Genomic DNA, 57445 nt, shown 5'->3' with positions numbered 1-57445 from the left:
AGCGCGTAACGCCACTTGAGAAAGTGATTCTTCACCTGTGATATATAAAGCGGTGTTATTGGCAGCCGCCATGTGTGTCGCAGTTTGTAGCAAAATGGTCGATTTTCCGATACCAGGATCACCACCAATCAGTACTACAGAGCCCGTAACCAAACCGCCACCCAAAACACGGTCAAATTCCCCAATGCCTGTTGTTAAACGGGTTTCATGCGATACAGACACTTTATTGAGGGTGGTAATGGCGGCCGCTTGTCCTGCATAGCCACCGCCCATTTTAGGTTGGGCGCGATGCGTCACCGCAGGGGCAATACTGACCTCATGAAGTGAGTTCCATTCCCCACATTCTGAACATTGACCTGCCCATTTAGGATGATCTGCACCACATTGTTCACAACGATAGACACTTTTTACTTTTGCCATAACCCAGTCATTGCATCAATTAAAAACTGACTACAGCATACAGAGGAATGTTCGCGAAATGAATGTTATCTGGATTTTTCATGGAAAATCATACAACCACGTGGGTGATTGTATGATTTATGATTTGAACGGAATAATTCAATGAATTGGGTTTATTTAGGGTTTGTTGACATTTCATAAATGGCTTGCGCTGTAGGCTAAAACTGAGCAGATTAGGCATGAAACGCAGGGAATAGCGAGACTATTACCAAGTTTCATAACGCAATCTGAGAAAGTTTTAGCCACAGCCTTTCAGGGCAAGCATATTTTTTGCTGCTATTGCGTTATGCGCCAGTCATTTAGAATGACTAAATCTCCTGTCCCATGCCTTATATCAGCTAAAAAATATGCGTTGCCGCAAACATAGACGAATTGTCAACAGACCCTAATACAACTCGCCAGATTTGCGCTTCGCAATAAAGTCTTTGGATTCTTTGGCAATCACACCAGACAGTAACAACAAGGCAATTAAGTTTGGTACAGCCATTAAACCATTAAAGGTATCGGCAAATAACCAGACTAAATCTAGGGTGGCGATGGTGCCAATGAACACTGAAGCAATATAAATTAAGCGGTAAATCAACACGTATTTTTCGCCGAATAAATAAGTACAGCATTTTTCACCATAATAGCTCCAACCGAGAATGGTGGAATAGGCGAAGAAGATGATCCCGAAAGTGACGACCCAACCACCAAAGCCTGGCAATAACTGGTCAAAGACTTGTGTGGTAAGTACTGCACCTGTTGCACCGCCAAAACTATTGTCGGCCATAATAAAGCCCATGACCAAAACAATACCTGTAATGCTACAAACAATAATGGTGTCAATAAACGTACCTGTCATAGACACTAAGCCTTGACGGGCAGGGTGGTCGGTCTTGGCTGCCGCAGCGGCAATTGGCGCAGAACCCATACCTGCTTCGTTGGAGAATACGCCACGTGCAACCCCGTAACGAATTACTGCACCAATTGCACCGCCCGCAACTGCTTCACCAGTAAAGGCATCACGGAAAATTAGCTCAAATGCAGGCACGACAAGGTGTAAATTATTCAGGATAATAATTAAACCGCCTGTAACATACAGAATGGCCATAATCGGAACAATCACCGAAGATGCTTTGGAAATCGAGCTAATTCCGCCCAAAATCACCAATGCAGAAAATACGGTAATTACCACGCCAGTAATCCAAGTTTCTACACCTAAGCTATTTTCAACTGCTAAAGCTACGGTGTTGGATTGTACTGAACTACCAATTCCAAACGAGGCGACTGTGCCAAAAAAGGCAAAGATAATCGCGAGCCATTTCCATTTTAGTCCGCGTTCAATGTAGTACATTGGGCCGCCTGACATTTGCCCTTTTTCGTTTTTAATACGGTATTTAACCGCCAAAACACCTTCACCATATTTGGTCGCCATACCAAACAGGGCAGTCATCCACATCCAAAACACTGCACCCGGGCCACCGAGGACGCAAGCCGTTGCGACACCCGCAATATTCCCCGTACCAATGGTGGCAGAGAGTGCGGTCATCAGTGAGGCGAAATGTGAAATATCGCCAGGTTCTTTTTCAGCTTTGTCATGTTTGCAAAAGACTTGTTTAAAAGCCAGAGGCAGCATGCGGAATTGCCAGAACAATAAACGGAAGGTAAGGAAAACACCCGTTCCCACAATGAGAATGAGCATATATGGACCCCAGACCCAGCCGCTTAAGGTTTCCATGATCGATTGTAAATTTTGCATAAATTTCTTCTTATAAACGCAGTGTTATAAATGCTTAAAATTGGCTGTAATTGAACAGTTGTAAAAATTAAGCAAGTGATATGCCAGTCTTTAAAACTTCCTGTTAAAAGAACTTGGTTTTAAGCACGTTATATTTTTTGCATAGTTTTTAGATTTTGACAATTGATGCCTTGAAATAAAATTGACTTTATCTGTGTCAGAAGTCGCAATTTTTCAGACCTGATAAGGTCAATCTATGTCAGCAGAATAGTAAGTAAGCTAGAATTTTTACTAAGCTCAATATAATCTCTCTGCATTAGCACTTTGGTCGCGGCAGTGATCGCGTTATACTTCATCGAAAATATTTTATAGGTGGTCAGATGCGTACCGTCATTTGCTGCATGAGTGTTTTGCTTACAACAGTGGTTTTGGTCGGTTGTGGTCAGTCAGGTACATTACAGTTACCCAATGACCCAAATTACGACAAACGCGCAAAATATTTGTTATATCCAGATGCTGCGCCTAAACGTGCAACGCAATCGGCAACATCGTCAGACACAGCCGTACCTGTGCAACAGCAGTTTGCTGCACCTGCTGCATCTACATCGACTACACCTTAACGCTTTCTAGATAAAGGATACATTCATGAGTTTTACCCGCATTCAAGGGGTTTTGCACGCCGAGCAATGTTCGCTACAACAACTCGCACAGCAATTTGGCACACCACTCTATGTTTATTCAAAAGCGACTTTTGAAAAGCATTATTTAGATATGGATCGTGCTTTCCACTTTATCGATCATCAAATTTGTTTTGCGGTAAAGTCAAACTCGAATCTTGCGGTATTGAATGTATTGGCTAAGTTGGGTGCAGGTTTTGATATTGTGACAGGCGGTGAATTGGCGCGTGTTCTCAAAGCAGGTGGTGATGCATCGAAAATTGTTTTTTCAGGTTTAGGTAAAACTGAAGCTGATATTCAAAAAGCACTAGAAGTGGGCATTGCCTGCTTTAACGTAGAATCACATGCAGAATTAGACCGTATTCAAAAAGTTGCGGCACAAATGAATGTGAAAGCGCCAATTTCATTACGCGTTAATCCAGATGTAGATGCCAAAACTCATCCTTATATTTCTACAGGTTTAAAAGAAAATAAATTCGGGATTCCTTCAGATTCTGTGTACAGCACCTATGAATATGCTGCGTCTTTGCCAAACTTGGATATTGTCGGCATAGATTGTCATATCGGTTCACAATTGACCGAAACACAACCCTTTGTAGATGCTTTGGATCGTGTCATTGTGATGATTGATACCCTAAAAGAAATGGGTATTCAACTGAAACACATTGATATTGGCGGTGGTTTGGGTGTGACCTATAAAGATGAAACACCACCAAGCGTTGAAGAGTATGCCAATGCTTTGCGCCCAGCTTTAGAAAAGTTAGGCCTTAAAGTATATATGGAGCCAGGCCGTAGTATTTCTGCCAATGCGGGTGTATTGCTGACTAAGGTTGATTTACTCAAACCGACCACACATCGTAATTTTGCAATTATTGATGCAGCAATGAATGACTTAATCCGCCCTGCATTGTATGAAGCGTGGATGGATATTCAGCCAGTGACTCCACGTACCGATGTTGAAAGCAAAGCATGGGATGTGGTGGGTGCAATCTGTGAAACAGGAGATTTCTTGGGTAAAGACCGTGAATTGGCGATTGCTGAAAATGACATTTTGGCCGTGATGGGTGCGGGTGCATACGGTTTTGTGATGAGCTCTAACTACAACACTCGTGGTCGTGCGGCCGAAGTGATGGTCGATGCAGATCAGGCACACTTAATTCGTGAACGTGAAAGCATTGAATCTTTGTGGGAAAGAGAGCGTTTATTGCCATAAGGGGAATTCGAGATGTTATTAGAATTTACCAAAATGCATGGTTTAGGCAATGATTTCATGGTGGTTGATCTCATCAGCCAGCGGGCGTATTTGGATGCGCTGACTATTCAACGCCTTGCAGACCGCCACTTCGGGATTGGCTTTGACCAACTCCTGATTGTGGAACCGCCCGATTTACCAAATGTCGATTTTAAATATCGCATTTTCAATGCCGATGGTTCTGAAGTGGAGCAGTGCGGCAATGGTGTGCGTTGTTTTGCACGTTTTGTGCATGAACGTCAGCTTACGACCAAAACCAAAATCAAGGTGCAAACCAAGGCAGGCATTGTAGAGCCTGAATTGGGGCAAAACGGTTGGGTGCGGGTGAATATGGGCTATCCAAAATTCTTGCCGCATGAGATTCCATTCATTGCCGATGAGCCTGATAACTTATATGACATTGCGCTGAAAGATGGTGCTGCATTGACCATTGATGTGGTGAACATAGGCAATCCTCATGCTGTGACCATTGTGCCTGATGTATTGACTGCCGATGTTGCAGGTATTGGCCCACAAGTGGAATCACACGAGCGTTTTCCACAGCGCGTCAATGCAGGTTTTATGCAAATCATTGACGAAAAACATGCGCGTTTGCGTGTGTTTGAACGTGGCGTAGGTGAAACCTTGGCTTGTGGTACAGGTGCATGTGCTGCAGCCGTTTCGGGTATGCGCCGTGGCTTATTGTCTAATTCAGTTGAAATTGAACTGGCAGGTGGTAAGTTGCAAATAGAATGGCGTGAAGGCGATGTGGTGTGGATGACAGGGCCAACTGCTAATGTCTATCACGGTCGTTTGGATTTAAATTATTTTCAGGGCTGATGTTTCGTTCTAACATGAACAGCTCTTATCTTACTTAAAAGCACTATTCAAAACGAATGGTGCTTTTTTGTATCTTGCAGCACGGATCAGGTATGCTGTACTGAATGTCACTCTAAAAACTTCTACTCATTATGCCGCAACTGATTTTTTTACCTGGCGCTTCAGGCAATACCGCATTTTTTCATCCGCTAATCGAAAAAATTGAAAAATTGCCGTGGCAGAATGCTGTAAAAATTGTGGCTTATCCTGAATTTAATCATCAACCTGCACATTCACAGGTACATGATTTTGCAAGTTTGCAGGCTTATGTGTTGGCGAATATCCCAGATGATTGCATTATCATTGCACAGTCGATGGGTGGTATTTTTGCAGTTGCTGCCGCGTTGCAATATCCAGAAAAAGTCAAAGGATTAGTATTGGTTGCAACATCTGGTGGCATGGATTTAAGCAGTTTTCAGGTGCAAGATTGGCGACAAGACTATCAAGCAAGTGATTTAAATTATCCTGACTGGTTTGTAGAGGCAAAGGCCGATTACACGGTAGACTTTGCTAAAATCAACATGCCTATTTTGTTGTTATGGGGTGATCAAGACCCGATAAGTCCACTGGCGGTAGGTGAGTTTTTACAACAACAATTTCCACAAGCCGTATTAAAAATTGTGCATGATGGTGATCATTTGTTTTTAGAAACACATGCAGATCAGGCGGCTGAACACATTGCTGCTTATTTATCTCAGTTTGCCGCAGTTCAGCAATCGGAGCGTGACTAATGTACGATCCGCAGCAACTATTAAAGATGTGGCTCAAAGAACGAGAAATACAACAGCAGTCACCGCATACGTTAAAAGCCTACGCACGCGATTTAAACGATTTTTTTAGCTTTTGTGAGCAACAACAACTTGCCTTATATGATGTAGAGGCTGCAGATTTGCGCCATTATTTAGCGCAAAAAGTAGAACAGCAACAGTTAAATAGCAGCAGTTTACAGCGCATGTTGTCAGCGATTCGTCAGTTTATGAAATGGGCCGCGCAAGGGCAGTATTTACAATTTAATCCAATTGATAATTTTCAGCTAAAACGTCAGCCACGACCTTTGCCGGGTTTGATTGATATTGAAACGATTCATCAAATTTTGGATCAGCCTGAACCTGAAACTGAAGTACAACAACAAATGTGGCGACGCGATAAAGCGATTTTAGAATTGCTCTATTCGAGTGGTTTGCGCCTAGCAGAGGTACAAAGTTTACGTATCCGCGATTTAGATTTTAACCGTCAATTGCTGCGCATTACGGGTAAAGGCAATAAAACCCGTATAGTGCCTTTTGGTCGCAAAGCCAAAGATGCGGTGATGCAATGGCTGCAGATTTACCCTTTATGGCAGGGCGATTTTGTACCCGATGCAGCATTGTTTATTACTCAAAAAGGTGAACCTTTAAAAGCACGCCAAATTGAAAATCGGGTGAAGTTTCAGGCGCAGCGTGCGGGCGTTAATGTCGATTTGCATCCGCACTTATTGCGACATTGTTTTGCAAGTCACATGCTGTCGAATAGTGGGGATATACGTGCAGTCCAAGAAATGCTTGGGCATAGCAATTTAAGCACCACGCAAATTTATACCCATGTCGATTTTGATCAGTTAGCGCGAGTTTATGATCAGGCACATCCACGTGCGAGTAAAAAGTAAAGCTTTACCTAAAGTCGGCATTATTTTTGCAAGTTAAAATATAGCTATTTCATACTGCAAATATTTTTCTCACAGTCAGTTGTAAAGCCTTTGTGCTGTACTTAATACTTTAAGTAAAAGCGCTTTCACCAAGATGTCATTGCAACTATTGTAGAATAATAAAAAAGTGCGTTATGCAGTATAAAGAAGCAGAAAGAGTGGGTCACACGAATAATAGACATGGATGACATTATTTTTTGTTCCACTGCATAACACTTTGGATATCAAATGATAGGCAAAACCATGATTTCGAATCTTCAAGAAACATATGAACAATTAAGCCCAAGCCAAAAAGAAATTTTTGCAGGTTATGGCTTGCGTCAAGTGAAACATTTTGTCGAAATAAGCTTGCCGATGATCGAGCAAGAACTACCTGCCGATTGTTTAGTGCAGGGTATTAATGCCGAAGGTAAAATGCAGGCGATTCATCCGCAAACGCAACAAAGCTATTTATGGATTTCAGATCAGCAGTGGCAAGCACGCTCATCCGCTGGTAGTAAAATAGATGTAAAAGAAGATTTTATTGCAGTTTGGGAAATTTTTAATTTACAGGCCTATGAGTTGATAGATTTAAGTCATATCCACCGTGACTTTTTAGAAACTCAGCAAGTTTAAGCTGAGTTTTTTTATGTCCTTTATCTGGGAGGTGGCGTGGTGAAAGCGCATAAATATCCATCAAAATAAAACAGATTGTTTATTTCATACCCAATAAACTGCTGAATACAGTTTTGTGAACCAGCAGTCACATTTTAAAAGAGCATTTATATCTGAAAAAATACTGCAAAAAATAAAGTTTTCTATCTTTAATGACAGTCAGATTATGGGGTTTTATGTAAGGAACTTTGCTTAAATTGTAGGCGGAACTCAATTTGAATTGCATTTCAATCAATCTTGTTGATGAGGGAAATAAATAAAAAACATAATATAAATCAAAGCTTAAAATTGCTTATATAATCGTCGCTTGGTTTGTTAATTTTTAGAAATAAAAAAGTATGAACGCATCGTTCAGTTTATTTTCGGCATTTTTCGCTTTGTTTAGACAATTCTGACTTGACCGAAATGCCGATCACATAGCAAGATAGGACACCTAAAAAATTTAAAGCGAAGAGTTATTATTAACTTTTCTCAATATTTACTTTTGCTAAAACAGCCGAGGATTACATGAAGGCTCTTGTTGCTGTAAAACGTGTGGTAGATGCCAACGTTAAAGTTCGCGTTAAGCCGGATAATAGTGGAGTTGACCTAACTAACGTTAAGATGTCAATTAACCCATTCTGTGAAATCGCAGTGGAAGAAGCGGTTCGTTTAAAAGAAAAAGGAACTGTTTCAGAAATCGTAGTGGTATCCATTGGTCCTAAAGAAGCGCAGGAACAAATTCGTTCTGCAATGGCGCTTGGTGCAGACCGTGGTATTTTGGTTGAAACAGCCGATGAGATTGGTGCACTTGAAGTGGCTAAAATCTTAAAAGGTGTTGTTGAACAAGAACAACCACAACTTATTTTATTGGGTAAGCAAGCTATTGATGACGACTCTAACCAAGTTGGTCAAATGCTAGGCGCTTTACTTGGTGTAGGTCAGGGTACTTTTGCTTCAGAAGTAAAAGTAGATGGCGACAAAGTTCAGGTAACACGTGAAATTGACGGTGGTTTACAAACTGTTGAGCTTGCACTTCCTGCAATCATCACCACTGACTTACGTTTGAATGAGCCACGTTATGCGGCACTTCCAAACATCATGAAAGCACGTAAAAAACCGCTAGACACCAAATCTCCTGCAGATTATGGCGTTGCAACAGGTACTAAGCTGAAAACTGTAAAAGTTGAAGCACCTGCTGAGCGTAAAGCGGGCGTACAAGTGAAATCTGTAGATGAGCTTGTAGAAAAATTGAAAAACGAAGCGAAAGTGATCTAATACAGAAGGATAAAAATCATGAGTATTTTAGTTATCGCTGAGCACGACAATAAAGCACTAAATGGTGCAACATTAAACGTTGTTGCTGCAGCTCAAAAAATCGGTGGTGATATCACTGTATTGGTTGCGGGTTCTGGTGCACAAGCAGTTGCAGACCAAGCAGCTAAAGTTGCAGGCGTAAGCAAAGTATTACTTGCTGACGATGCGGCTTATGCAAACCAATTGGCTGAAAACGTAGCAAAACTTGTTGCAGAATTAGGCAAAGGTTATAGCCATATCCTTGCTGCTTCTACAACAACAGGTAAAAACATTTTACCGCGTGCGGCTGCACTTCTTGATGTCAGCATGATCACAGACATCGTCGCTGTAGATTCTGCAAAAACATTCAAGCGTCCAATTTATGCAGGTAATGCGATTGCAACTGTAGAATCTTCAGAAGCGATTGTAGTGGGTACTGTACGTGGTACAGCATTTGACCCAGTAGCTGCAGAAGGTGGTTCGGCTGCGGTTGAAGCTGCGAGTGTGACAGGTGATGCTGGTATTTCTAAGTTCGTGTCTGAAGAAATTGTGAAATCAGAGCGTCCAGAATTAACTGCAGCACGTATTGTAGTTTCTGGTGGTCGTGGTGTAGGTTCTGGTGAGAACTATCACAAAGTACTTGATCCATTAGCAGACAAACTTGGTGCAGCACAAGGTGCTTCACGTGCAGCAGTAGATGCAGGCTTCGTACCAAACGACATGCAAGTAGGTCAAACAGGTAAAATCGTTGCACCTGATTTGTACATCGCTGTAGGTATCTCTGGTGCGATTCAGCACTTGGCAGGTATGAAAGACTCTAAAGTGATTGTTGCAATCAACAAAGACGAAGAAGCACCAATTAATGCAGTAGCAGACTACTGGTTAGTGGGTGATTTGAACACTGTTGTTCCAGAATTGGTTTCTAAAATCTAAGTTCTGAGCACAGTTCAAGACGCCTCTATGTGAATTGCATGGGGGCGTTTTTTATTGTCTTTTTTAATTTAGATGCAGTGATTGGTTTTAAGTACATTATGTGAACTTAGCGTATATGTGGGTACATATCGAGCAAGTATATGTTGAAGATATTTTGACGTGACTCTTAAAAATATGAAGCACTTTTGTTTCTTGGGTGTGAATATTTTTTTGCCTAAAAAATCACCGTTAAATTTAAGTAAATTAACAAGATTAAGATCATCTCTAAAGCACAAAAACACAGGCGTATATGCTATAATTTTTCGCTAGTTTTTATTTTTAGCCTGCATTTCAGGCTAATCATTTGCAAGTTTTACGACATATAAAATGCAAGCAAAATTTGTTTGCAGAATAAGGAGTATGCATGAGCGTATCGGAAATTAGACCGATTGCCATTGAGGATGAACTCAAGCACTCGTATTTAGACTATGCGATGAGCGTGATTGTGTCACGTGCGCTGCCAGATGTACGAGATGGTCTAAAACCTGTGCATCGTCGTGTGCTATTCGCAATGCACGAATTGGGCAATGACTACAACAAAGCTTACAAAAAGTCTGCCCGTGTAGTCGGTGACGTCATCGGTAAATATCACCCTCACGGTGATTATGCAGTTTACGAAACAATTGTTCGTATGGCGCAAGATTTCAGTTTGCGTTATCAATTGGTCGATGGTCAGGGTAACTTCGGTTCGATTGATGGCGATAGTGCCGCAGCCATGCGTTATACCGAAGTCCGTATGCGCAAACTTACTCATGAACTGTTGGCCGATTTAGAAAAGGACACTGTCGATTGGGAAGATAACTACGACGGCTCTGAGCGTATTCCTCAAGTGATGCCTACTCGTATTCCAAACCTATTGGTCAATGGTGCTGCAGGTATTGCTGTAGGTATGGCGACCAATATGGCACCGCACAACATGACTGAAGTGGTGCATGCATGTTTGGCTTATGCAGACAACCCAAATATTTCAATTGAAGGGTTGATGGAACATATTACTGGTCCGGACTTCCCTACAGGTGGCATCATCTACGGTAAATCAGGCATTGTCGATGCTTACCGTACAGGTAAAGGCCGTTTACATATTCGTGGTAAGTATCATTTTGAAGAAGATCAAAAGTCAGGTCGTACCACCATCGTCTTTACTGAAATCCCTTATCAGGTCAATAAAGCCAAAACCATTGAGCGTATTGCTGAACTGGTAAAAGAGAAGAAACTCGAAGGTATTTCAGAACTACGTGATGAGTCTGATAAAGAAGGGATGCGTATTGCAATTGATCTGAAGCGTGGTGAAAATGCTGAAGTGATTGTGAATAACCTATTCTTGAATACACAATTAGAAAACTCATTCAGCATCAACATGGTTTGCCTAGACAATGGTCAGCCAAAATTGATGAACCTGAAAGATATTATTGCGGCATTTATTCGTCACCGCCAAGAAGTGGTGACCCGCCGTACCATGTTCGAGTTGCGTAAAGCACGTGAACGTGGACACATTTTAGAAGGCTTAACCGTCGCGTTGGCCAATATTGATGCCATCATCGAAACCATTAAATCTTCTGCCAACCCAGCCGAAGCGCGTGAGCGGTTACAGGTAGGCGAATGGGCAGCAGGCGGTGTAGTCGCATTATTAGAAAAAGCTGGTTCAGTTTCTGTACGTCCAGACGAAATTGAAGGTGAAGATCCTAACCGCCCATTTGGTTTAGAGGGTCAGGTTTATCGTTTATCACCTGCGCAAGTGACCGCAATTTTAGAATTACGTTTGCATCGTTTAACAGGTCTAGAACAAGACAAGTTACATGCGGAATATTCTGAAATTTTGGCACAAATTGCTGAATTAACTGCAATTCTGAATGACTTTAATTTGTTGATGGGCGTGATTCGTGAAGAATTAGCGCAAGTTTTACAACAATATGGCGATGCACGTCGTACTGAAATTGTAGAATCGCGTATTGATTTCTCGCGTGAAGATTTAATTCCAGAAGAACAAGTGGTACTGACTGTTTCACAAACAGGTTATGCAAAAACTCAACCATTGTCAGATTACGCAGCACAGCGTCGTGGTGGTCGTGGTAAATCTGCAACGTCGATGAAAGAAGACGATTATGTGCAGCATTTAATTGTGACGTCCAACCACGCAACGGTGTTGTGCTTTACTGATGTGGGTAAAGTTTATCGTCTGAAAGTTTTTGAAGTCCCGCAAGCATCGCGTGGTGCTAAAGGTCGTCCAATGGTGAACTTATTGCCGTTAGATGCGAACGAAACCATCACCGCGATTTTACCTGTCATTGATGCACCGAAGAAATTTACCGAGCGGTTGGCAGACTTCCGTAGCTATGTGAAAGCCAATGCGGCACATCTGCAAACTAACGCGATCATTGCCGCTCAATATGCAGAATTAGAAGCTGCCTTTACTGAATTAGCAGATGGTGATGATTTATCTGACGCATTACGTGTGCAATTGAAACAATTGGGTGTAGAGCTTTCTGCAACCGATTTAGATGACGAGATCATTGCAGAGTTTGCATCACAAGCTGAAGCCTTACGTAAAAACTTCTATGTCTTTATGGCAACGGCATCGGGTACGGTAAAACGGGTTGAATTGGAACAATTCAGTAACGTGCGCTCGAATGGTTTACGTGCTATTGAATTGAATGAAGACGATACCTTAATTGGTGTTGCAATTACCGATGGCGAACAGCAAATTATGTTGTTCTCTAATGAGGGTAAAGCCATTCGTTTTGCTGAAACCGATGTACGTTCAATGGGTCGTGCGGCCAAAGGCGTACGTGGTATGCGTGTCAGCTTCGGTTCAGCACAAGTTGAAGATGTCGAAGATGTAGAAGTCGATGGCGATGATGAAGACAGTTCAGATTCAGCACTCATCAGCCGTATCGTATCGCTAGTCGTAGTACCAGAAACAGGCGAAGTTTTGTGTGCTTCGGCGAATGGTTATGGTAAGCGTACACCTGTAGACGACTTCCCAACCAAAAAACGTGGTGGTAAAGGTGTGATTGCCATTAAGACCTCTGAACGTAATGGTGAATTGGTCGGTGCAGTTGCTATTGATGAAAGCAAAGAACTGATGCTGATTTCTGATGGCGGTACATTAGTGCGTACTCGCGCTTCTGAAGTGGCGCAAACAGGTCGTAATGCACAAGGTGTACGTTTAATCCGCTTGGGTGAAAACGAAACACTGGTGGGTGTGGAAGCGATTGAAGCTGTTGAAGAAGACGAGTTTGTTGAAGCGATTGAAGGTGCAGAATCTTTAGTGGCTGAAACGGATGCAGTTGCTGAAACTGAGCAAGTGGAAAAAGACGGTGAAAATTGAGTAGAAGAATAAGTTTTTTACTGATAAAAAGGGCGCTTCGGCGTCCTTTTTTATAAACGTTGACTGCATAAGGGTAAGCGATGAAAACCAAATTAATGTTGTTGGCAGCAGCGGTTGCATTGAGTGGCTGTAATTCAATGGACAATATTCCAGATCCGAGTCCTGAACAGGAAAAGGCGGCACAGCTAGCCTATGAGGATTTGCGTGATGGGAAGTATGACGAGTTTTTGGATCAGTTAGAGCCGCAGTTGCAAACCCAGTTTAAGGACAATGAAAAGCTGATGAAACGCTTTTCACGTTCAATTCCTCAAGGTGAATACAAGTCTAAGACTTTAATGACCAAAGAGATTGAAGAAGCAACCGATCAGCTTGGGCAATATAAGGTCAGCTATGAAATTGCCTATCCAGAAAATCTGGTTCAGTATGATGTTAGTTTTGACAAGCCGAATGGTAGCAACAAGATTCATAATTTCAATATTCAAGTCTTTGGCGAATCGGGTAAATAAGTGGAATAGGAGCATTGCTATAATGCTCTATCTGCTTTGATGACCAGAAATTAAACGTCGATAAGCCAAAAAAAAGCACAAGCTACCGATCATTCCAAGATAGAGCAATTTAGGCAAGATCAGTGTTGTAGGCACACCCATCTGATTGAGTTGAATAAACATCTGCACAATTTGGGTAGAGGGCAGGATTTCGCCAACGACTTGCATCCAGGTGGGCATGGCAGCATGCGGCCAGGCCGCACCAGATAAAAAGAACAGTGGAATAGAAGTGAATACAATGACATGCCCCGCACGTTCCGGCAGATCCAGAAAACTAGCAAATAAGAAGGTCATGCCAATTATCGTGTAGATAAAAACCGCAACAGCCAGCAGCATCCCGAGCAGGTTGCCACCGCGCGGATAATCAAATAGCCAGAAGCTAAAGCCGAATAAATAGAAACATCCCAGACAACCAATGGTGAAGACCGCTAAACACATCCCAATCAATGCATTTGTGTTTAATTCTATTTTTCTTTCCCGATATACCAAAATCAGCATACTCAAACCCAAAAGAATGGTTTGGTGGATAATTAAAGGTGCAACCGCAGGAAAGACATAGCTGCCATAGCCGGACAGCGGATTAAATAAAGGAATTTGATGCACAGAAAGGGCAGGTGAAAAATCCGAGACCTTGCCAAAGCGTTCAGTATAATCTGCCAAAGTTTGCTCAACTGATGTGGCTAAGCCCAGACCAATTTGTTTGGTTACTAAAAAGTTGGCTGTACTTAAATACAGGCCAATGCCACCTGTTTCACCATGCCTTAAGCTTTGCGATAAATTGTCCGGCAGAAGTAAAATACCATCGGCTTTTTGTGATTCAACCCATTGTTTGGCCTCGGAAAAATTGCCGGTAATCGCCTCAATCTCCACATTGGGGCTTTGTGCCACTTGACCAATAATACGGGTGCTTAAGTTACTTTGTTCTTCATCGACAATAATAATCGGTAAGGCTTCAGCCTGCTGTGCCTGATAAGCGGTTGGATAAAAAAAGCTGTAAAACAAGACGGATAGAATAAGCGTGGTAAAGATCGTGCCGTGACTGACAATATCCTTAAAGCTTTGCAGATAGTAAAACCAGAGGGATTTCATTGGACTGCTCCTTTAACTATTTTTTTAAGAAACAGATAAGCCAGCAGAGCGTAAACTAGGGCATAGATCAGCAGCATGAATCCAGCTTGCAGTGAAATATGCAATGGACTACCAATCACCCATTGTTCAGTTTGTAATTTGGCATAGGGCGTAAACGGAATAATATTGGACCAGAACTGGGTGAATAGGGGCGCATTATTTAAAGGTAAAGTCACACCGGCAAAACTTAAAGATGAACCACCATAGACCGCAATGATGCCAAAAGATTTACTTAAATCTTTGGTTGCCAGAACCACTGCACTGCTTAAAAATGCATAAGCGCTATATAGCAGAAATTGTGCCGATAGAATCAGAGCGAGCGAGCCGGCAACAAACCAGCCGCGAATTTCAATCAGCCAGAACATCCAGATCCAGGTCCATAGACTAAAAATAGCCACATAGATCAGGTTCTTAGACAGCAATGCCATCCAGATGGATGAGTTGCTAATCCAGCTTGTTAAGGTCTGCCGCTTCAGTTCCTGACCGACGGAAAATGCCACACAACAACACAGCAGTAAATGCAGAATTGCCGGAATGACATAGGGTTCCAGATAGAATTCATAATTCAGCTGCGGATTATACAGCGGAGATATTTTAATATGCGGTGACGGTGCTTCGAGAGAGGGGAGTCGGTTGCCCAGATATTGCTGTCCGCTAAATTCAGCGAGTGCTTGTAGGGTACTGACCAGCATGGCCGAGGAAATGGTATTTCCAATACTGAAATAACTCTGGTTAAAAGCAATACTGATGTCAGCATCCTGGGCACGAACCAGACGTTGCTCGGCACCGCTTGGAATATGGATATAACCCCAAATTTTATTTTGATTTAACAGGCGCTCAATTTCAGCTGTTTGTTCCGACACCGTAGCAATTTTAAGAGTATGATTCAGCGCCACATGTTGATAAATGCTTTGACTCAGCGCACTCTGGTCTTGATCAATAATCGCAATCGGTAAATGATCCGATTTCCCTTGAGCAAACATGCTGCTGAATAAAATAATCACCAGTGCAGGTGCCAGCGTGACCAGACACAGATCCCATTTTTCGCTGAGCAGATAGCGCAGTTCGCGCCATATACCCGTCCACATTATCGGGTCTCTTTCAGTTTAAATAACACGCTCATCCCGACTTTCAGTTCAGAAATCGCTGGTGTGGGTACAAGATGCAGCTTAAAACTGCGCACATCATAACCGCCGGTTTGACGTGTGGTCTTAATGGTGGCAAATTCACCTTCAGCACTGATCTGTCTAATTTGAAAAGTGGCGGTTTTATCTAGGGCGGGAATATAACCTTCAATACTGCTCATTTTCTGAAATGGGGCATATTGGTCTTCACGAATATTCAGGCTCACCCACATTTGATCTTCAATCAGGCTGACCACAGGGACTGCGGTGGCTACCAGCTCCGAGACTTTGCCATAGGTTTTAGACACCGTTCCGTTTACAGGTGCTACTAATTGGGTTTCTGCCTCTAATGCATTGGCTTCATCCAGCGCAGCCTGGGCAATATCTACTTGTGCATCGGCAGAACTCTTTTGCTGCGAGGTGCTGCCACGTTTGGCACGTGCGTATTGCTGATACGCTGCTTCTGTCATTTGTGCCGCTGATTGACTGGCTGCATACAATTCATCACGGCGCTGGCGTGAAATCACACCTTCCTTAAATAAATTTGCACCACGCTCATAAGAAACTTTGGCTAAATTTTGCTGTGCTTTCAGCGATTGCCAGTTGGCATACAGGCTGGCGATATTTTCTTCTTGCGAGCCACGTTCAGCAGTCGATTGTAAGGCCAGCGCAGATTGTAAAGCCGCTGCGGCTTGCTGTTTTTTGGCCTGAATTTCCGGGCTGTTTAAGCGCACCAGTACATCGCCTTTTTTGACCCGCTGACCTTCTTCTACATAGATTTCTTCAATACGGCTTGGCACTTTGGTCGCCACCTGAACTGTTTCAGCTTCTACACGACCCTGCAATTCAAGCGGAGCCGGTTGGTAGCTTTTCCACAATCCAAAAGCGATGACTGCCAGCAGAACTGGAATCAGGGCGAGCAATAAATATTTTTTCTTTTTAGCGATTTCAGGAGCTTGTTGTTGCTCGGTCGAAGTCGTCGCGTTGTTTTCTATTTCAGTTTTTGTTTCTACCTGTTGCGCAGGCGATTTTTCTGTATCGCTGGATGAAGCCACTTCATTCACAGGATCATTGGGTTTTTGATCTTCGTTCATGTTCGGCTCCATTAGCGAATATAGTGGGTGTTGGCATGTTGAATGTAGGTTGGAAATTCTGCAATCGAGCCATGGCTTTGTAATAGTGTGGCCAGTGACATCACATATTTGTAAGCATTCAAGGCAGTTTCAGCTCGTAGTCCGCTCAGCATATTTTGTGCATCGATGACCTGTGTGGCGGTGCCCGTATCTTCTTTAAAAGACAATTCTTGGATGCGTAAATTTTCCTGTGCGGCTTTCAAGTTTTGTGCCAGAAGTACATCACTTTGCTGTGCACTAAGTGCTTCGCTATAAGATTTATAAATCAGATTTTCAATTTCCTGCTGGGTGCGTGCAGTAAGCAGTTCTGTTGCAGAGCGTTTGAGTTCGGCAGCCTGAATATTCTTGTTTTTATCGATCCCGGAAAACAGGTTATAGCGTGCGGCAACCCCGACAATCCAGTTTTCATTTTGATCCAGACTATATTCGCCAAAAGCAAATACATTTGGTTTTTTCGCTGCTTGCTGGGCTTTCACATTGGCTTGGGCCAATTGGGTATCCAGCTGCATTTTTTGAATCAGCGCAGAGTTCTGACTAAAAGTTTTTAGCAGATGATTTAAGGCCTGTGGCTCGGTTTTATTGACAAATAAAGGCGTCGAAAGCTCAGTGATGCTACTTTCCTGAAGCAGATTATTCAGCTGGAACAGCGCAGCATTCAAATTGGCCTGCGTATTTTGCTGGCTGCGCTCGGCATTATTACGTGCCACTTCAAATTGCATACGCTGGCCTTTACTGATAAAACCTTGCTGTTCCATTTTTAAGGCATTGCGATAATGCTGCTGCATGGCATTCAGATTAAACAGCGCAGCTGCATGCAATTGCTTTTGGAGCTGCACATTAAAATAACTTTGAATCAGTTCAAAACGCTGCGTATCTTGCTGCTGTTTGTTGCTGAGCTGACTACGACCGACCTGAATATTGGCAATTTCTTTGGCACTACGGGTGAGGCCTCCAGTATATATTGGCATAATCACGGAAACAGTGGGGCGAATCACCTGATCTTCAAGGATGACATTAGACGTATCCGGAATCAGACCAACTCCGCTATGAATAGTATTGTTAAGTCCATCACGCAGTGGATCGGTAATACCTGCAGGTAGATCCACGCCATTACTGGCCTCCCACTCATTAAGCCGGCCATTCACGCCTTGAGAGAGTGAATTCTCCAGATTATTTTTAAATTGCTTTAATGGAATATCGACTTCACTGTGAAAGGCATAGGCACGAACATTCAGGTCGACACGTGGCAGACCTACGCCTTTTACTGCTTCAGCTTCAAGTTTTGAAGCCTGTTCCAGACTTTGATAGGCTTGGCTGCTATAAGAATTTTGCAACAACTGACGTTCAGCATCCTGAAAGCTGATGCTCTGTGCATGAGCAAAGCTGCCATACATCATAGATGCAAGCAGATTTAAACCCCAGACAAGCTGTCTTTTATTTTTCTTTAAGTTCATAAAGTCGCTAAACTGATATAAAGCCGGTAATGTTATCCCGCTAGTATAAATCAAAGGTTCGCAGATAGAACTAGTGTAAAGTTATAGTATTGTTTCTTGTACATTTGTCTATAAAAAGCACGCTTATGCGTCCTCTAATCTTCTTTTTTTACCTTTTCTTTTTAAATAGCGTTTTTTAGCTACTTTTTCTCTATATTCTTTTAAAAGTCTTGGATTTTTTGCGATTAATTCATCCATATTGCTTTTTCCCCCCTCGAAATTCAGGATGTTGCTCTCGCATTTTTTTACATTCACTCTTTTCTCGCCAGATTTTAAAGAATAAATAAAGCTTGCTGAAGCATCTCTACGTAAAACTTCTTCTTTAAATAAAGGGGTGGCAATAGATCTCTTGCGAAAGTTAATTTAAGAGCATCCAATTCACCATTCCAGCAATTAAATTCATTCTTAGACCAAATCGTTTCCGTCTATTTCTATAGCGTTCTGTTAATATCCGAAAATGTTTAAGTTTGCCGTTGATATGTTCAATTGTGATCCTACGCCGACTGATTTCTTGGTTGATCTGTTTTGCTATTTGGGGTAATGATAAATTGTTAGGTTTCTTGATTGGAATGAGTAACTTACTCTTAATCTGATGAAATCCTTTATAGGCTAAATCTGCCATGATATAAGGATAAATAATCATCTCCTTCAAATGCTTACGCTCAATGTTCAGATCGTGTTTTCTGCCATCTTCAATCTGTATACTTACAATTTGCTTTAATTGGGGGTTAAAAATGACCTGTGTTTTTAGCGTATGTTTCTTCTTTTTACCACTATAGAATTTTCTTTGTTTTTTTGGGACGCTCAATCTGTGACTCAGTAACATCAACGATTACATAATCCCCCTCATTAAACTTTTGATTCCTTTTCGGCAATGCGAAAATCCGTGATTGAATCAGAGCATTTTCAACTTTCTGAATCGTACGATTCACATTACTTTCAGCTAGGTTATAGTCGGCGGATAACTCAATTTGAGTTCTATAACAGCGTAAGTAATTTAAAGTTAACAACAATTGATCCTCTAAACACAACGAATGAGGTCTTCCAGATTTTTTCTTGGCAAGTTCAGCATGTTGTAACACTGATACCATTTTTAAGAATAATGGACGAGGAACTCCAACAAGTCGTTTAAATTCTTCATCATTAAATCTTGTTAAATTTTCATATTTCATGAGATGAGTATAAACAATTTTTTACTTTCGCAAGAGGTCTAATATTAGTGAAAAAATAATTAGTTTTATAGCTAATCATAGATTCCAAGATATTTTGAGGTAACAAAATTACAGGTCCAACAACTTTATTAGGCCCCCAAGGAGCGTGAGGAAGTGAAAATTTTGATTTTTTCCATTCGTTATCGATTGCACAAAAGAAATGAATAGCCTCTTTTGTTTCAGTCGTTTCTATACCTAATTTTTCACATTGTTCTAATGTATATTCTGCAAAATGTTTAAAGCAAATATTAGGGTTTGTTGACAATTCGTCTATGTTTGCGGCATGAGAGATATATCTCGCAAGGTTTTTTAGCTGCTATAAGGCATGGGACAGGAAATTTAGTCATTTTAAATGACTGGCACATAACGCAATAGCAGCAAAAAATATGCTCGCCCTGAAAGGCTGTGGCTAAAACTTTCTCAGATTGTGTTATGAAACTTAGCAATAATCTCGCTATTCCTTGCGTTTCATGCCTGATCTGCTCAGTTTTAGCCTACAGCGCAAGCCATTTATGAAATGTCAACAGACCCTAGTCGTTATATCTGAAATAGTGTCCGGATCTATACCATCTACAACTAATATTAATTCTTCAAGATCTTCTAATAAGCCTGTCTGAGCTGCCTGAGAAGACTTTAAGCATGTGAGTATATATTCAACTTTAATATCGTGTGATCCTTTGCCATTTACTCCTTCTTTAGTTGCACCAATGCCAGTATATTTGGGCTCAGGAAAATGGGAGCATAATTTTCTTGCTTTAATTTCATCTTTTTCTTTAAGAGCTTCCATTAAACATTTCATAAAATTTTGCTGAGTAGTCAGAGCAGACTTGGAATGTATGTTCTCACAACGAGTTAAATAATAACTATCAATGTATAAGCGAGTATCTGTTTCCAGATTAGGGTCAAAGAAGTCAACTTCAAGTAAATTTTTATCTACCTTAAAGTGATTGAAGAATGTTGTCATTGTTTATTTCCCCTTTAATATTTATTTAAAATATCATTTAATTAGGAGTAGTGGGTGGTTTTTTTGATCAATTTGCGACAGATATTGTCGCACACATTTCAACCTCTTTTTTTGATTTAGTAAATTTATCCCTCGAATCTACATTGATTTTTTGACTCTATCTTGGCTCATAGATTGAAATAATTTTGTGCAAGACCCTGCCAGATATGGTTAAATGCCATCATTTTATTGTGTTTCACTCTGAAAGGAAAAATCATGCGCGCGTACAACTTCTGTGCTGGTCCTGCAGCATTACCGACTGCCGTACTTGAAAAAGCTCAAGCTGAAATGCTTGACTGGCATGGCAAAGGTCTTTCGATCATGGAAATGAGCCACCGTAGTGCCGACTATGTTGCCATGGCTGAAAAAGCGGAAGCAGACCTGCGCAAACTCATGAATATTCCTGAGAACTACAAAGTATTGTTCTTGCAGGGTGGTGCATCGCTACAATTCTCTGCGATTCCATTGAATTTGTTGGGTAAAAACAACAAGGCAGATTATATCCACACGGGTATTTGGTCTGAAAAAGCCTTAAAAGAAGCGCAGCGCTATGGCGATATTCATGTCGTTGAAGCGGGTATTCAGATTGAAGGTAAGCATGCCATTAGCGAACAAAGCCAATGGAACTTATCTGCCGATGCTGCCTATGTGCATTATGCAGATAACGAAACAATTGGTGGTTTGCAGTTTGCCAATATTCCAGAAACAGACAAACCGTTGGTATGTGATTTCTCATCAAGCATTTTATCTGCACCTTTAGATGTATCTAAATTTGGTCTGATTTATGCAGGTGCGCAAAAAAATATTGGCCCAGCAGGTTTAACCATTGTGATTGTACGTGAAGATTTGCTTGATCAAGCCAAGCCTGAAATTCCAAGCATTTTGAAATATTCAGCACAGGCAAAAAATGATTCCATGGTGAATACACCTGCAACTTATGCATGGTATTTGTCTGGTTTAGTGTTTGAGTGGTTATTGCAAAACGGTGGTGTAGATGCGATTCATCAAGCTAACCTAGAAAAAGCGAAATTATTATACGGTTATATCGATTCAAGCGATTTCTACGCGAATCCAATTTATAGCGCAAACCGTTCAATTATGAACGTTCCGTTTACTTTGGCTGATGCCGCACTGGAAAAACAATTCTTGCAAGAAGCTGAAGAAAACCGTTTGTTGAACTTGGCAGGTCACCGTTCTGTAGGTGGTATGCGCGCAAGTATTTATAATGCAGTGCCATTAGATGGCGTACAAGCTTTGGTTAACTTTATGGATGACTTTGCAAAACGTCACGGTTAATTGATAGTAGTAAAAAGCAAAAACCCAGCTGAATTAGCTGGGTTTTTTTTTATAGAAATAGGTGAAAAGTCATAGAGGCTTGTTGATGAGTGAAACTCAGAACACAAAATAGTGTAAGCCGTAGGCGGAGAGCAGCATGCCTAATGCAAAAAATAGGCAAGACATTGGGTCGAGCTGATAGCGTTGCTCAAGTTGATGTTCTACATGCTGTAAGTTTTCTTCTTGCACGATTTTCATAGATATTATTTTCCGATGATCTATTTATCGTTAAATATTTAAATACGGCTATATTTTTAGCATAAAAAATTGATTAAATAAAGTACTAATTTTATTTTAAATATAATATCTGCCAATAATGAATTAATTCTGTGTTGATTTTTAAAATCCGCACCACTCAAGGCTTTCAGATTATCTACGGTGCTTGGTGCAGATGTTTGGGTTTTAAAATAACTTATCCACATATTCGATTTAAAATATGGCTGATTTTGAATTTATAATAAATTTAAAGCTGTGGATAACTGCGTTTTTTTGAATTTAAAATGCTTAAATAAGCATCAATATATTCATACTATCAATAGCACGCTTTTAACAATCAGAAATTGATTATAAGCCATCAGTGAAATAAGTATTGAAAGTTCCTTCTCCCTGAGGAGAAGGCGAGGATGGGGGGATGATGAATATGAATTTATTATTTAGACAGCTACTTTGAGGTTTATTTTTAATAAACTACTGTTTTATATTGTGAATATTGGCTTGAATCCAAATATTGCCACGAATGTATTGTCCAATTTCAAAGTTTTGGTGCGCAGGATTTTTAGTTGCAAGACGAATTAAAATCGCAGGCTGATTTTCATCATGAATTAGAGTGACATCATAAACAGTATAGGCTTGATTCATGAATTCAAAACTGGTTTTACCAACAACATTGCCCTGAAACCAAGCTTCATCTTCCTGACCGATATTTTCGCCATATAAATATGCGACCATTTTAGAAAAATCCACCGTTACAGGTGCTTTGTCATCTTCGGACTTAGGTTGCCATGCGTCAATTTGTTCTTGCAGATTGGCAGGTGCAACACCATCATTGGCTGCTAAAATATCATTCAGCGCACGATGGTGTTTAATTGACGCAGGATCATCGACCACCAATTGTTCGCCTTCAGCAACAGCTTCAAGTTCATACGCCCATGCGTTTAAATGCACCCAGTAGGTTTGATCTTTTTGGTATTGTTGATGGTTGACGCTGTATAAACTGTCAAAAGCATAGACAATACTGTTGTTGCCTAAATTGAGTCGAAGCACCGCTTGAGTGTTAGATTTGCAGCTAATGATACGTTCAATTTTAGCTTCAACTTTGTAAGGACTTTCAAAGCAAGGGAAAGCCGTTTTTACAGCTTGTGGTTTGTTATTTTCAACCGCAATCACTTGTGTCAATTGAATTGCCTCTTTGCTTGGGCCTTGAATCAGCCATGTGCTTTGATCCATTTCTGCTTCTTGGCGGCATAAACCCATTGGCATAATTGGTGCATCTAGAGCCAGTCCTAACCATTTTGGAACTTCGGTGCAGGGTTCATCCGTGAGTAAATTCCAATGTTCAACATGGCTGCCGAAGTTCTGATCTTCAATGCGGATGATTTCTGGTCTATTTTGATTGTTCATAAGCACTTTGAGATGTTGGGTTCTTTTCTTTACTCTTAGATCGAGGGTTATTTCGATTTTTCAAGTCTTTGGCTGAAATTTCATGTAATGCCACTGCATTTGTACAGATTGTGGACAGCGATGCAGCAGAAACAAAATCACATCCATCTACACTTTAGCATGCAATTCTGAGCATTTTAAACATACTGCAATGTAATGAGTTTGATACACTAGTCGCATATTATTATCAGGGTTGCACAGTGCTGCCATTTAAACTTTGGGTTGATGCAGATGCATTACCTAAAATTCTAAGAGAAGTCATTTTACGTGCTTCAGATCGTTACCAACTTGAAGTCACTTTTGTTGCCAATCAATCGGTCGGGATTACGCCTTCGGTACGGATTAACTCTATTCAAGTGATGCATGGTGCCGATGCCGCCGATCAGGAAATTGTAGATCGCATGAAGGAACACGACATTGTGATCACGCAGGATATTCCACTAGCGGCACAAGTGATTGAAAAGGGCGGAATAGCGATTCATCCACGTGGTGAAATTTATACTGTTGCCAATGTGAAAGCGCGTCTGCATTTGCGTGATTTTATGGATACTTTGCGTGGTGCAGGCGTACAAACAGGTGGGCCAGCACCTATTTCAGAACGTGATAAACGTGAGTTTTCAAGTAGTCTAGATCAAACCATCCAAAAGCAAAAACGTAAAACTGCTTAATACGAGTCACGCATGCCTTCTAAAACCAATATTATGATGACCTATGCCTTATTGGTTTTCATTTGGGCAACAACGCCTTTGGCAATTGTCTGGAGTGTGTCAGATTTACACATGCTTTGGGCTTTGGTGCTACGTTTTTTCATTGCTTTGCCCTTAGCTATTATTTTATTGCTGCTGTTAAAAGTGAAATTTCCACATCATCTACAAGCGTGGCATAGTTATTTGGCAGGTTCGTTTAGTCTGATCGGTTCACAAATTTTCACCTACATTGCCACCGCTTATTTAAGCTCAGGCATTATCGCCCTGATGTTTGGTCTGACCCCCATCATAGCAGGTTTGATTGGTCGTTTTGTGTTTCAGTTGCATTTGGCACGTATTCAATGGATCGGAATGACAGTGTCCATTTTAGGGCTTGGCATCATCTGCTTTGGCGGCGAAACACAGCATGTGCATCCTCTGGGTATTGTTTTAATGCTGTTTAGTGTATTGACCTACACCATGTCTATTTTCTGGGTGAAAAAAGTTAATGCGCAAGTTGAACCTGTAGCACAGGCAACTGGCTCGATTTTGGTATCAACCATTGCGGCTTTATGTATTGTGCCGTTTATTTGGCAATATGTACCGACTAGTTTGCCGAGTCTTAAATCTATCGCAGCTTTACTTTATACCGTGATCATGGCTTCTTTGATTGCAATGTTCTGTTATTTTAAATTGGTGCAGAATATTCAGGCGACCACCTTATCTTTAACCACCGTCATGACGCCAATGATTGCTTTGTTGATTGGTGCTTTACTCAATCAAGAAGCTTTATCGGTCATGGTATTTGTGGGCGCTTTGGTTTTATTGTCAGGCTTAGTGCTGTATTTTTATCGTGATCTTAAAGCAAGTCGGGCATTGGCTCAGAAAATCAAAACACCATCCTAACGATATGCAAAGATGGCGTTATCCACGTGATTTTATATACGCGAACATGCAGAAATGATTTATTTTATTTCTTAGATTATGCTTGTTTTAAAGCAACGGCTTCTGCAAGTTTGACGCGATCTTGAGGGTGTAGAGTAATAAAATACGCCCCAGTACGATATTGTCCATTTTCTTCTTCACGGCTGTAAACCACTTGCGCGGTTGCGGCTATATGGAAAAAGTTTTCAGGATGGCTGAGCGTGACATGAATATAACTGCCCGTGTTTAATTCACGTTCACTATAAAAACTGAAACCACTTTCTGAAAAATTGACCTGTTCAGGGATAGGTAACATGCTTTGTACAATTGCATCGTATAAAGACCCTGTAATAAGGTTTAATTTTTGGTTGAATAAGGATAAGATTCGAGCAATTTGTTGATCTTTTTCAGTTAATTGTTCTAATTCGTAGTTTAATGCATGATCAAATTGATCTAATTCTGCGAGTAGTAGAAAATAACGCGGTAAAACAAAATTAGCATCGTAAGGGTCGTTCAGCGCAACATCGTCAGAAATGATCTGGTAATTGATTCTCAGGGCAGCATCAATTCGTGACATGACACGACGTTCAGACGCGACGCTTTGATGCTGTAAATTTTCCATAATGTATTACCTCGGACTTGATGGTATGTTTAAACCAATCTCGCTATATATAGGGTTGAGATATACGCGCGCTCGGCGCAGTAACCACTTTATTTCTTTTATTGCCTTAGTTTCGATGATCGGTCTAACTTTGGGTGTTGCCGTCCTCATTACCGTACTTTCGGTGATGAATGGTTTTGATCGCGAATTAAAAAATCGTGTCTTGGGCATGATACCTCAAGCCACTGTTTCATCAACACAAATTTTAACAAATTGGCCAGAACTTGCAACGAAAGTTGAGCAACATAAGCATGTTGTTGGTGCTGCACCATTCACGCAATTGCAAGGCATGTTGACCGCACAAGGGCAAGTGTCGGGCATTATGGTCACGGGAATTGAACCCGAATACGAAAAGAAAGTATCCATCATTCAAAACCACATGGTTGCAGGTAGTATCGATAATCTGCAAAAGGGTGAGTTCGGTATTGTTTTGGGCAAACAAATGACCGATGCCTTGGGTTTGGGTTTAAACGACAGCATTACCTTGGTTTTACCTGAAGCGACGCCATCACCTGCAGGCGTTGTACCGCGTTTTAAACGCTTCAAAGTGGTCGGTATTTTTAGTATTGGTGCAGAAGTCGATTCGATGATGGGATATATCGCCCTGAATGATGCTTCGACTTTGCTGCGTTTACCCGATGGTGCGCAAGGTGTACGCTTAAAACTGGATGATATTTTTGCTGCACCACAAGTATCTCGAGATATTGTGCAAGAGCTACCTGCCAACTTTTACGCTTCGGACTGGACTTATACTCACGGTAACTTGTTTAGCGCCATTCAAATGGAAAAGGCGATGGTGAGCCTATTGTTATTCCTAATTGTTTTGGTGGCTGCATTTAATATCGTGTCTTCTTTGGTGATGGTTGTGACCGATAAAAAATCGGATATTGCGATTTTAAGAACTTTGGGTGCATCACCAAGCACGATTACCAAAATTTTTATGGTGCAAGGTACGGTCATTGGGGTTATTGGTACGGTTTCAGGTGCAATCTTGGGGATTATTTTCGCGTCTAGTATCAGTGGTTTTATTGCATGGTTGAATAATGTATTAGGGCTAAATTTATTTGATGCTTACTTTATCAACTACTTACCTTCATATTTAAGATGGCAAGATGTGGTGGTGATTGTGAGCTTGTCGTTAATTTTAAGTTTCTTGGCGACGATTTACCCTGCGTTACGTGCCGCGAAAATTCAACCAGCAGAGGCATTGCGTTATGAGTAAGATTGTTCTGGAAGCCAAGCAAGTTTCTAAACACTTTACCGATGGCAAAACCACTGTTGAAGTGATTCGTGGTCTAGATTTACAAGTTCAGCAAGGGCAGTTTGTGTCGATTGTCGGAGCGAGTGGTTCGGGCAAAAGTACCTTATTGCATGTGTTGGGTGGTTTAGACCGTCCAAGCACAGGCGAAGTATTTTTACATGGCCAGCGTTTTGACAATTTAGGCGAAGCTGAACGCGGCTATTTGCGTAATCGATACCTCGGTTTTGTTTATCAGTTTCACCATTTATTGCCTGAGTTTAGTGCGCTTGAAAATGTGGCAATGCCGTTAATGTTACGTGCAGGCACAAATTACAAAGAGGTGAAGGCACAGGCAGAGTATCTGCTTGAGCGAGTCGGTTTATCGCATCGTTTAACCCACAAACCGGGTGAGCTTTCTGGAGGGGAGCGTCAGCGTGTTGCGTTGGCACGTGCATTAGTAACAAAACCCGCACTCATGCTTGCCGATGAACCCACTGGAAATTTAGACCGCAAAACTGCAGTTAAAATTTTTGAATTGCTGCGTGAATTACGCAGAGAGTTTAATATGGCGATGTTGATTGTGACTCATGATGAAGAGTTGGCAAAATCTGCCGATACCATTTTGCACATGCAAGATGGTGTTTGGGTAGATGCTTAAGGGGCATAGTTCGTAAAGCCACTCAAAAGCGATTGCGTTTAAAACAGTAATTGCTGGAATAAGATTGTTTTGTTGAAGCCCACTTCGGTGGGCTTTATGATGCATGCCAATAAAAATAATAAGTTTAATATTCATGCTGCAATTGATTGGTCTGGCTTGGGTGATTGGGATCGCCTGTGTCGGAATACGTTCTTCTTCTTTTCCAATACATTCATTGACTTCCATGCCTAGTGCAATGGTTTTACTGATTTTATGCAGTATCGTTGTGCAATACTTGTTGCAAGCTCGCTTATCTTCAATCTATTGGAAATGTTTGAATGTAGGAGTGGCAGGTGTTTTGAGTCTTGTTTTCGGTTTGATCTATGCGGATACGCAGATGCAGCAGCGTTTGCAATGGCGTGAACTACAACCTGAATTTGCTGAAGTCGTGGTTTATGTCAGACAGTTAAATCAGCTAAATGACAACAGCATTTCACAAAGGGTTGAGGTGTTAAACCGACATCCTCAAACAGTGACATGGTTAGCAACTTTAGCACAAACTCAGGTAGATCAAGAGCAAAATTTAGAACTTGGACACTATTACAAATTAAGTGGAAAAATTCGCCCTGCGCATAGTTATGCCACAGCAGGTGCATTTGATGTAGAGCGGTGGTATTTACAGCAAAATATTATGAGTGGTTTTCGGGTTGAGCAGATTCAGCCTATCTCGGCTGAACAAATTTATGCCATGGGGTTTACACAACATTGGCGTGCCCAACAGACGCTATGGGCAAAATTTCGATTATGGATTGAACAGCAGCGTTATCAAATTCGACTGTTTATTCAGCAGCAACCTTTGCATCATCAAGGTTTAATTCTTGCATTACTCACAGGAGATAAAAGCCTATTAGATGCAGAAACTGAAGCACAGTTTCAGCGTTTTGGAATTAGCCACTTATTGGCTATTTCAGGGCCACATGTGCTGATTTTTGCAGGCATGCTATGTTGGGCATTACGTCAGCTGATTAGGTATTACCGTCCGCATTGGTATTTGTGGATGCCTAAACAATACTTGCTCATGTTGCCATTTTTAAGTTGTGTATTGCTGTACACCGCCTTTGTCGGTTTTGAAATTCCTGCATTAAGAACCTTGCTGATGTGCAGTCTAGTGACAGTAATGTTAGTGCTGAAGCAGAAGCTTCAAGGCTTTGCCTTGCTGATTTATAGTGCTGCCTTATTATTATGGTTTGATCCTTTAAGTGTACTGTCTGCTGCTTTTTGGCTGTCTTACGGGGCCTGTTTTATTCTACTGCGTATTTATCAGAGCTTGAGTGCGCAACCACGTATAGAGCTGAATCGTTGGCAGCAACTGAAACATGCCAGCAAAATTCTAATCGAGTCGCAATGGAAAATTTTTATTGCCTTATTTCCTTTGGTGATTGTGTTTTTTAAACAAGTGGCGTGGATTGCACCGCTTATTAATATCATCGCAATTCCATTGATTGGTATGCTGATCGTGCCTTTAGATGTTTTGGCAGGAATTTGCTTTTTTATTTTTGAACCCTTGGCGTCAATACTGTTTCAATTGAATGATCTAGCTATGGCTTTGTTGCGCTTGATTTTTCGGGGGATGGAAACCGTTTTTGTACCACGGTTACATACTTTGTCGATGTCTGCAGCGGTGTATGTCTGTCTATGTTTAGGCTTATTTCTGCTATTTTTACCACAATCGGTATTGCCTAAAACTTGGGCAATCTTATGTTTTGTTCCACTGATTATAGTCGATAGCCAACGACAACCATTTGAATTGACCGTACTGGATGTGGGGCAGGGACAAGCTTTATTTTTACGTTCAGGTCATTACAACATGATGATTGATGTGGGCGGTTCTTATGATGAAAGTAAGTTTAGTATTGGACAGCAAATTTTACGTCCATTTTTAGCGGTGCATGGTATTAAACAACTGGACTTGGTGGTTTTAAGTCATTTAGACCAAGACCATAGTGGTGCATTTCCTCATTTGCAAAATGAAGTCAATATTCAGCATGTCTTTGCCAATCAGACCGTAGATGTGGCAGTAAATAGCAAGTTTAATTTGTGTCAGCAAGGGCAACAGTGGTCTTTACCACATCAGGTACAGATACAAGTTTTATCTCCTAAACCGAGTCAATTACCCTATGCCGCACAGCAACAAAATGAGTTGTCATGTGTGTTGTATATTTCAGTGCCATCCGCACAGCCATATCAGCATTTTTTAGTGATGGGCGATGCAGGTTGGGCAACTGAATATCAATTGTTGCAGGAATATCCTGATTTAAAAGTAGATGTGTTAATTTTGGGTCATCATGGGAGTAAGCACAGTTCTGCCTATGATTTTTTAGCACATTTTAAACCCAAATTGGCCGTGGCATCTGCAGGTTTTGATAATCGTTATGGACATCCTAGTTCTTTAGTTCAGCAACGCTTGGCTGCGCTCAATATTCCGTTCATGAACACCATACAACAGGGCAGCGTACGTTTTTCTGTAGATGCACAACAGCGTATGCTTATACAGCCGTATCGGCAGCAGAAATTGTGGTTGCAGCGTTAGTTTGGTTCTGTGTCTGGGCACGTACAGCCTGCACATCTGCCAAGGCTTCTTGCACAGGTTTATGATAGACCCCGCGTAAATCTGGATGGGCTTTATAGCGTTTATAACTCCAGTGATAATGTGTAGGATAACGACGGATCAAATCTTCAATTGCACGGTGAATAATAGCTGTCCCTGCATTGGCATCACACTGATAAATGTGCTCATCTATCGCTTCGATATACATATCAAAGCCTTGATCTGCATTTCTTAACGCATATAAGAACAAAGCTTTTGCTTTAGTTTTCTGAATCAATTTGGCGCTTAAATTACTCGATTCCAACGGAATACCAAAAAAAGGAATCATCTCACCACCTATATTTGGGGTATGGTCTGGCAAAATGACAGTGGTTCCGCCTTGTTTGAGTGCTTTAAAAATTTGACGTACCCCAGATTCATCTGTTGGGACTAAATGTGCCTGTTCACGGCTACGTGCTTGGCGCACAAAATCATCTGCCGCAGGGTTTTTGACAGGTTTATACATGATGGTCATTTGCGTATATTGAGCGATCCACGCATTCATAATTTCCCAAGTGCCAAAATGCGGCACAATTAAGACCAAACCCTTTTGTGCAGCCAGTGCATCTTGTAATAGTTCTAAACCATGTACCTGATGGATTCTTTGAATATTTTTTTGATTGCTTGATCCCCAAATATGAAAAAACTCAAAATAAGAGGTCAGTTCGTTACGAATTGCTTGCTGGATAATCTGTTCGCGTTGTTGTGAGTTCAGCTCAGGAAGCGCAATTTGTAGATTGAGTTGAATGGTTTGAGAGGTTTTACTCAAACGCAGTGTATTGACCAAAAAAGCCAAAGATTTTGCAAAAAAACGCGCAACTGTTAAAGGTTGTCGACTGACAAAATCAAGCAGGCGCGATAAAGCCGTTGTCGGTGCAGGTTCGGTCATAACGACAGCATCAATTGATAGAAAGGATAAAGATGTAAAATATTATAGGAGAAAATACAGGCTTTAGACAGTTTTTGCCAATTCCGTGTATATAATGGAGCAAATTTACTATTTTTTGGATTGTTTCATGTCCGATTGGCCACCAAAACCACAAAATGAATCACAACAAATATCTCCACAAGCACAGCAGCCCACAGGCAATGAGTGGAAACTATTAGAAAAAGCTGTTTTAGCTTCAGTTGAAGAACAACGTCGTGCACGTCGTTGGGGGATTTTCTTTAAGTTTTTAACTTTTGCTTATATATTTTTACTGTTGGTGATAATGGGCAAAGGGTGCAGTACCACGACCACGAATCCATCGGCAGCGAGTCCACATATCGCGGTGGTGGATATTGTTGGCACAATTGCATCTGATAAGCAAAGTGTGAACAGCAATGATACCATCAAGTCACTGAAAAAAGCCTATGAAAACAGCAACAGTCAGGCGGTGGTGCTAAATATTAATTCTCCGGGTGGTTCACCTGTGCAGTCAGATGAAATCTGGCAAGAAATTCAATATCTGAAAAAACAGCATCAAGGGAAAAAACTCTATGCCGTGATTGGCGATACTGGCGCTTCAGGTGCGTATTACATTGCTTCCGCTGCAGATGAAATTATTGTCAATCCATCAAGTTTGGTGGGTTCAATTGGCGTAATTATGCCAAATTACGGCCTGAGCGGTTTAATGCAGAAGATGGGTGTGGAAGATCGTACTATGACCTCAGGTGAAAATAAAGCCTTATTGTCGATGACACAACCTGTTGATCCTGAACAGAAAAAACATGTGCAAGCCGTATTAGATAATGTGCATGGCCACTTTATTCAAGCAGTGAAAGATGGACGCGGCGCGAAACTGAAATCACAAGATCCTGCGATTTTCTCAGGTCTGTTCTGGACAGGTGAGCAAGCCGTGACTTTAGGCATTGCCGATAAGATTGGCAGTTTAAATAGCCTGAAGCGTGATTTAAACCTAGATAAAACAGTGAACTATACCATTGAACATAGTCCTTTAGACTCTGTGTTGGGTCGTATGGGTGCAGCAGTGGGAGAGGGCTTTGCCACTTCTTTATCTCAACATATTCAGACTGAGCAAAACGCGAAATTACAATGAAACCACTGATTCATTTTGCGCATGCCAATGGCGTGCCATCGAAGGTTTATCAAAAACTGTTTGATTTACTTAAAGATGATTACGATGTGATTTACGTCCCTTTGTTGGGGCCAGATAAGCGTTATCCGATTGATAATCATTGGCAAAGCTTAACCCAACAAGTGATTGACAGTGTTGTACGTCAAGCTCAGGGACGTAAAGTGATTGCGTTGGGGCATTCTTTAGGTGCAGTGTTGTCGTTTCAAGCCTCTTTACAACGCCCTGAATTATTTGAACAAGTGATCATGCTTGATCCACCTTTAATTATGGGTAAAGCATCGGTGTTTTTACATTTTGCCAAAATGTTTAAGCTTAAAGCAGTAGATCAACTGTCGCCTGCATCTTTGTCTTTGCGCCGTCGTGATCATTGGGAAAGTCGTGAGCAAGCAGCAGACTTATTGCGTCCGAAAGGTTTTTATCAAGATTTTGATGCCGACTGTTTTCAGGCTTATATCGAGCATGCTTTGACTGATGACCATGTACGAGGCGGGGTACAATTGACCATTCCAAAAATGGACGAGGTCAATATTTTTAGAACCAATCCATCACTGTGGTGGTTACCGCAAGCAAAACTGCAAGTGCCGACAGAATTGGTGATTGCAAAAAAAGGGCCGTTCTTAAAAGCAGGTTTCCCACAAATTACCGCCAAGAAATTCAACATTGCTTATCAGGTGGTTGAAGGTGGACATATGTTCCCTTTAGAAAAACCTGAAGCGACGGTGCAGTTGATTAAAGATTTGATTCAAGCACAGCAGAGTAAAGCTGCTTCTGTTTAATTCAGTCTGAACCAAATACGAACCATAAAAAACGCCTGATCAACAGGCGTTTTTTCGTATATATCAAAAGCTACATACTTAAAGAATATTTAAAAATTGCAAAACTGCACAGGTTGTTGTAACAGTTGTTGGCGATACATCACACCTTGCGCAGTGTGCTGAATGGTTCCGTTACAAATCCATTCAACCACTTGCGGATAAATCAAATGCTCCAACACATGCACACGGTTCGCCAAGCTTTCGGCATCATCGTGGATGTTTACTTGCAACACACCTTGTGCCAGTGCTTGACCTGCATCTAATTCAGCAGTGACATAATGCACGGTACAACCATGTAAAGTATCGCCTGTATTGAGTACACGTTGATGGGTGTGCATGCCTTTATAATGCGGCAAGAGTGAAGGATGAATGTTGAGCATTTTACCTTCCCAAGCGTGCACAAATTTGGCACTTAAAATACGCATAAAGCCCGCAAGCACCACCAAATCAACATCCCATGCAAGTAATTGTTGATGCATGACATCATCAAATAATTCACGACTCGGATATTGTTTGTGCTCAATCACTGCAGTTTGAATCCCTGCTTGTTGAGCGCGTTGTAAAGCATAAGCATCAGGCTTATTGGAAATAACCCCAACAATTTGCCCTGAAAGATTGGCATCTATCAGGGCTTGTAAGTTACTTCCGCTGCCTGAAACGAGGACAGCTATTTTGATCATCTGAGTCAAATCACGCAAAAATTACGCGAATTTTTTCATCTGCGCCTTCAACGGATTCGGCGTTGTCTTGAATATGACCCATCACCCAAGCTTTTTCGCCAAGGCTGTTGAGAAGTTCAACTGTTTTGTCTGCATCGTTGGCATCTACAACAACAACCATACCTACACCACAGTTAAAGGTGCGATACATTTCAAACTGTTCTACACCGCCTTCACGTTGTAACAATTTGAACAGTTCTGGCCATTCCCAAGATGATTCGTCAATCACTGCTTGCGCACCATTTGGCAATACACGTGGTAAGTTACCTGGTAAACCGCCACCCGTAATGTGCGCCATAGCATGCACATCAACTTGTTTGCACAGTTCAAGCATTGATTTGACATAAATGCGTGTTGGTTCCATGGCAACGTCAGCCAGTGGACGACCATCAACCAGTTGAGTTAAATCAACATTTTTTACGTCTAAAATTTTACGAAGTAAAGAGTAACCGTTTGAGTGTGCACCTGAAGAAGCGACACCAATCAGAACGTCACCAGCTTTTACTTTAGAGCCATCAATAATTTTGCTTTGCTCAACCACGCCCACACAGAAGCCTGCAAGATCGTAATCTTCACCTTCATACATGCCTGGCATTTCAGCAGTTTCACCACCTACAAGCGCACAGCCTGCAAGCTCACAGCCTTTACCAATTCCTGTAACAACATTGGCTGCAACGTCTACATTTAAGTGACCTGTTGCATAGTAGTCTAAGAAGAATAAAGGTTCAGCACCGCACACCAGTAAGTCATTTACACACATTGCCACCAAATCTTGACCAATTGTGTCATGGCGGTTTAGGTTCAACGCTAAACGTAATTTAGTTCCTACACCATCTGTGCCAGATACGAGCACAGGTTCTTCATAACCTTTCGGAATTTTACAAAGTGCGCCAAAGCCGCCTAATCCACCCATCACTTCAGGACGAGTCGTGCGCTTAGCGACAGATTTGATACGATCGACTAACGCGTCGCCCGCTTCAATATCGACACCAGCATCTTTATAGCTTAAACCAGTGGTTGGGTTAGAAGTTGAGTTGCTCATAATGAAGTCTCCGCATTCGCGGGGCGATTATACCTGAATATACGAAACTCTTATGTTATTTATGCGCTAAAATGCTATCTTTATTCAAATATTTTAACTTCTATAACGAATAAACTGAAAAAAGGCGAATTTCTATGGTCGATCGTACCTTGCGTCGCATTTTTATCCTGTCTGGGATAGTTCTGCTCCTTTGGGTGCTGTACTTATTAAAACCGGTTGTCATTCCTTTTGTTGTTGCATTTTTCATGGCTTATTTATTTAGCCCATTGGTTGAACAATTTTGCAAAGTCGGTTTGCCACGTTGGCTATCTATCAGTTTGGTTTTTATTGGGATTGGCATCGCGCTGACTTTGGCAGTTTGGTACATCATTCCTTTGGTTTGGAAGCAGTTGATGATTGCGCGTGACAGTATTCCTGTCGGTATTAACTGGATCAATTCGACCTTCTTGCCGTGGGTGTCTTCGACTTTTCATATTGAAGAAATGGAAATTGATACCTCGCACATGAGCAGCATCGTCATGGATTATGTGCAAACCAATTATAGTGCCGATAGTATTCAGGCCATGTTATTGAGTGTTGCACAGTCTGGTCTGAATTTTATTCAAATTGGTGGTACCGTAGTGCTGATTCCAATTATTGCTTTCTATTTTCTACTCGACTGGCAGCGTATGCTCGACAGCCTGCGTCGCTTAATTCCGCGTCCTTATGAGCAAAGCACTTTAGCTGTGGTGCAAGAATGTCACAGTGTATTAGGTGCTTTCGTTAAAGGTCAGTTTTTGGTGATGATCTTGTTGGGCGTCGTTTATGCGACTGGATTGCAACTGATTGGTTTAGAAGTCGGTTTGATTATTGGGATGGTTGCGGGACTTGCTAGTATTATTCCGTATTTAGGTTTCGCTGTAGGGATTGTTGCAGCCATTATTGCCACTTTCCTACAATTTGGCATTGACTGGATGCAATTGGTTTTAGTCCTTGTGGTCTTTATGATTGGACAGGCGGTGGAAGGCTATATTCTACAACCGTTTTTATTGGGTGATAAAATCGGGCTTTCGCCAGTCGCGGTGGTGTTTGCTGTTTTAGCAGGTGCACAACTGGCTGGATTCATGGGTATGTTGATTGCTTTACCAGTAGCAGCAGTGATTGTGGTTTTACTGCGTCATTTACGTGATTTTTACGAAAAAAGTTATTTGTATGGGCAACCTGTGGTGGTGTCGGAAGATGGTGCATCGGGTGACATCAGCATTGATACAGCACAAGTTCATATTGATATTGAGCTTGATCCTCAGTCAGCAAATTCACTGCAACAGACTGAAAAATCAAGTAAGATAAAGCCCTCAGATCAGCAAAACTCCTAGGTGATTACAATTCTATGCGTCAACTGCAGTTAGATATCGAGCCTCAATTAGATGCACGGATCAGTGATTTTTCTGGTCCGGGTTGGGGGCATGTGATTGATGCAGTTCGACAGCTTCATGCAGGATTGGTCAATCGCTTTTATGTCTATGGTGGTGCGGGCACAGGCAAAAGTCATTTATTGTCTGCAATTTGCGATTCCTATTTAGAAATTGGCAAATCAGCTATTAAAGTATCCTTACTTGAATTATTGGATGCCCCAACAGAAGCAATTACCTCTTTAGACCGTTATGATTTGGTTGCTTTAGACGATATTGAAGCGATTAGTGGTGTACCACATTGGCAACGTGCGGTGTTTCACTTAATCAATTACAGCAATGAGGTTGGTGGTCAGTTGGTGTTTTCATCACGTTTTGCACCGATTGAATTAAAGCTTGAATTGCCCGATTTGCAATCACGTTTGACGCAGGCAGTGAGTGTTAAAGTGCCTTCAGGCAGTTTGTATGCAGACCGACAAGCTTTAGTGAGTTCCGTGTTAGAGCGTCGCGGGATTATCATCGACCCACAAATTATTGATTATTTGTTGTTACATGGCCCACAGCAGACCTCGATTTTGCTGCAAAGCCTTGAACAGTTGGTGCAATTACTTAAAGGAGAGAAAACGAAATTAAGTGGAGCAAACCTGCGTCAGATTTATGCTTTAATTGACGAATATCGGTAAAAATTAAAATTACTTGAGAATTTGCGCAAGCTATGCCAAATTATTCGGAAAATAATTCGAAGTTGCAGGGAATTTGCAACTAAAGAAGAAAAAAAACAAAGAAAATTACAAGGAGTACGCTTATGCTCAAGCAGAGCATCGGCATTGGTATGCTGTTTATCGCAGGTCATGCATATAGTAGTAATATCATTGTCACCACCACTGCTGACACCAAAGCAGATGATCAACAATGTTCTTTGCGTGAAGCCATTGAGTATATTAATTTAGGCATGCCCGAAGAAGGCTATTTGGGCTGTGGCGGCAAAAATGCCTCAAGTGTGATTTTATTAGAAAAGAAAGCCGTCTATCAAATTGATACTCAACTTAAAATTACAGAAAACCTTGAAATTAAAACCACCTATGACAGTAGTCTGAATGATAAAACTGCCCCAGGTTTGAATAATGCCACGATTCAGATGCGCGGCAATGAGCGAATTTTCCACATTGAAGATAGCAAGGATTGTTTCTTAAAAGTTTCTTTAAAAGAATTAACTTTACAGGGCTGCGGTGAGGAACGCTGTCGTCAGCAACAAGGTGGTCTGATTTATAATAATGAACATTTAATTTTAGACTATGTGAAACTGAGTCAGGGTGTAGCCAATCAAGGTGGGGCAATTTATAACCTCGCACAAATGACTGACGAGAAGATCCCTGCAGGTTTTATTGAGATCAAAAATAGCTTGCTTGAAGCTAACCAAGCGCAGGAAGGTGGCGTCATTTATACGCAATTCCCACGCTTTGTGATTACAACTTCAGTATTTAAAGGCAACAAAACCATATCAGTTGCTTCAGCCAATCTCTATTCTGCAGCAAGTTTGGCAGATGAAGAAATCAAAGCCTTTCCTAGTATGGGGAATATGATCGTGAGCAGTACTTTTACTGCAAATGAAGGCTATGTCATGAATGTGCTGGATGATATTGGTGTCAATAACATTAGCTTGATTGGTAACAGCCGTGGTGTGTATCTCAACGCACCTTTGGGTAAAGCCTATATTGCCAATAGTGTGATTTTGGGTAATCCACATCCTGTCAGTGTCAATACTGCAGCAAACTGTGTGCAAGCAGGTTCAGATGCAACAAGATTGCAAAATAATTTAGTCGGCGCAGGCTGTGGAGCAGGCGATAGCAACTATCCAAATACGCTATGGACTGCAAATTCGGTGCTTGCAGGTAATCTGCTTGAAGGTGCATGCCAAACCCTCAGTCAAGATAAAACGGCACTCTTTTGTCCATATCAAGTTCCTGAAAACTCATTCTTGGGCTTTATGCGCCCACGCGTATTGCTCAGTTATAACAGCCTGAAAGATTCTGTGGTGTTGAATCAGGGGCAATTACAACTGGGGGATAATACGGTAGTCGGTTGTGCTGCTTCAGATCAGCGCGGTAAAAACCGTCAGTCAGATATTACCTTATGTGACCGTGGTGCAATAGAGGTGATGGTTCCTGAAACTATGGGGCTTATAGGTCAAGATATTTTGGCGGGTCAAATTGCTAAAATGTCGGTGAGTGATTTGTTGGGTGATAGTGATTTGGTGCCTAAAGAATTTTGTGATCAAGTCTATCCAAACAATCCGACAGGCCAAGCATGGCAAGCAGGTTGTGTGCAAATTGAGCAACTCGATACACGTTCTAAAGGAAAATTGACCGTAGATGAGTTGGGGAATTTGGTATATACCCCAGATTCTGCTTGGCATGGTGCAGATGTCTTTAAAATTAAATTAGTTACCAGCACCACACGCTTTAACAGCACAACACCTTATATGGAAGTGAAAGTCCAAGTTATTCAAGAACATGAAAATCGTATGGAAAGCGATAAAATAAAAGTTTCTGGTGGTGCATGGAGCGCTTACGGATTAATGACTTTATTGGGTTTGTTGGGTTTACGCCGTAGAAAAGCATAAAGGATGAATATGAAAAATAATAAAAAAACACTATTAGGGATAATGGTGCTGTCTGCTATGTCGCTTATGGCAGCAGATAATCGTGTGATTCAGGTCACGACCTTTGAAGATCAAAATGGTGAAGACTTAAGCAAATGTTCATTACGTGAAGCGTTAGTTGCGGCCAAGCAGAATATTGCGTTCGGTGGATGTAGCGCAGGCAATACCAACCGTGGTGCAACCGATATGATTCAGTTGCAGGCTGGGGAATATATCTTAAACTCAGAATTACGCCCGCAATCTATGGTGCGTATTTATGGGGCGACAGCGGTCGACTATAACCAAGTAGATCCAATTACACATCGTTATCCTTCAATTGCACCGTTAAAAACCACTATTAATGCACATGGCAATAGCCGCATTATCAATACTTCAGATACCCAAGCCAGCGTGGCGCTATACGATGTCATTCTAAAAAATGGGAATGCCCATGGTGGTGGTAATGCAAACCCTGCAGATGCAGGCAAGGGTGGTGCATTATTTGTGGCAGGCCCATTAGCTGCGAACAATGTCGAAATTCAAAATTCGCATGCAGAACAAGGTGGTGCAATTTACGTTGTTGCTCATCAAGCGGAGCGTCAAGTCAATTTAGAAAATGCTTATATCCATGCGAACCAAGCCAAAGTAGGTAGTGTGTTGGCAATGGATTGTAGTGCCAACTTGGTCAATACACGCTCTATGGTGAAAATTGACCGCAGCAGTATTGTGAAAAATGGTGCTGCAAATAGTCTTAGTACTTTTGATCTTTGCGGCCAACCAGATCTTGCGTTGACTGCCAGTACGATTGCACAAAACCAAGCTAATACCAGCAAAGGTCATATCTTTAACTTAAGTAATGCAGAAAATCATCCGCTTAGCACTTTGTCACAGGTGTATTTGCAAAGTAATACCATTGTTGAAAATAAAGCATTGAGTACTTTGTTTTATGACAATTATCCACGTATTGTCCTCTCTTTTAATATGTTGGCCTTTAACCAAGGTAAATCTTGTCGTTATGCATTCCCTGCGAGCTTAGAGCAGGCGCGCAACATCAACACAATTCGCAATGCCTTATTCGCAATGGGATCAGCGACAGAGCAAGGCGAGTGTGATTTGCCTGAAACAGCAAATAGTTCTTATGATGGTGCTAAAAATTTGGATTTGACAGGGCTTAGCTTTGATCAAGTATTGCAGCCCTTGCAAGAACCATCTGCTTATAATTTATTCCTGCCGTTGTATTATCCAAAACTTGGTTCAGACCCTGCGAAAGATTTGATTGATGTAAACAGCATGGGGTGTAGTGATTATGAACAACGTGGTTTAGCGCGGGTGAGTAATGCAACTTTAACTTTAAATCCTGATGCAAAAAATACCTGTGAAATTGGCTCTGTAGAAGTGATGCGCTTAAACGCTGCCGATATTCAAAGCTTGAGTAATGTCTCTTATGAAAGTTTATTTGCCAATTATCAGCAACAAATTGACCGTATTCAGTCAGCGATAGATCAAAGTAAAGATGCTGCATCTTCGGTCGTTTCTCAATCACATGCTGATTTGAAAACGATGCAGGATTTGTTGGCCAATACCAAAGCCAAGCAGCAATATCGTGCCATATATGTTGATCCATTTGCCATGGCATTAAAGCATGATGAACCAACTGCAGATGGGAAATTTGTTCAGTTAAGACAGCTTAATTCTGACAACTTTAGCATTAGCACTGAAGTATTGGGGATTGGTGCAATTTCGGGTTCAGGTACCACATTTAGCACAGATAAATTGACCCAAGACCCATTATTCAAATGTGAATGGGATGCACAGTTGCAACGGATTGTGATGTATCGATTGAATGATAAAGTCACAGAAGCAACCGATTCAGCGTATTGTAAATACACCATTACCTCAAAATTAGACAGCAATTTGCATTCTTCGGGCTTACTTGAAGGCAAATTTAGCAATATTGCCCCAATTGCAAAAGATGATCGTGTACGACTTGAATATGGTACAGATCTTAAAGTGAGTTTTAATCCATTGCTGAATGATAGCGATGCAGGCGATGGTTCTATCAGCACTCTGAAAGAAAATACCAATAAGCCTGCATTCTATAAAGATAGTACAGAACAAGAACTGGCAATTCGTTTTAAGGAATTGCCTTCAGGTGTGATAATTACGGCAGATCGACAAGCACCTTGTCCTGGGGATTATGCAGGTGAAATTTGTTATGGTGGCAATATTCAGGTTCAAGTACGAAATAGCTTTAGCCCATTTGATTATGAGCTGAAATACACGATTTTCGATCATGAACTGGAATTTTCGCCTGAAGCGACCATTACTTTAGAAAATACAGCGAAAAATACCAATTATGAAGCCAGTGGTGGCGGTGGGGGAAGCTTAGGTTTCTGGGGTATGTTTGGTTTAATCGGATTGGCGTTCTATCGTCAACGTCCAAGAAAATCGTAATCTACCGACTCTTTATTGCAAAAGCCTCATCTGTTTTACACGATGAGGCTTTTGTTATTGGTGACTTCAAGTACTTTCTATTATCCATGAACAGATAAAATTAGTGACTCATTGCAGGCTGCTGATATTTAAGAATGTATTCCTGACGAATTAAAGGTCGTTGTTCAGGTGTTGCTTGTTGCAAGCGTTGTCCTAATTCACGACGTTCTTGCGTGCTCATTTTTTGCCAAGTTTCACGCATTTTTTGTTTTTCGCTATCAGGCAGTTGAGTAAACCAATCCATCCGCTGCTGTAAAGCTACGCTTTTTTCTGCAGGAATTTCTTTTAAGTTTTGATAGCGCTTAATTAAGGCCAATTGTTCTTCTTCAGAAAGAGTTTCCCAGGTTTCTGAAATTTGCGTATCTGCATCTTTGGAAAAAATCCAAAAACGCTCAAACCCTGCAAAACTGGTTTGTAAAAAACTGAGCGCACAACACGCAATCACAATTCGTTTAGCTGCCATGTGGAACTTTGTCCTCACCCAACACCATTAACATTTCTAAATCTTCCACCATTTGTGGAGAAAGTTTAGGAACAGATACAGCTTGATTCTGCGGCTGTGTGGTCATTTCCATTGAATTTGGCAAGACCACAAAACCTGCAATTGCCGCAGCCAATGCAAAACCTGACATTTTCCAAAGCCCATAGCGCGATGTTTTCTTGTCTTGAATATTGTCCAAGACATGATTCATGACCGCGGCTTTGTCTTGATGGTGGCGAGCCAATCCATCAAGTTTAGATGTCACTTGTTTTAAGAAATCATCTTGTTTCATTCTGATGATCCTCCCAGATACGGATTCATATGTGCCAAACTCTTGCGTAAAGCTTGAATAGCACGGTGATAATGCGTTTTTACACTGCCTTCAGTGCAGTTCATAATTTGTGCGGTGGTTTGCGTATCAAAACCTTCCCAAGCACGTAACATAAAAGCTTGTTGTTGCCGCACAGGAAGCCCCGCAATTGCTGCCTGAATTTCTTCTACAGTCACAGCTTGATCTAAAAACTCTGCAGGATTGAGTGCTTGCTCATCGACAATATCAAGTTGTTCAACATCGTCATCATCTAAACTGATTTTTTTGAACCATGAAAACGGTTGAGCGCGGCGAGCTTCTTTACGACGCCAATCTTGTAATTTGTTATTTAAAATGGTGTAAAACAGGGGATACCATTCCTCTGTGGCTTTGTCAGCATAAGATTTATGCAAGGAAATAAAGGCTTCTTGCACCAAATCCATAGCAATGCCGTGCTGTCCTTGCGTTGCACTTTCCATCATCACTAAGGCACGCCCCGTTACGTCTTGCATGAAATTCTTCAGACGTTGCTCAGCCGTACTCTTAAGAGCACTCAAATTTTCCGAGTGTGACGACTTCGGGTTTAAATCCATAGAGATGGAAAATCCTGTCATTGGATACCCACCATTATTTTTAACATCATATTTTTATAACGCTAAAAACAATGGTTTGGTTGACATTGCAAGTTATTATTTTCAGTCTAATCTATTTTTTTTGCAGGGCTAGTCTTTTTAAAATAAATTAACCATTTACAGACGTTGGCGTACCATTTCAAAGAAACAGATTGAGCCTGCAATTGCCACATTCAAAGATTCCTGTCCACCTGGTTGTGGAATACTTACCGCTTCTGCATGCTGTAAGGCATAATTGGACACACCTTGACCTTCATTGCCTAGAATCCAGACGCAAGCCTTACGCAGATTTTTGGAATAGAGACTTTCTGCATGGTGTGAACTGGTCACATATACAGGAATCTGAAATTGTGCTAAGACATCTTCGAGTTCAATATTTTCAAAGGTATGCAAGCTAAAGTGTGCGCCCATGCCTGCACGTAACACCCGTGGCGACCAAAGTGAGGCAGAACCTTTGGTACAAATAATTTGTTCAATACCTGCTGCTGCTGCAGAGCGCAATAAGGTGCCGACATTACCCGGATCTTGCACATTTTCTAAAATCAGTGTGTCTGCTTTAAAGTCTAAAGCTTGGCTTGAACTTGGCACGTCGACAATGGCTAAACAGGCAAGGGAAGTGCCTAAAGTGCTTAAATCTTTATATAAAGATTCGCCAATGACAAAGACCACGCCTGTGTATTTAGCCAAAATACGCTCATAGTCAGGATGGCTTAGTGCATGTTCGGTGGTAAAAATCGAATTGATTTTTTTATTTTCATGTAACCACGCCAGACACAAATGTGTACCTTCAAGTACCGTTTGTCCCTGTTTTTTGCGATAGTTATTTTGTTCAATTAAACCACGTAAGTGTTTAATTTTCGGGTTATCTTTTGATTCTAAAAAAATCGTAGGCATGCGATAAAATCCACAGCAGTCAGCGAATGGCCGACTGCTGTTGTTAAAAATTATTGATGGTAGCTGCTGACCAAATCGACTTCATTTTTTGAGCCAATGATGACAGGCACACGTTGATGTAGGTCTGTGGGTTGGATGTCTAAAATACGCACACGACCTGTGGTTGCCGCACCGCCTGCTTGTTCCATGAGCATACTCATTGGATTGGCTTCATACATTAAACGTAAACGACCTGCTTTTTTCGGGTCTTTTAAGTCGTATGGATACATGAAAACCCCGCTACGGCAAAGGATACGGTGAATATCGCCCACCATACATGCAACCCAACGCATGTTAAAGTCTTTTTCGCGTGGCCCAGTTTTACCAGCCAAAAGTTCATCAATATAGCGTTTTACAGGTGCTTCCCAATGGCGTTGGTTTGAAGCATTGATCGCGTATTCTTTTGTATCGGCAGCAACTTGAATGTTGTCTGCAGTCACCAAAAACTCTTGGCTTTCTGGGTCAAAGGTAAAGAATACCACGCCTGCACCAACAGTGAGCGCCATCATGGTAGATGGGCCATACAGGACATAACCTGCAGCAACTTGTTGTGTACCTGCTTGCATAAAGTCTGCAGCTTGGGTCACGGCATGTTTTGCAGGTAAAATTGAGAAAATAGTACCCACACACATATTGATGTCGATGTTGCTTGAACCATCCAGTGGGTCAAATAACACTAAATATTGACCATTTTCCTGAGCAGGAGTGAATTCGTCTAATTCTTCCGACGCCAAACCACCCACATTAGGATGTTTTTGTAACGCTTCAATTAAATAATCATTTGAAATAACATCTAATTTCTTTTGTTCTTCGCCTTGTACGTTTTCATTTTGTGCACTGCCTAATACGCCCGCCAATGCACCTTTTTGTAATGTTTGGTCAATTGTTTTGCAAGTATTGGCTATAGTTTCAATTACTTGAGCAAGTTCGGGTGTTAAATTTCCAGTTTGTTGTTGTAGAAATTGGGAAAGGGTGCGGTATGACATGACTGGAAAACTCCGAATGACTGCAAAAATGAGGATAACAATATGCTGCAATAGTTTAGATGAGAACGCGTTAAAAGAAAAATTAAACTCGACTATTTGCTGTGATTTTACCCTTGCAAGTCCTGCAGAAAGTGCTATGTTGATGTGAAGGATTTAATTTGAGATAGGAGCACAGATATGACAACGTTAAAGTTTGATGCGACTCCAACGCCAAGCGAAGGGATTAGTTTAGACGATATTTCTGAGGACAAGATGAAAGCCGCTTGGAAAGATTACGAGTCTAAACCTGAATATAAAAAGTTTAACAAGCATGATTTGATTGAATCTATGCAAACTGCAAAAGCTGATGCCGAGTCGGAATAACTGAAGCAAAGCTGTATTTCTGCACTTATCTGTTAGTTTTTAAAATATTCGTTTGCCTAGTTTTTTATGTCATAAAAAAGCGCCCTTGTAATAAAGAGCGCTTTTTTCGTATTGGGGAAACACGTTCTAAACGAGTTTTTCCCAAACAGCAAATTATTATTTCAATAATGGTGGAACAGCTTCGTAGTTAATTTCTACGCGACGGTTTTCTTTCCATGCATTTTCATCATGTCCAGGGTTGACTGGCATTTCTTTACCATAGCTCACTGCTTCAAGCTGACCTGCGTTAACGCCGCTGGTGATTAAGAAACTTTCAACTGCTTTGGCACGACGCTCGCCCAATGCCATGTTGTATTCACGTGTACCACGCTCATCGGTATGACCTGTAAGTGCCACTTTAGAATTGGCATTGGCCATTAAAAACTGTGCATGTGCTTGTAGAGTCTGGTAATCATCATTAGATAATTCGCTGCTGTCGTAGTCAAAATGCACCACGCGCTTTGCTAAGAAAGCTTTGTTGGCTTCGGTTACACCTTTAGCAGATGCACCTGCAAGGTTTTGTGCATTTAAAGCTGCATCTTCACTCAAACCTTGGGTGTTGACTGTGGTTGCGCCACTTGGTGTTTGACCTGCTTGTAAGTCAGTCGTTGGTTTGCGGTTTGCACAACCTGTCATCACTAAAGCCGATGCCAAAACAGGGAGTACCAATAATTTAACTGCGTTCATCCTCATCTCCATGAAGCTTGATTTTTGGTTTTAAAACAGAACTGAAAACGTATTTACTTTGCGGGTACTCATTATTTTGGTGCCCACGCAGGTTCACGCACTTCACCTTGTTCACTAGGTAAGTTCATGCGGAAGCGACCATCTAAAGACATAATCGATAATAAGCCACGAGCACCTTCGCGTGTCGCGTACACTACCATTTGCCCATTTGGTGAGAAGCTTGGCGACTCATCCAAACTGGTTGGGGTTAAAATATTGGTGATATTGGTGTTGATGTCTTGAATTGCGACTTTGTAGTTACTGCCACTTGGACGATGTACCAATGCCAGTTTACGACCGTCGGCACTGAGCGTACCACGTGCGTTAAATGCACCGCGGAAGGTTAGGCGTTTGCTGCTGCCTGTGGCAAAGTCATAACGATAAATTTGTGCGGAACCACCACGATCTGAAGTGTAAATAAATGATTTACCATCTGGTGCATAACGTGCTTCGGTATCAATCGCACTGTCATTGGTCATGCGTCGCAGTTCACGGGTGCTTAAATTCATTTGATAAATTTCTGGATTGCCATGCATGGATGCGGTAAACAACATACTTTGACCATCTGGTGAGAAGCTTGGAGCACCATTTAAACCACGGAAACTGGCTAATTTTTCACGCTGACCTGTCGCCAAATCTTGCACATAAATAGCAGGGCGTTTGGTTTCAAACGACACATAGGCAATTTTTTTGGCATCTGGTGTCCACGCAGGCGATAAAATAGGATCACGCGAAGTCAAAATGGTTTTAGGCTGTTCACCATCAGTATCGGCAATTTGCAGGGTATAGCGTTGTTCAGGTGTTGCAGGGTTGCGCAGTACATAAGCAATGCGTCCGCTAAAGTCACCTTTAATGCCCGTGAGTGCTTCATAAATGGCATCACTGATCATGTGTGCAGCAGAACGTACGCGTGACGCAGGCACGCTTAATAATTCATTCAATAAGTATTGCTGTTTTTGCACATCATAAAGTTGGTAATGAACTTCATAACCGCCTTCTGCAGTGGCTTTGACATTTCCCGTCACCACATAAGGTACACCTGCGGCTTGCCATGCAGCTGCATTTGGATTGTTCATGCTTGCAGTTGCAGCAAGGTTTTTAGATGAACTGGTGAATTTGCCTGAACGGTTTAAATCGTTTTCTACAATAGGATAAATACTTTGATCATTGCCAAACGGCACAATGGCAATTTTAGGTGCTTCTTCTGGTGCTTTGGCAATTTCTAAATGCAGTTGTGCAAAAGATTGTGTGCTTAAAACTGGGCTAAGCGCAGTTAAAATAGCAAGACAAAGTAGGTGTTTACGCGTTGTTTCCATCATTCGCTATTTTCTCAAATCAACATAACTTTTTTGGATGTAATTGTGGTACATAATGGCATGCTTTGGTAGGAATGAAAGCATGAATTTATAATAAAACTGTTATAACACTGTGAAAATTTAAATTTATTTATACTCACGAATATTTTGAGAAGGAGTTAGCCGAATAGATGTTATTCGGCTAACTGGTAACTTATTGTGCTGTAAAGGTAGAGGTGAAGCTACGTGCTTCGCGTCGTGCCTCTGAGTCTGACGGCATCGGATAAGGCGCAGCAGCACGAACGGCAGCCTCTACACTGGCCTTCATATCAGGATCGCTAGAATTAACCACGACAGACTGAACTGCACCACTGTCACTTAAAGTCACACGAGCAGTTGCACGTTGACCTGAAGAACCTGCTGGGGTATCCCATGCTCGTCTAATTTTATTTTCAAAATCACGTTTAGCTGTGGATGCAATACGTCTTACTTCGGCCTTTTTCTGAGCGGCTTCTTCTGCAGCTTGTTTGGCAGCTGAAGCTTTGGCTTCAGTATCGGCACGTGCCTTCGCTTCGGCATCAGCTTTGGCTTTTGCATCTGCGTCAGCCTTACGTTTTGCTTCGGCATCAGCTTTGGCTTTTGCATCTGCAGCAGCTTTACGTTTTGCGTCGGCATCAGCTTTGGCTTTTGCATCTGCTGCAGCTTTACGTTTTGCATCGGCATCTGCTTTGGTTTTTGCATCTGCGTCAGCTTTACGTTTTGCCTCAGCATCTGCCTTGGCTTTTGCATCTGCTTCAGCTTTGCGTTTTGCTGCTGCATTGGCTTCGAGTTGACGTCTTTCTGCCGCTTCTGCTTTTTTCAGGGCTTCGGCTTCTTTACGACGTACAGCATCTGCTTCAGCACGTGCTTTGGCATCGGCTTGAGCTTTTGCTTTGGCGTCAGCTTCTCGTTGAGCACGTTCTTCGGCGCGTGCTTGTTGAGCTTTTAAGCGTTCAGCTTCTAGTTTTTGTCGCTCTGCAATTTGTTTGGCTTCAGCAGCTTGTCGTTCTGCACGTGCTTGAGCCTCTGCAATTTGTTTGGCTTCAGCAGCTTGTCGTTCTGCACGTGCTTGAGCCTCTGCTGCTTGTGCAGTTTTTTGTGTATCAACTTGAGGAGCGGGTGGCGTAGGAGCCGCTGCAGGTGTTGGAATGACAGGGGCAGGTTCAAGAGCAGGCTCGGCTGTTTGAGTAATTTGCTCTGCTACATTTTCATGTGTGGTTTCAGCAGATTTAGTTTCTAATAAGGGTTTTAAATCTTCTGGTTTTATTAATACCGTTTTAATGGGTTTAGGCGGCTCAGGTGCTTTACTCATGCCCAAATAAAGCAAGCCAACCACTGCGATAAGGTGGACACCTACGGTGAACCCAATCGCGATGGCTTTTTGTTGAAAAGGTGGCTTTTTAAAATCTTTCATAAATTACTTTAAAGGCTCGGTCAGCAATCCAACTTGGGTTAAACCCGCATCTTGTAAGTCAGACATTAACGCAATCACATCACCATAAGGGCGTGTATTATGACCGCGAATAACAACCTGAAACTCTTTGTTTTCAGCTTTGGCTTGAATTTGAGCATCGGTCAAAATTTGTTTCAGTTGGGCTAATTCCAAAGGTTCGGCTTTGTGTTCTTTGTATTCTAAAAAATATTGCCCATCTTTATTTAAAGTCACCAAAGCAGGGGCATCTTTCGATTCAATTGGATTACCATTGGCTTGAGGTAAATCGACTTGAATCCCACTGGTAATCATCGGTGCAGTAACCATAAAAATCACCAATAACACCAACATGACATCAATATAGGGCACTACATTCATGTCACTTTTGAGTGGTTTCTTAATGCGCTCGAAGCGTCCTGAGCGTTGAATGGCCATTAGTCGTGATCCTTAGTATTGCCTAAAGATTGACGTTGTAATAAAGCCACCATTTCCTCGGCAAATAAAGCACGATCAGAATAAATCGCTTCGCCTTTGGCGGTGTAATGGTTAAAGGCAAGTACCGCAGGAATGGCGGCAAATAAACCAATGGCTGTGGCAATGAGGGCTTCGGCAATCCCTGGTGCGACTGTTGCCAATGTGACTTGATCGACATCTGCCAGTCCAATAAAGGCATTCATAATGCCCCAGACGGTACCAAATAAACCAACGTATGGCGCAACCGAACCAATGCTGGCTAATGCACCTAAGCCTTGTTCAAGTTGAGCTTGGTCGCGGCTTAAACCGACACGTAAAATACGTTCTGTGCCTTCAATGGTTTGTGGAGCAGGCGCTTGGCGCTTTTTGAGTTTTAAAAACTCACCTAAGCCTTGATAGAAAATATCTTCCAAACCGACACGTTTTGAATTGAGCTGTGCGTTGTTGTAAAGCGTATTTAATTCTGCACCAGACCAGAAGATTTTTTGGAAATGCTGATCATCTGCCTGTGCTTTTTTATAGCTCATGTGTAACTTGGCAATCAGATACCAACTGTATAATGATGCTAAAAGCAGCGAGAGCATTACCAGCTGAACAACAGGACTTGCTTGTAAAATAAGATCTGATACTTGAAGAGATGATTCGAGTTGTGTTGCCATAGTTACTACATGTGCCAATTCATTTTTTTAATCTTGTCCTAATTCTTTCAGAATAAGGCTACGAATTTCATCTGGCAGACGACGTGGTTTCATATCTGAACCAAGACAGGCCAATTCAACCTCGCCAGATGCAAGCATGATTTCACCACGATAAATATTTTGTTGCAATACAAATGATGACGCTTTACACGAAACTACACTTGCTGTAACAGTAATTAGGTCATCCATTAAGATTGGACGTGAATATTTCACGTTAATTTTATGCACGACAAAGTTGTAATCTTGTTGATGCCAATAATGATCAACACCCGATGCACGAAGCCATTCGGTACGGGTACGTTCCATAAAGCGAATATGGTTGGCGTGGTAAACAATGCCGCCTGCATCAGTATCTTCCATATAGATACGAATTTTAAATTCAAATTTATTCGCCATGATGATGTTCCGCTTCAATGTTGCAAAGTTGTTTGATAAGCAATACTTATAGCTTACGCCGTGTCTGTGAAATTGACGTGAATCGGGGCTATAAGTCAAGCTGTGTATAGCGTGGCAGTTTATCATTCTCAACGCTTCGTCCAATGGCACAAGATTTCAAACATGCTTTTAAGTTAAAATTAGCTGCCTGCCTGATACATGCAGATGATCCACCCCAATGAGCAGCACATGAGCCGTTTAGTTAAATTTTTTGTGGTAATTGCCATATTGTATTTGTTGTGGATGACGCTGTTCCAGCCAGATGGAGGAATTGCGGATAGCACAACCTATCAGTCATCGCAGCAAGTGCATCAATTTAAAGACTATACCATTCAAGCTTTGGAAACCTATGAAGGTGAGTTTCGGGTATTGTCACGTGAAAATTATAATTTTGGACGTGAAGCCGAACTTAGCCCTGTCGATTTTGCTTTGGGATGGGGCGAAATGGCCAAGCCTGAAGTGTATAAACAGTTGTCTATTCGTCAAAGCAACCGTTGGTATCATTGGCGTTATGAACAAGCACCACCGATTCCTGTGCAAGAGATTGCAAGTTTGAGCGCTAATACGCATTTAATTCCTGCCACACCCGCGATTGCGACACAGTTAAAACAGATTGATGAAGATGATTTGATTTATTTGAAAGGTAAATTGGTTGAAGTTACTGCCGCAGATGGGTGGCAGTGGCGCAGTTCTTTAAGCCGTCATGATACAGGGGCGGGCGCGTGTGAATTAATGCTTATTGAAGATGTGCGTATTATTGAAAATTAGGGTCTATCTACAGACCCAATTGACCTAAATATTTAATAGCTTAAAGGGAGATAGCTCCCTTCAAGCTATTTTTTCCTTTGAGCTATTTTTCTTTTGGCTCTGGCGGTGTCATCCCAAATTGTAAATACGCCATATTGGTCGCAATACGCCCGCGAGCGGTTCGCATTACATAACCTTGTTGAATTAGGTATGGTTCAATTACATCTTCCAAAGTGCCAGAGTCTTCAGCCATAGCAGCGGCCAAAGCTTCCACACCTGCAGGCCCACCATCAAAACGCTCTAATAACATTGATAAATAACGACGGTCTAAGGTATCTAAACCATCTTTATCGACATTCAGCATATCTAGCGCACGTTGTGCCATCTCTTGCGTGACTTCACCTGTGCCTTTGACCTGCGCATAGTCACGAACGCGACGCAATAATCGGTTGGCAATACGTGGTGTACCGCGCGAACGACGAGCGACTTCATTAGCTCCTGCATCGGTCATTGGCACATCCATTAGACTTGCCGAACGTTTGACAATATGGGTCAAATCTTCAACCGAGTAAAATTCCAAACGCTGCACAATACCAAAACGGTCACGCAACGGTGAGGTGAGTAAACCTGCGCGTGTGGTGGCGGCGACAAGGGTAAATGGTGGCAAGTCCAGTTTAATGGAGCGTGCTGCAGGCCCTTCACCAATCATGATGTCCAGTTGATAATCTTCCATCGCTGGATACAAAATTTCTTCAATCACAGGTGAAAGACGATGGATTTCATCAATAAATAACACATCGCCTTCTTCAAGATTGGTCAGCATGGCGGCTAAATCACCTGCGCGTTCCAAGACAGGCCCTGAAGTGGATTTAAGATTGCCGCCCATTTCACGGGCAATAATATTGGCGAGTGTGGTTTTACCTAAACCTGGTGGTCCAAAAATCAGGGTGTGGTCCAGTGCTTCTGCGCGTCCACGGGCTGCACCAATGAAAATTTCCATTTGTTCACGCACTACAGGTTGCCCAATATAGTCATCGAGTGAAGTGGGGCGAATGGCGCGATCAATTTGATCTTCGGGTTTTTCAGAACCACTGATTAGACGGTCTTGCATATCGTGTTAACTAATCTCTTGAGCTGGGCATTTTGATGCTGCATGCACAGCCTCAAAGTATGAGTTGCGTTTAAATGCCTTTGCGAAGGCATGATTTTACTTTTGAAAGATCAAAAGTAACAAAAATCTTATGTTGAGTTGAGGGTATATCCCTATACCCCAACTCAACGGGCGACATCCATGTCGCCAGTCATGTATCCAATATTGGAAAGATGAACTTACGCTAGGTTTGTTGGCATCTTTTATTTATTCATCGACTTTAATGCTGCACGGATAATATCACTGGCTTCAGTAAAATCGGCCTTAACTGCATTAATCAGTTTTTGTGCTTCGGCAGGTTTATAACCTAAAGATTGTAAAGCGGCTTCGGCTTCGGCAACAGCAGAATTGCCTGTAAACTGAATTTGGGTCACAGTGGAATTGCTGCTGCTCACTTCGTTGGACATGGCTTTAAAGCGATCACGTAATTCAATCATCAGGCGTTCAGCGGTTTTTTTGCCCACACCCGGTACTTTAATCAGGGTGTTAATGTCTTCATGTTCTACGGTGTGAATCAGTAATTCGACACTCAAGGTTGATAAAATACCTAGCGCCATTTTCGGGCCGACACCATTGACTTTGAGTAAAGTACGGAAAATGGTTTTTTCTTGGGCTTCTAAAAAGCCATATAACAATTGAGCATCTTCACGCACAGCTAAATGCGTCCACAGGGTAATTTTCTGCCCCTTTTGTAACTGGCAAAATGTGGTGAGTGGTGTGTCAATTTCATAGCCCACACCATTTACATTCAGCAACACGGTTGGTGCTTCTAAAGCCAATACTTCGCCAATAAGACATCCGATCATATTTGTGGTTCACTGATTAATTTAAAATAAGTTGCTGTTCGCATAGTAGAGCGCATTTTCACAAAAGGCAAAATCTGCGCTTAAATCCTACTTCTATTTAGATACAAGTATTGATATGCAAATTACTCATTATAGCAAGCCGACCTTATTGCCTTGTAATTCTTGCGATAAGTTATAGGCTTGGTGATCTGAAAACTTAGAGATAATATCCAAGACTTGCATAATATTGTCATAGTGATTATGCGCAAAATCTGCCCCTGAGCGTTGCAAGATTGACATTAAACGCTGCTCTTTAAAACTTAGGGTTTTATGTGGCGTGGTGAGTGGAATAAACGCATCCAAAATGTTTTGTAAACTTTGATGCGCAATAATTTCCAGCCCTGCCTTTTGTGGATGCTCGAAAATTTTCTCACGAGCTAAGTCTTTGGCGCGATTAATACCAATTTCAATATCTGCCGAGCAATATTGTAAAAGACTGCCTTTAAGTTGTCCCATCAGAATTTCCAAATGGTGTTTGGCAAATGCTGTAGTGACTTCATCGACCAAACGCTTCATGACCCGACCACGCAAAGCGGCAATTTTTTGTTGCCATGTGGTACGTGCCATCGCCAGTTCTGCGGGAATGCCGTAGTCACCAATCAAGTTTAAAAAGATCGGTTCAACTTCTTCATAGCTGAGCATGTTTAAGATAATGCCATCTTCCAAATCAATTAAGGCATAGCAAATATCATCTGCTGCTTCCAATAAATATGTCAGTGGATGACGGCAATAGTGATAATCGCCCAATTGAATCAGACCAAGCTGTTCTGCAATTTGTTTGAGAATTTCTTTTTCGGCTTGGTAACAACCAAACTTATCACGTTGATTGGCAGGGCGGTTGCCTTGTTCGGCAATGGTTTTGGAGAGCCATGGATATTTTAAATAAGCGCCTAAAGTGGCATAGGTTAAACGCATGCCGCCATCATTTGGATGGTAGTCAATTTTGGTGAGTAGCCGTAAACCTTGCGCATTGCCTTCAAACTGACGGACATCGGCTTCTTCTTCATCACTAAGTTTGGCGAGGAAATTGCCGTGTGAAGCATCATCAAACCATTCACGAATGGCGTATTCGCCTGCATGTCCGAAAGGTGGATTGCCAATATCATGTGCCAAGCATGCGGCTTGAATAATCGCACCGACATCGGCAGGGGAAATCCACATAGGCAAGTGGTCTTTAATTTTTTCTGCAGCCAACATCCCTAATGAACGTCCAATACAAGACACTTCTAAAGAATGGGTTAGGCGAGTGTGAATACCATCGTGTTGAGTCAATGGATGGACTTGGGTTTTACGGTTTAACTGTCTAAAACTTTGCGAAAAAATAATACGGTCATAATCTTTATGAAAAGGGCTGCGCGCCTGTTCTGTACTTTGTTTTTTACTACCAATTCGAACTGTGGAAAGCAGTTCTAACCAACGCATTTGAGTCATTTATCATTATTCACTATGTGCTTGTTTTGCATCATGCCAAAAAAATGACAAAAGCTCTAGGGGCGTGCGACATGGCTTGTCTTTTTAAATCTAAATTCATACAAAATGGGGGATAAGTTTGTGGCGAAGCGTACTTTAAATTTTTTTTTGGGGCTATATAAATCGAGGATTGGATGATGCGTATAGGTTGCCAAAATAGCAACAATGCTCAAATTTTTATGCTAATTTCTAATTAATTGTGAAATGGATAGCGAAGCTTAAATATGCTCAAACTGATTTATTATGTGCCTGAATCTCATCTTGAAGAAACCAAACTGGCTATTTTTGCAGCGGGTGCAGGTGGAATTGGCAATTATGAACATTGTGCATGGCAGGTTTTAGGCACAGGGCAATTTAAACCTGTAAAAGGAGCAAATACTTTTATTGGTGAGTTAGATGCTTTGGAACACGTTGCCGAATGGCGCGTGGAAACCATTGTACCTGAGCAAAATGCTCAGGCAGTCGCAAAAGCGCTCAAGGCAAGCCATCCTTACGAAGAGCCTGCCTTTGAGTTTATACAACTTTTAGATATTAATTTTTAAAGACTTAAATACCAATTTTTAAAGACTTAAATACCAATTTTTAAAGAAAAATAGAATTGTACGATCACTCATATATGGATTGGGGCAAATATAAGTTGCGTAGATAGATTTTACTTTTCACGGGCGAAAAGTAACAAAAGCCCTCTGTTAGACTGATGGTACGTCCTGTACCACAGTCTAACGGGCGACATCCTTGTCGCCTTATCACGAGTCAAAATGTGGCTAGGTTTTAAAAATACAGTTGAAATATTAGGGTCTGTTGACACTTCATCTATGTTTGCGACGTGAGAGATATATCTCGCAAGGTTTTTTAGCTGATATAAGGCATGGGGCAGGAAATTTAGTTATTCTAAATGACTGACTCATAACGCAATAGCAGCAAAAAATATGCTCGTCCCCTTGCGCAGCAAACAAAGCAGCGCTTTGTTCTTGCTCATGTGGCTAAAACTTTCTCAGATTACGTTATGAAACTTGGCAATAGTCTCGCTATTCCTTGCGTTTCATGCCTAATCTGCTCAGTTTTAGCCTACAGCGCAAGCCATTTATGAAATGTTAACAGCCCCTAGACTTTCTGAATAAACAGGTCACGGTCAAAACGGTATTGCGGGAAAAAGACACCATCTTCGGCACGTTCACCTGCAGCAATCACCATCACTGGAAATTGTTGATCATTCAGTTTTAAGAGTTTGCGTACCATCGGCTCATCAAAACCTTCCATCATGCAGCTATCAAAACCGTGTGCGCGAAGGGCCAAGACCATATTTTCACAGGCGAGTGCTGTAGTTTTACTTGCCCAAAGTTTGGCATCTGCAGGGTTAAATGCAGTCACAGGTAATTGTTTATCTAAACTACGTGCAATTTTGAAAGCGACTTTCTTAAAGTTACCTAATGCGTTTAAGTAGCCAGTCATGTAGTTATAAGGAATAAACTTGTAATATTTTTTGACTGAAGCAGGTGCTTCAGGAAAAGGAAACTCGCTGATGTTCTTTTTTGCCATTTCATCAACACGGTCTGTGCGTGCAATACACACAATTAGCTCTGCTGCAGTGCGAGCAGCAAGCTGTCCTAAGCAGGCTTTAACCAGTTGTTTCTTCTTGGCAGGGTTTTGCACCACGACAAAAGTCCATGGTTGTAAATTAGATGAGTTCGGTGCCAATAAAGCCATATCTAAACAATCATCCAACACTTCAACAGGAATGGCTTTGTCGGTAAATTTACGCACCGAACGACGGCTTTGAATGACTTTTTTAAAGTTTTCTATATCAATATCTTGTGGTGCAGGCTCAAAATAACGTTCTTTTTTTTCAGCTTTAACATCAGCTGGATTTGGATTAGACATTACAATTTTCCTCAATTTTTTAATGATTGATAGCACATTGCAGAATATGGGGGCGAATAAAGAAAAAACCACATTCAGCCAAAATGAATGTGGTTTTAAAACGTCTAGTTTACTTGAAATGGGTGTAAGTACATTTCAGCTAAACAGCGCTTAATTAAATTGGCTGAAATCAGGTTTACGTTTTTGCATAAAGGCCTGCACCGCTTCCATCATTTCTGCTGAGCCGACACGTTGCATAAAAATCTCTGCTTCATGGTCAATCCACGCCACAATTTCATTGACATTATGTTTCATGAGGGCTTTAGATTGTTTAAGTGATGCCAATGGTAAAGCTGCCAATTGTGCTGCTTTTTGTTGCGCCGTTGCATAGACATCGGTTTCAATGCTATTAACTAAATTTGCCGATAATGCCGTTTCGCTATTGAATTTTTGTGCAGTTAGCAACAGTTCAGCCGCTTTGTGATAGCCTGCTTGTTCTACTAGAAGTTTGCTTGATGCACCTTCAGGCGATAAGCCCAAGCTCACAAATGGAATTTGGAATAGGGCAGTATTGTCGCTATATACCAAATCTGCATGTAATAGAATTGTGACACCAATGCCAATTGCCACCCCACGTACAGCTGCAATCAGCGGTTTAGAAAACTTAGCTGCAGATTTTAATAAGATGAATGGAGGGCCTTCGGCAGCAGGTAGTTGTCCTTTAAGTGCAGCAGACTTCATAAAGTCTTGCATGTCATTGCCAGCACTAAAATCTGCATCTGTGCCACGTAAAATTACACAACGTACTGCGTTGGACTGATCTGCTTCATCTAAGGCTTGTGCAATCCACAAATATAATTCACCATACAGCGCGTTTTTTGCTTCTGGTCGGTTGATGGCTAAAGTCAGTACGCCATTGTCTAAATTCGCATTCAAATGTGGGTGAGGTTGTTGAATACAGCTCAGTGTCATCGTACTATCCTTGCTTTGATTGGTTTGAATTTATGGCTCATTATGTCGCAAATTCGCAGCGCTGGCACAACTCA

Annotated in this window: 57 protein-coding genes (1 of these 57 running past the window's edge); 26 read left to right on the top strand and 31 right to left on the bottom strand. The window is 41.6% G+C overall.

The window, feature by feature from the left end:
- Both radA and FTV52_RS04845 read right to left on the bottom strand, forming a co-directional pair.
- Positions 1 to 420 carry the 5' end (the start) of a DNA repair protein RadA gene (gene radA, locus FTV52_RS04850; protein ID WP_104853204.1) on the bottom strand. 972 nt of this gene lie to the left of the window's left edge, so only the first 420 of its 1392 coding nucleotides appear in the window; it begins with the start codon at positions 418 to 420; its stop codon lies beyond the left edge, outside the window.
- Positions 421 to 844: 424 nt separating this feature from the next.
- Positions 845 to 2200 carry a sodium:alanine symporter family protein gene (locus tag FTV52_RS04845; RefSeq protein ID WP_179990129.1) on the bottom strand — a complete coding sequence of 452 codons (1356 nt, stop codon included), beginning with the start codon at positions 2198 to 2200 and terminating at the stop codon, positions 845 to 847.
- Between the two features lie 359 nt (positions 2201 to 2559).
- On the opposite strand from FTV52_RS04845, the gene FTV52_RS04840 reads away from it, so the two are divergent.
- From FTV52_RS04840 to FTV52_RS04795, 10 genes are all read left to right on the top strand, one after another.
- The gene (locus tag FTV52_RS04840) at positions 2560 to 2799 is read left to right on the top strand and encodes a lipoprotein (protein WP_004971884.1); all 240 of its coding nucleotides are present in this window, start codon (positions 2560 to 2562) and stop codon (positions 2797 to 2799) included.
- Positions 2800 to 2824: 25 nt separating this feature from the next.
- A complete protein-coding gene (gene lysA, locus FTV52_RS04835) occupies positions 2825 to 4069 on the top strand; it encodes a diaminopimelate decarboxylase (RefSeq protein ID WP_179990126.1) in 1245 nt (414 codons plus the stop codon).
- Positions 4070 to 4081: 12 nt separating this feature from the next.
- Positions 4082 to 4927 (top strand): diaminopimelate epimerase, encoded by an 846-nt coding sequence (dapF, locus tag FTV52_RS04830; RefSeq protein ID WP_004971880.1) that lies wholly within the window; start codon positions 4082 to 4084, stop codon positions 4925 to 4927.
- A gap of 131 nt (positions 4928 to 5058) precedes the next feature.
- Positions 5059 to 5697, top strand: a complete 639-nt coding sequence (locus FTV52_RS04825; protein WP_096900946.1) for an alpha/beta fold hydrolase — start codon at positions 5059 to 5061, stop codon at positions 5695 to 5697.
- Entirely contained in the window at positions 5697 to 6611 is a 915-nt protein-coding gene (gene xerA / locus FTV52_RS04820) for a site-specific tyrosine recombinase/integron integrase (RefSeq protein WP_179990124.1), read from the top strand. The genes FTV52_RS04825 and xerA overlap by 1 nt, the downstream gene beginning before the upstream one ends.
- Positions 6612 to 6893: 282 nt before the next feature.
- On the top strand, positions 6894 to 7265 hold the full coding sequence (locus FTV52_RS04815; RefSeq protein ID WP_179990122.1) for a hypothetical protein: 372 nt from the start codon (positions 6894 to 6896) through the stop codon (positions 7263 to 7265).
- A gap of 546 nt (positions 7266 to 7811) precedes the next feature.
- Positions 7812 to 8561 carry an electron transfer flavoprotein subunit beta/FixA family protein gene (locus tag FTV52_RS04810; protein ID WP_179990121.1) on the top strand — a complete coding sequence of 250 codons (750 nt, stop codon included), beginning with the start codon at positions 7812 to 7814 and terminating at the stop codon, positions 8559 to 8561.
- An 18-nt stretch (positions 8562 to 8579) separates the two neighbouring features.
- Positions 8580 to 9512 (top strand): electron transfer flavoprotein subunit alpha/FixB family protein, encoded by a 933-nt coding sequence (locus FTV52_RS04805; RefSeq protein ID WP_179990119.1) that lies wholly within the window; start codon positions 8580 to 8582, stop codon positions 9510 to 9512.
- Positions 9513 to 9915: 403 nt separating this feature from the next.
- Positions 9916 to 12879, top strand: a complete 2964-nt coding sequence (gyrA, locus tag FTV52_RS04800) for a DNA gyrase subunit A (RefSeq protein ID WP_179990117.1) — start codon at positions 9916 to 9918, stop codon at positions 12877 to 12879.
- A gap of 80 nt (positions 12880 to 12959) precedes the next feature.
- Positions 12960 to 13385, top strand: coding sequence for a DUF3887 domain-containing protein (locus FTV52_RS04795; RefSeq protein ID WP_179990115.1), 426 nt, complete (start codon positions 12960 to 12962; stop codon positions 13383 to 13385).
- A 27-nt stretch (positions 13386 to 13412) separates the two neighbouring features.
- Here the strand turns inward: FTV52_RS04795 and FTV52_RS04790 are convergent, their stop codons facing one another.
- From FTV52_RS04790 to FTV52_RS04760, 7 genes are all read right to left on the bottom strand, one after another.
- A complete protein-coding gene (locus FTV52_RS04790) occupies positions 13413 to 14513 on the bottom strand; it encodes an ABC transporter permease (protein WP_179990113.1) in 1101 nt (366 codons plus the stop codon).
- On the bottom strand, positions 14510 to 15640 hold the full coding sequence (locus FTV52_RS04785; RefSeq protein WP_004971855.1) for an ABC transporter permease: 1131 nt from the start codon (positions 15638 to 15640) through the stop codon (positions 14510 to 14512). Before FTV52_RS04785 ends, FTV52_RS04790 begins: the two co-directional genes overlap by 4 nt.
- The gene (locus FTV52_RS04780; protein ID WP_179990111.1) at positions 15640 to 16770 is read right to left on the bottom strand and encodes an HlyD family secretion protein; all 1131 of its coding nucleotides are present in this window, start codon (positions 16768 to 16770) and stop codon (positions 15640 to 15642) included. The genes FTV52_RS04785 and FTV52_RS04780 overlap by 1 nt, the downstream gene beginning before the upstream one ends.
- A gap of 11 nt (positions 16771 to 16781) precedes the next feature.
- Positions 16782 to 18263, bottom strand: a complete 1482-nt coding sequence (locus tag FTV52_RS04775) for a TolC family protein (protein WP_004971852.1) — start codon at positions 18261 to 18263, stop codon at positions 16782 to 16784.
- Positions 18264 to 18660: 397 nt separating this feature from the next.
- Positions 18661 to 19474 (bottom strand): IS5 family transposase gene (locus FTV52_RS04770; RefSeq protein WP_099046173.1). Its coding sequence is split into 2 segments (ribosomal slippage): positions 18661 to 19086 and positions 19088 to 19474, totalling 813 coding nucleotides; the frame shifts between segments, so codons are not numbered across the junction.
- Positions 19464 to 19778: a hypothetical protein gene (locus FTV52_RS04765; RefSeq protein ID WP_035310653.1), complete on the bottom strand. Its 315-nt coding sequence runs from the start codon at positions 19776 to 19778 to the stop codon at positions 19464 to 19466. Before FTV52_RS04765 ends, FTV52_RS04770 begins: the two co-directional genes overlap by 11 nt.
- A 255-nt stretch (positions 19779 to 20033) precedes the next feature.
- Positions 20034 to 20477 (bottom strand): hypothetical protein, encoded by a 444-nt coding sequence (locus FTV52_RS04760; RefSeq protein WP_179990109.1) that lies wholly within the window; start codon positions 20475 to 20477, stop codon positions 20034 to 20036.
- Positions 20478 to 20732: 255 nt separating this feature from the next.
- On the opposite strand from FTV52_RS04760, the gene serC reads away from it, so the two are divergent.
- Positions 20733 to 21812 carry a 3-phosphoserine/phosphohydroxythreonine transaminase gene (gene serC / locus FTV52_RS04755; RefSeq protein WP_004971842.1) on the top strand — a complete coding sequence of 360 codons (1080 nt, stop codon included), beginning with the start codon at positions 20733 to 20735 and terminating at the stop codon, positions 21810 to 21812.
- 96 nt (positions 21813 to 21908) lie between these two features.
- Here serC and FTV52_RS04750 read toward each other — a convergent pair whose 3' ends face one another.
- Positions 21909 to 22049 carry a hypothetical protein gene (locus tag FTV52_RS04750; RefSeq protein WP_004971840.1) on the bottom strand — a complete coding sequence of 47 codons (141 nt, stop codon included), beginning with the start codon at positions 22047 to 22049 and terminating at the stop codon, positions 21909 to 21911.
- A 489-nt stretch (positions 22050 to 22538) separates the two neighbouring features.
- Positions 22539 to 23471, bottom strand: a complete 933-nt coding sequence (locus FTV52_RS04745; RefSeq protein ID WP_019837949.1) for a hypothetical protein — start codon at positions 23469 to 23471, stop codon at positions 22539 to 22541.
- A 239-nt stretch (positions 23472 to 23710) separates the two neighbouring features.
- Between FTV52_RS04745 and FTV52_RS04740 the strand changes: the two genes are divergently transcribed.
- Together FTV52_RS04740 and FTV52_RS04735 are read left to right on the top strand one after the other, a co-directional pair.
- On the top strand, positions 23711 to 24178 hold the full coding sequence (locus FTV52_RS04740) for a YaiI/YqxD family protein (RefSeq protein ID WP_004971836.1): 468 nt from the start codon (positions 23711 to 23713) through the stop codon (positions 24176 to 24178).
- Between the two features lie 12 nt (positions 24179 to 24190).
- Positions 24191 to 25102, top strand: coding sequence for a DMT family transporter (locus FTV52_RS04735; protein WP_104853213.1), 912 nt, complete (start codon positions 24191 to 24193; stop codon positions 25100 to 25102).
- 76 nt (positions 25103 to 25178) lie between these two features.
- On the opposite strand, the gene FTV52_RS04730 is transcribed toward FTV52_RS04735, so the two are convergent.
- Positions 25179 to 25742, bottom strand: a complete 564-nt coding sequence (locus FTV52_RS04730; RefSeq protein WP_004971830.1) for a PilZ domain-containing protein — start codon at positions 25740 to 25742, stop codon at positions 25179 to 25181.
- Between the two features lie 25 nt (positions 25743 to 25767).
- On the opposite strand from FTV52_RS04730, the gene FTV52_RS04725 reads away from it, so the two are divergent.
- The 4 genes from FTV52_RS04725 to FTV52_RS04715 all read left to right on the top strand — a co-directional run bounded on the left by FTV52_RS04725 (position 25768) and on the right by FTV52_RS04715 (position 30248).
- Positions 25768 to 27003, top strand: a complete 1236-nt coding sequence (locus FTV52_RS04725) for a lipoprotein-releasing ABC transporter permease subunit (RefSeq protein ID WP_004971828.1) — start codon at positions 25768 to 25770, stop codon at positions 27001 to 27003.
- Positions 26996 to 27679 carry a lipoprotein-releasing ABC transporter ATP-binding protein LolD gene (gene lolD / locus FTV52_RS04720; protein ID WP_167845882.1) on the top strand — a complete coding sequence of 228 codons (684 nt, stop codon included), beginning with the start codon at positions 26996 to 26998 and terminating at the stop codon, positions 27677 to 27679. The genes FTV52_RS04725 and lolD overlap by 8 nt, the downstream gene beginning before the upstream one ends.
- 96 nt (positions 27680 to 27775) lie before the next feature.
- The gene (locus FTV52_RS14690) at positions 27776 to 27910 is read left to right on the top strand and encodes a hypothetical protein (protein WP_257221668.1); all 135 of its coding nucleotides are present in this window, start codon (positions 27776 to 27778) and stop codon (positions 27908 to 27910) included.
- On the top strand, positions 27903 to 30248 hold the full coding sequence (locus FTV52_RS04715) for a DNA internalization-related competence protein ComEC/Rec2 (RefSeq protein WP_228153769.1): 2346 nt from the start codon (positions 27903 to 27905) through the stop codon (positions 30246 to 30248). The genes FTV52_RS14690 and FTV52_RS04715 overlap by 8 nt, the downstream gene beginning before the upstream one ends.
- Here FTV52_RS04715 and FTV52_RS04710 read toward each other — a convergent pair.
- Complete coding sequence (locus tag FTV52_RS04710) at positions 30205 to 31194, bottom strand: lysophospholipid acyltransferase family protein (RefSeq protein ID WP_178865707.1); 990 nt, start codon at positions 31192 to 31194, stop codon at positions 30205 to 30207. The genes FTV52_RS04715 and FTV52_RS04710 overlap by 44 nt on opposite strands.
- Positions 31195 to 31321: 127 nt before the next feature.
- On the opposite strand from FTV52_RS04710, the gene sppA reads away from it, so the two are divergent.
- Positions 31322 to 32344: a signal peptide peptidase SppA gene (sppA, locus tag FTV52_RS04705; RefSeq protein WP_004971820.1), complete on the top strand. Its 1023-nt coding sequence runs from the start codon at positions 31322 to 31324 to the stop codon at positions 32342 to 32344.
- Complete coding sequence (locus FTV52_RS04700) at positions 32341 to 33159, top strand: alpha/beta fold hydrolase (protein ID WP_004971819.1); 819 nt, start codon at positions 32341 to 32343, stop codon at positions 33157 to 33159. Before sppA ends, FTV52_RS04700 begins: the two co-directional genes overlap by 4 nt.
- Positions 33160 to 33248: 89 nt before the next feature.
- Here FTV52_RS04700 and purN read toward each other — a convergent pair whose 3' ends face one another.
- Both purN and purM read right to left on the bottom strand, forming a co-directional pair.
- Positions 33249 to 33878 carry a phosphoribosylglycinamide formyltransferase gene (gene purN / locus FTV52_RS04695; protein WP_179990107.1) on the bottom strand — a complete coding sequence of 210 codons (630 nt, stop codon included), beginning with the start codon at positions 33876 to 33878 and terminating at the stop codon, positions 33249 to 33251.
- A gap of 10 nt (positions 33879 to 33888) precedes the next feature.
- Positions 33889 to 34959: a phosphoribosylformylglycinamidine cyclo-ligase gene (gene purM / locus FTV52_RS04690; RefSeq protein ID WP_104853216.1), complete on the bottom strand. Its 1071-nt coding sequence runs from the start codon at positions 34957 to 34959 to the stop codon at positions 33889 to 33891.
- 134 nt (positions 34960 to 35093) lie between these two features.
- Here purM and cxpE point away from each other — a divergent pair, with 134 nt between their 5' ends.
- From cxpE to FTV52_RS04670, 4 genes are all read left to right on the top strand, one after another.
- Complete coding sequence (gene cxpE / locus FTV52_RS04685; RefSeq protein WP_167845886.1) at positions 35094 to 36314, top strand: chloramphenicol efflux transporter CxpE; 1221 nt, start codon at positions 35094 to 35096, stop codon at positions 36312 to 36314.
- Between the two features lie 14 nt (positions 36315 to 36328).
- Positions 36329 to 37033 carry a DnaA regulatory inactivator Hda gene (gene hda, locus FTV52_RS04680; RefSeq protein WP_004971812.1) on the top strand — a complete coding sequence of 235 codons (705 nt, stop codon included), beginning with the start codon at positions 36329 to 36331 and terminating at the stop codon, positions 37031 to 37033.
- A 122-nt stretch (positions 37034 to 37155) separates the two neighbouring features.
- A complete protein-coding gene (gene rbtA, locus FTV52_RS04675) occupies positions 37156 to 38973 on the top strand; it encodes a rhombotarget A (protein ID WP_179990105.1) in 1818 nt (605 codons plus the stop codon).
- Positions 38974 to 39030: 57 nt separating this feature from the next.
- Positions 39031 to 41445, top strand: coding sequence for a CSLREA domain-containing protein (locus FTV52_RS04670; protein ID WP_257221667.1), 2415 nt, complete (start codon positions 39031 to 39033; stop codon positions 41443 to 41445).
- A 100-nt stretch (positions 41446 to 41545) separates the two neighbouring features.
- Here the strand turns inward: FTV52_RS04670 and FTV52_RS04665 are convergent, their stop codons facing one another.
- The 5 genes from FTV52_RS04665 to FTV52_RS04645 form a co-directional block, all read right to left on the bottom strand.
- Positions 41546 to 41947 (bottom strand): DUF3106 domain-containing protein, encoded by a 402-nt coding sequence (locus tag FTV52_RS04665; RefSeq protein WP_004971806.1) that lies wholly within the window; start codon positions 41945 to 41947, stop codon positions 41546 to 41548.
- On the bottom strand, positions 41937 to 42257 hold the full coding sequence (locus FTV52_RS04660; protein WP_004971804.1) for a hypothetical protein: 321 nt from the start codon (positions 42255 to 42257) through the stop codon (positions 41937 to 41939). Before FTV52_RS04660 ends, FTV52_RS04665 begins: the two co-directional genes overlap by 11 nt.
- Entirely contained in the window at positions 42254 to 42868 is a 615-nt protein-coding gene (locus tag FTV52_RS04655) for an RNA polymerase sigma factor (RefSeq protein ID WP_179989349.1), read from the bottom strand. Before FTV52_RS04655 ends, FTV52_RS04660 begins: the two co-directional genes overlap by 4 nt.
- A gap of 156 nt (positions 42869 to 43024) precedes the next feature.
- Positions 43025 to 43801: an RNA methyltransferase gene (locus FTV52_RS04650; RefSeq protein WP_154320905.1), complete on the bottom strand. Its 777-nt coding sequence runs from the start codon at positions 43799 to 43801 to the stop codon at positions 43025 to 43027.
- A 50-nt stretch (positions 43802 to 43851) separates the two neighbouring features.
- Positions 43852 to 44826 (bottom strand): class 1 fructose-bisphosphatase, encoded by a 975-nt coding sequence (locus tag FTV52_RS04645; protein ID WP_179990102.1) that lies wholly within the window; start codon positions 44824 to 44826, stop codon positions 43852 to 43854.
- 177 nt (positions 44827 to 45003) lie between these two features.
- On the opposite strand from FTV52_RS04645, the gene FTV52_RS04640 reads away from it, so the two are divergent.
- Positions 45004 to 45189: an NF038105 family protein gene (locus tag FTV52_RS04640; RefSeq protein ID WP_004971800.1), complete on the top strand. Its 186-nt coding sequence runs from the start codon at positions 45004 to 45006 to the stop codon at positions 45187 to 45189.
- A gap of 156 nt (positions 45190 to 45345) precedes the next feature.
- On the opposite strand, the gene pal is transcribed toward FTV52_RS04640, so the two are convergent.
- From pal to ybgC, 6 genes are all read right to left on the bottom strand, one after another.
- The gene (gene pal / locus FTV52_RS04635; protein ID WP_131261174.1) at positions 45346 to 45915 is read right to left on the bottom strand and encodes a peptidoglycan-associated lipoprotein Pal; all 570 of its coding nucleotides are present in this window, start codon (positions 45913 to 45915) and stop codon (positions 45346 to 45348) included.
- Between the two features lie 71 nt (positions 45916 to 45986).
- On the bottom strand, positions 45987 to 47270 hold the full coding sequence (gene tolB / locus FTV52_RS04630; protein ID WP_026438303.1) for a Tol-Pal system beta propeller repeat protein TolB: 1284 nt from the start codon (positions 47268 to 47270) through the stop codon (positions 45987 to 45989).
- Positions 47271 to 47463: 193 nt separating this feature from the next.
- Positions 47464 to 48702: a cell envelope integrity protein TolA gene (gene tolA / locus FTV52_RS04625; RefSeq protein ID WP_179990100.1), complete on the bottom strand. Its 1239-nt coding sequence runs from the start codon at positions 48700 to 48702 to the stop codon at positions 47464 to 47466.
- A 3-nt stretch (positions 48703 to 48705) separates the two neighbouring features.
- Complete coding sequence (gene tolR, locus FTV52_RS04620) at positions 48706 to 49155, bottom strand: protein TolR (RefSeq protein WP_070154130.1); 450 nt, start codon at positions 49153 to 49155, stop codon at positions 48706 to 48708.
- Positions 49155 to 49853, bottom strand: a complete 699-nt coding sequence (gene tolQ / locus FTV52_RS04615) for a protein TolQ (protein WP_179989288.1) — start codon at positions 49851 to 49853, stop codon at positions 49155 to 49157. The genes tolR and tolQ overlap by 1 nt, the downstream gene beginning before the upstream one ends.
- Before the next feature lie 27 nt (positions 49854 to 49880).
- Complete coding sequence (ybgC, locus tag FTV52_RS04610) at positions 49881 to 50288, bottom strand: tol-pal system-associated acyl-CoA thioesterase (protein ID WP_004971791.1); 408 nt, start codon at positions 50286 to 50288, stop codon at positions 49881 to 49883.
- 228 nt (positions 50289 to 50516) lie between these two features.
- On the opposite strand from ybgC, the gene FTV52_RS04605 reads away from it, so the two are divergent.
- The gene (locus FTV52_RS04605; RefSeq protein WP_179989289.1) at positions 50517 to 51095 is read left to right on the top strand and encodes a hypothetical protein; all 579 of its coding nucleotides are present in this window, start codon (positions 50517 to 50519) and stop codon (positions 51093 to 51095) included.
- A gap of 82 nt (positions 51096 to 51177) precedes the next feature.
- Here the strand turns inward: FTV52_RS04605 and ruvB are convergent, their stop codons facing one another.
- From ruvB to FTV52_RS04590, 3 genes are all read right to left on the bottom strand, one after another.
- Positions 51178 to 52185, bottom strand: a complete 1008-nt coding sequence (ruvB, locus tag FTV52_RS04600) for a Holliday junction branch migration DNA helicase RuvB (RefSeq protein WP_004971787.1) — start codon at positions 52183 to 52185, stop codon at positions 51178 to 51180.
- Between the two features lie 242 nt (positions 52186 to 52427).
- Positions 52428 to 53030, bottom strand: a complete 603-nt coding sequence (gene ruvA / locus FTV52_RS04595; protein WP_178865673.1) for a Holliday junction branch migration protein RuvA — start codon at positions 53028 to 53030, stop codon at positions 52428 to 52430.
- Between the two features lie 129 nt (positions 53031 to 53159).
- Positions 53160 to 54500: a deoxyguanosinetriphosphate triphosphohydrolase gene (locus tag FTV52_RS04590; protein ID WP_104851741.1), complete on the bottom strand. Its 1341-nt coding sequence runs from the start codon at positions 54498 to 54500 to the stop codon at positions 53160 to 53162.
- Positions 54501 to 54763: 263 nt separating this feature from the next.
- Between FTV52_RS04590 and FTV52_RS04585 the strand changes: the two genes are divergently transcribed.
- On the top strand, positions 54764 to 55081 hold the full coding sequence (locus FTV52_RS04585; RefSeq protein WP_179990098.1) for an NGG1p interacting factor NIF3: 318 nt from the start codon (positions 54764 to 54766) through the stop codon (positions 55079 to 55081).
- A 562-nt stretch (positions 55082 to 55643) separates the two neighbouring features.
- Here the strand turns inward: FTV52_RS04585 and FTV52_RS04580 are convergent.
- Together FTV52_RS04580 and FTV52_RS04575 are read right to left on the bottom strand one after the other, a co-directional pair.
- Positions 55644 to 56420 carry a nitroreductase family protein gene (locus FTV52_RS04580; protein WP_179990096.1) on the bottom strand — a complete coding sequence of 259 codons (777 nt, stop codon included), beginning with the start codon at positions 56418 to 56420 and terminating at the stop codon, positions 55644 to 55646.
- A gap of 150 nt (positions 56421 to 56570) precedes the next feature.
- A complete protein-coding gene (locus FTV52_RS04575; protein WP_096901116.1) occupies positions 56571 to 57371 on the bottom strand; it encodes an enoyl-CoA hydratase-related protein in 801 nt (266 codons plus the stop codon).
- Positions 57372 to 57445: the final 74 nt, after the last annotated feature.

The sequence above is a fragment of the Acinetobacter sp. YH1901141 genome (genome assembly GCF_013416935.1).
Lineage (GTDB): Bacteria > Pseudomonadota > Gammaproteobacteria > Pseudomonadales > Moraxellaceae > Acinetobacter > Acinetobacter towneri.
This window is presented reverse-complemented; position numbering and strand designations above follow the sequence as displayed.

Coding starts and splice junctions, on each gene's coding strand:
- FTV52_RS04845 (WP_179990129.1), bottom strand. CDS start 2,200: ATGCAAAATTTACAATCGATCATGGAAACCTTAAGCGGCTGGGTCTGG.
- FTV52_RS04840 (WP_004971884.1), top strand. CDS start 2,560: ATGCGTACCGTCATTTGCTGCATGAGTGTTTTGCTTACAACAGTGGTT.
- lysA (WP_179990126.1), top strand. CDS start 2,825: ATGAGTTTTACCCGCATTCAAGGGGTTTTGCACGCCGAGCAATGTTCG.
- dapF (WP_004971880.1), top strand. CDS start 4,082: ATGTTATTAGAATTTACCAAAATGCATGGTTTAGGCAATGATTTCATG.
- FTV52_RS04825 (WP_096900946.1), top strand. CDS start 5,059: ATGCCGCAACTGATTTTTTTACCTGGCGCTTCAGGCAATACCGCATTT.
- xerA (WP_179990124.1), top strand. CDS start 5,697: ATGTACGATCCGCAGCAACTATTAAAGATGTGGCTCAAAGAACGAGAA.
- FTV52_RS04815 (WP_179990122.1), top strand. CDS start 6,894: ATGATTTCGAATCTTCAAGAAACATATGAACAATTAAGCCCAAGCCAA.
- FTV52_RS04810 (WP_179990121.1), top strand. CDS start 7,812: ATGAAGGCTCTTGTTGCTGTAAAACGTGTGGTAGATGCCAACGTTAAA.
- FTV52_RS04805 (WP_179990119.1), top strand. CDS start 8,580: ATGAGTATTTTAGTTATCGCTGAGCACGACAATAAAGCACTAAATGGT.
- gyrA (WP_179990117.1), top strand. CDS start 9,916: ATGAGCGTATCGGAAATTAGACCGATTGCCATTGAGGATGAACTCAAG.
- FTV52_RS04795 (WP_179990115.1), top strand. CDS start 12,960: ATGAAAACCAAATTAATGTTGTTGGCAGCAGCGGTTGCATTGAGTGGC.
- FTV52_RS04790 (WP_179990113.1), bottom strand. CDS start 14,513: ATGAAATCCCTCTGGTTTTACTATCTGCAAAGCTTTAAGGATATTGTC.
- FTV52_RS04785 (WP_004971855.1), bottom strand. CDS start 15,640: ATGTGGACGGGTATATGGCGCGAACTGCGCTATCTGCTCAGCGAAAAA.
- FTV52_RS04780 (WP_179990111.1), bottom strand. CDS start 16,770: ATGAACGAAGATCAAAAACCCAATGATCCTGTGAATGAAGTGGCTTCA.
- FTV52_RS04775 (WP_004971852.1), bottom strand. CDS start 18,263: ATGAACTTAAAGAAAAATAAAAGACAGCTTGTCTGGGGTTTAAATCTG.
- FTV52_RS04760 (WP_179990109.1), bottom strand. CDS start 20,477: ATGACAACATTCTTCAATCACTTTAAGGTAGATAAAAATTTACTTGAA.
- serC (WP_004971842.1), top strand. CDS start 20,733: ATGCGCGCGTACAACTTCTGTGCTGGTCCTGCAGCATTACCGACTGCC.
- FTV52_RS04750 (WP_004971840.1), bottom strand. CDS start 22,049: ATGAAAATCGTGCAAGAAGAAAACTTACAGCATGTAGAACATCAACTT.
- FTV52_RS04745 (WP_019837949.1), bottom strand. CDS start 23,471: ATGAACAATCAAAATAGACCAGAAATCATCCGCATTGAAGATCAGAAC.
- FTV52_RS04735 (WP_104853213.1), top strand. CDS start 24,191: ATGCCTTCTAAAACCAATATTATGATGACCTATGCCTTATTGGTTTTC.
- FTV52_RS04730 (WP_004971830.1), bottom strand. CDS start 25,742: ATGGAAAATTTACAGCATCAAAGCGTCGCGTCTGAACGTCGTGTCATG.
- FTV52_RS04725 (WP_004971828.1), top strand. CDS start 25,768: ATGTTTAAACCAATCTCGCTATATATAGGGTTGAGATATACGCGCGCT.
- lolD (WP_167845882.1), top strand. CDS start 26,996: ATGAGTAAGATTGTTCTGGAAGCCAAGCAAGTTTCTAAACACTTTACC.
- FTV52_RS14690 (WP_257221668.1), top strand. CDS start 27,776: ATGATGCATGCCAATAAAAATAATAAGTTTAATATTCATGCTGCAATT.
- FTV52_RS04715 (WP_228153769.1), top strand. CDS start 27,903: ATGCCTAGTGCAATGGTTTTACTGATTTTATGCAGTATCGTTGTGCAA.
- FTV52_RS04710 (WP_178865707.1), bottom strand. CDS start 31,194: ATGACCGAACCTGCACCGACAACGGCTTTATCGCGCCTGCTTGATTTT.
- sppA (WP_004971820.1), top strand. CDS start 31,322: ATGTCCGATTGGCCACCAAAACCACAAAATGAATCACAACAAATATCT.
- FTV52_RS04700 (WP_004971819.1), top strand. CDS start 32,341: ATGAAACCACTGATTCATTTTGCGCATGCCAATGGCGTGCCATCGAAG.
- purN (WP_179990107.1), bottom strand. CDS start 33,878: ATGATCAAAATAGCTGTCCTCGTTTCAGGCAGCGGAAGTAACTTACAA.
- purM (WP_104853216.1), bottom strand. CDS start 34,959: ATGAGCAACTCAACTTCTAACCCAACCACTGGTTTAAGCTATAAAGAT.
- cxpE (WP_167845886.1), top strand. CDS start 35,094: ATGGTCGATCGTACCTTGCGTCGCATTTTTATCCTGTCTGGGATAGTT.
- hda (WP_004971812.1), top strand. CDS start 36,329: ATGCGTCAACTGCAGTTAGATATCGAGCCTCAATTAGATGCACGGATC.
- rbtA (WP_179990105.1), top strand. CDS start 37,156: ATGCTCAAGCAGAGCATCGGCATTGGTATGCTGTTTATCGCAGGTCAT.
- FTV52_RS04670 (WP_257221667.1), top strand. CDS start 39,031: ATGTCGCTTATGGCAGCAGATAATCGTGTGATTCAGGTCACGACCTTT.
- FTV52_RS04665 (WP_004971806.1), bottom strand. CDS start 41,947: ATGGCAGCTAAACGAATTGTGATTGCGTGTTGTGCGCTCAGTTTTTTA.
- FTV52_RS04660 (WP_004971804.1), bottom strand. CDS start 42,257: ATGAAACAAGATGATTTCTTAAAACAAGTGACATCTAAACTTGATGGA.
- FTV52_RS04655 (WP_179989349.1), bottom strand. CDS start 42,868: ATGGATTTAAACCCGAAGTCGTCACACTCGGAAAATTTGAGTGCTCTT.
- FTV52_RS04650 (WP_154320905.1), bottom strand. CDS start 43,801: ATGCCTACGATTTTTTTAGAATCAAAAGATAACCCGAAAATTAAACAC.
- FTV52_RS04645 (WP_179990102.1), bottom strand. CDS start 44,826: ATGTCATACCGCACCCTTTCCCAATTTCTACAACAACAAACTGGAAAT.
- FTV52_RS04640 (WP_004971800.1), top strand. CDS start 45,004: ATGACAACGTTAAAGTTTGATGCGACTCCAACGCCAAGCGAAGGGATT.
- pal (WP_131261174.1), bottom strand. CDS start 45,915: ATGAACGCAGTTAAATTATTGGTACTCCCTGTTTTGGCATCGGCTTTA.
- tolB (WP_026438303.1), bottom strand. CDS start 47,270: ATGGAAACAACGCGTAAACACCTACTTTGTCTTGCTATTTTAACTGCG.
- tolA (WP_179990100.1), bottom strand. CDS start 48,702: ATGAAAGATTTTAAAAAGCCACCTTTTCAACAAAAAGCCATCGCGATT.
- tolR (WP_070154130.1), bottom strand. CDS start 49,155: ATGGCCATTCAACGCTCAGGACGCTTCGAGCGCATTAAGAAACCACTC.
- tolQ (WP_179989288.1), bottom strand. CDS start 49,853: ATGGCAACACAACTCGAATCATCTCTTCAAGTATCAGATCTTATTTTA.
- ybgC (WP_004971791.1), bottom strand. CDS start 50,288: ATGGCGAATAAATTTGAATTTAAAATTCGTATCTATATGGAAGATACT.
- FTV52_RS04605 (WP_179989289.1), top strand. CDS start 50,517: ATGAGCCGTTTAGTTAAATTTTTTGTGGTAATTGCCATATTGTATTTG.
- ruvB (WP_004971787.1), bottom strand. CDS start 52,185: ATGCAAGACCGTCTAATCAGTGGTTCTGAAAAACCCGAAGATCAAATT.
- ruvA (WP_178865673.1), bottom strand. CDS start 53,030: ATGATCGGATGTCTTATTGGCGAAGTATTGGCTTTAGAAGCACCAACC.
- FTV52_RS04590 (WP_104851741.1), bottom strand. CDS start 54,500: ATGACTCAAATGCGTTGGTTAGAACTGCTTTCCACAGTTCGAATTGGT.
- FTV52_RS04585 (WP_179990098.1), top strand. CDS start 54,764: ATGCTCAAACTGATTTATTATGTGCCTGAATCTCATCTTGAAGAAACC.
- FTV52_RS04580 (WP_179990096.1), bottom strand. CDS start 56,420: ATGTCTAATCCAAATCCAGCTGATGTTAAAGCTGAAAAAAAAGAACGT.
- FTV52_RS04575 (WP_096901116.1), bottom strand. CDS start 57,371: ATGACACTGAGCTGTATTCAACAACCTCACCCACATTTGAATGCGAAT.